The sequence below is a fragment of the Streptococcus pluranimalium genome, assembly GCF_047785705.1.
In the GTDB taxonomy this organism is placed as follows: domain Bacteria; phylum Bacillota; class Bacilli; order Lactobacillales; family Streptococcaceae; genus Streptococcus; species Streptococcus pluranimalium_A.
Genome location: NZ_JBLOJV010000010.1, coordinates 1 through 57,671, shown reverse-complemented (window position 1 = coordinate 57,671; position 57,671 = coordinate 1). Strand labels below are relative to the sequence as shown.

49 protein-coding genes, 3 tRNA genes, 3 pseudogenes and 1 riboswitch (1 of these 56 running past the window's edge) are annotated in these 57,671 nt (G+C 41.9%); of the genes and pseudogenes, 41 read left to right on the top strand and 14 right to left on the bottom strand.

Annotated elements, in window-relative coordinates; genetic code table 11:
• On the top strand, window positions 1-730 hold the 3' portion of the coding sequence (locus ACMZ6Z_RS04310; protein ID WP_416131378.1) for an HAD family hydrolase. 185 nt of this gene lie to the left of the window's left edge; 730 of the gene's 915 nt are visible here — the last part of the coding sequence; its start codon lies beyond the left edge, outside the window; its stop codon occupies window positions 728-730.
• A 104-nt stretch (window positions 731-834) separates the two neighbouring features.
• Here the strand turns inward: ACMZ6Z_RS04310 and ACMZ6Z_RS04305 are convergent, their stop codons facing one another.
• Genes ACMZ6Z_RS04305 through ACMZ6Z_RS04295 form a run of 3 tightly spaced genes read right to left on the bottom strand, consistent with a single transcriptional unit; the run spans window position 835 to window position 2,530 of the window.
• Window positions 835-1,212, bottom strand: a complete 378-nt coding sequence (locus ACMZ6Z_RS04305) for a YccF domain-containing protein (protein WP_416131375.1) — start codon at window positions 1,210-1,212, stop codon at window positions 835-837.
• A gap of 2 nt (window positions 1,213-1,214) precedes the next feature.
• A complete protein-coding gene (locus ACMZ6Z_RS04300) occupies window positions 1,215-1,688 on the bottom strand; it encodes a YbaK/EbsC family protein (protein ID WP_416131374.1) in 474 nt (157 codons plus the stop codon).
• On the bottom strand, window positions 1,685-2,530 hold the full coding sequence (locus ACMZ6Z_RS04295; protein WP_416131373.1) for a DUF368 domain-containing protein: 846 nt from the start codon (window positions 2,528-2,530) through the stop codon (window positions 1,685-1,687). Before ACMZ6Z_RS04295 ends, ACMZ6Z_RS04300 begins: the two co-directional genes overlap by 4 nt.
• A gap of 231 nt (window positions 2,531-2,761) precedes the next feature.
• Between ACMZ6Z_RS04295 and ACMZ6Z_RS04290 the strand changes: the two genes are divergently transcribed.
• The 10 genes and pseudogenes from ACMZ6Z_RS04290 (at window position 2,762) to ACMZ6Z_RS04245 (ending at window position 12,254) form a co-directional block, all read left to right on the top strand.
• A complete protein-coding gene (locus tag ACMZ6Z_RS04290; RefSeq protein WP_416131372.1) occupies window positions 2,762-4,684 on the top strand; it encodes an LPXTG cell wall anchor domain-containing protein in 1,923 nt (640 codons plus the stop codon).
• Between the two features lie 137 nt (window positions 4,685-4,821).
• Window positions 4,822-5,814, top strand: coding sequence for a D-2-hydroxyacid dehydrogenase (locus ACMZ6Z_RS04285; RefSeq protein ID WP_416131371.1), 993 nt, complete (start codon window positions 4,822-4,824; stop codon window positions 5,812-5,814).
• Window positions 5,815-5,936: 122 nt separating this feature from the next.
• Window positions 5,937-6,605, top strand: a complete 669-nt coding sequence (locus ACMZ6Z_RS04280; RefSeq protein WP_416131370.1) for a SatD family protein — start codon at window positions 5,937-5,939, stop codon at window positions 6,603-6,605.
• A pseudogene (locus tag ACMZ6Z_RS04275) lies at window positions 6,602-7,316 on the top strand (DUF3307 domain-containing protein). Before ACMZ6Z_RS04280 ends, ACMZ6Z_RS04275 begins: the two are co-directional and overlap by 4 nt.
• A 15-nt stretch (window positions 7,317-7,331) precedes the next feature.
• The gene (locus ACMZ6Z_RS04270) at window positions 7,332-7,949 is read left to right on the top strand and encodes a histidine phosphatase family protein (RefSeq protein ID WP_416131369.1); all 618 of its coding nucleotides are present in this window, start codon (window positions 7,332-7,334) and stop codon (window positions 7,947-7,949) included.
• A 94-nt stretch (window positions 7,950-8,043) separates the two neighbouring features.
• Window positions 8,044-9,387 (top strand): methylenetetrahydrofolate--tRNA-(uracil(54)-C(5))-methyltransferase (FADH(2)-oxidizing) TrmFO, encoded by a 1,344-nt coding sequence (gene trmFO, locus ACMZ6Z_RS04265; RefSeq protein WP_416131368.1) that lies wholly within the window; start codon window positions 8,044-8,046, stop codon window positions 9,385-9,387.
• Between the two features lie 114 nt (window positions 9,388-9,501).
• Entirely contained in the window at window positions 9,502-9,834 is a 333-nt protein-coding gene (locus ACMZ6Z_RS04260; protein WP_416131367.1) for a zinc ribbon domain-containing protein YjdM, read from the top strand.
• Between the two features lie 169 nt (window positions 9,835-10,003).
• Window positions 10,004-10,645 carry an amino acid ABC transporter permease gene (locus ACMZ6Z_RS04255; protein ID WP_416131366.1) on the top strand — a complete coding sequence of 214 codons (642 nt, stop codon included), beginning with the start codon at window positions 10,004-10,006 and terminating at the stop codon, window positions 10,643-10,645.
• Window positions 10,646-10,772: 127 nt separating this feature from the next.
• Window positions 10,773-11,405 carry an amino acid ABC transporter ATP-binding protein gene (locus ACMZ6Z_RS04250; RefSeq protein WP_416131365.1) on the top strand — a complete coding sequence of 211 codons (633 nt, stop codon included), beginning with the start codon at window positions 10,773-10,775 and terminating at the stop codon, window positions 11,403-11,405.
• Window positions 11,406-11,417: 12 nt separating this feature from the next.
• Complete coding sequence (locus tag ACMZ6Z_RS04245; protein WP_416131364.1) at window positions 11,418-12,254, top strand: amino acid ABC transporter substrate-binding protein; 837 nt, start codon at window positions 11,418-11,420, stop codon at window positions 12,252-12,254.
• 96 nt (window positions 12,255-12,350) lie between these two features.
• Here ACMZ6Z_RS04245 and ACMZ6Z_RS04240 read toward each other — a convergent pair whose 3' ends face one another.
• From ACMZ6Z_RS04240 to ACMZ6Z_RS04230, 3 genes and pseudogenes are all read right to left on the bottom strand, one after another.
• The gene (locus tag ACMZ6Z_RS04240; RefSeq protein ID WP_416131363.1) at window positions 12,351-13,325 is read right to left on the bottom strand and encodes an anti sigma factor C-terminal domain-containing protein; all 975 of its coding nucleotides are present in this window, start codon (window positions 13,323-13,325) and stop codon (window positions 12,351-12,353) included.
• A pseudogene (locus tag ACMZ6Z_RS04235) lies at window positions 13,309-13,817 on the bottom strand (RNA polymerase sigma factor). The gene ACMZ6Z_RS04240 and the pseudogene ACMZ6Z_RS04235 overlap by 17 nt, the downstream one beginning before the upstream one ends.
• Before the next feature lie 325 nt (window positions 13,818-14,142).
• Window positions 14,143-15,228, bottom strand: a complete 1,086-nt coding sequence (locus tag ACMZ6Z_RS04230) for a DEAD/DEAH box helicase (RefSeq protein ID WP_416131362.1) — start codon at window positions 15,226-15,228, stop codon at window positions 14,143-14,145.
• Between the two features lie 94 nt (window positions 15,229-15,322).
• On the opposite strand from ACMZ6Z_RS04230, the gene udk reads away from it, so the two are divergent.
• From udk to ACMZ6Z_RS04200, 6 genes are all read left to right on the top strand, one after another.
• Entirely contained in the window at window positions 15,323-15,952 is a 630-nt protein-coding gene (gene udk / locus ACMZ6Z_RS04225) for a uridine kinase (RefSeq protein WP_416131361.1), read from the top strand.
• A gap of 13 nt (window positions 15,953-15,965) precedes the next feature.
• Window positions 15,966-16,235, top strand: a complete 270-nt coding sequence (locus ACMZ6Z_RS04220) for a DUF1294 domain-containing protein (RefSeq protein WP_416131360.1) — start codon at window positions 15,966-15,968, stop codon at window positions 16,233-16,235.
• Between the two features lie 31 nt (window positions 16,236-16,266).
• Window positions 16,267-17,028: an alpha/beta fold hydrolase gene (locus ACMZ6Z_RS04215; protein ID WP_416131359.1), complete on the top strand. Its 762-nt coding sequence runs from the start codon at window positions 16,267-16,269 to the stop codon at window positions 17,026-17,028.
• On the top strand, window positions 17,021-17,518 hold the full coding sequence (locus ACMZ6Z_RS04210) for a GAF domain-containing protein (RefSeq protein ID WP_416131358.1): 498 nt from the start codon (window positions 17,021-17,023) through the stop codon (window positions 17,516-17,518). Before ACMZ6Z_RS04215 ends, ACMZ6Z_RS04210 begins: the two co-directional genes overlap by 8 nt.
• The gene (dnaX, locus tag ACMZ6Z_RS04205) at window positions 17,518-19,182 is read left to right on the top strand and encodes a DNA polymerase III subunit gamma/tau (RefSeq protein ID WP_416131357.1); all 1,665 of its coding nucleotides are present in this window, start codon (window positions 17,518-17,520) and stop codon (window positions 19,180-19,182) included. Before ACMZ6Z_RS04210 ends, dnaX begins: the two co-directional genes overlap by 1 nt.
• Before the next feature lie 229 nt (window positions 19,183-19,411).
• Complete coding sequence (locus tag ACMZ6Z_RS04200; protein ID WP_416131356.1) at window positions 19,412-19,609, top strand: DUF3272 family protein; 198 nt, start codon at window positions 19,412-19,414, stop codon at window positions 19,607-19,609.
• Here ACMZ6Z_RS04200 and birA read toward each other — a convergent pair.
• Window positions 19,590-20,522, bottom strand: coding sequence for a bifunctional biotin--[acetyl-CoA-carboxylase] ligase/biotin operon repressor BirA (gene birA / locus ACMZ6Z_RS04195; protein WP_416131355.1), 933 nt, complete (start codon window positions 20,520-20,522; stop codon window positions 19,590-19,592). The genes ACMZ6Z_RS04200 and birA overlap by 20 nt on opposite strands.
• Before the next feature lie 262 nt (window positions 20,523-20,784).
• Here birA and metK point away from each other — a divergent pair, with 262 nt between their 5' ends.
• Window positions 20,785-21,972, top strand: coding sequence for a methionine adenosyltransferase (gene metK, locus ACMZ6Z_RS04190; protein WP_416131354.1), 1,188 nt, complete (start codon window positions 20,785-20,787; stop codon window positions 21,970-21,972).
• A gap of 134 nt (window positions 21,973-22,106) precedes the next feature.
• Here the strand turns inward: metK and ACMZ6Z_RS04185 are convergent, their stop codons facing one another.
• Window positions 22,107-22,382, bottom strand: a complete 276-nt coding sequence (locus ACMZ6Z_RS04185) for a YiaA/YiaB family inner membrane protein (RefSeq protein WP_416131353.1) — start codon at window positions 22,380-22,382, stop codon at window positions 22,107-22,109.
• Window positions 22,383-22,580: 198 nt separating this feature from the next.
• Here ACMZ6Z_RS04185 and ACMZ6Z_RS04180 point away from each other — a divergent pair, with 198 nt between their 5' ends.
• The 4 genes from ACMZ6Z_RS04180 to ACMZ6Z_RS04165 all read left to right on the top strand — a co-directional run bounded on the left by ACMZ6Z_RS04180 (window position 22,581) and on the right by ACMZ6Z_RS04165 (window position 26,776).
• Window positions 22,581-23,843 carry a UDP-N-acetylglucosamine 1-carboxyvinyltransferase gene (locus ACMZ6Z_RS04180; protein ID WP_416131352.1) on the top strand — a complete coding sequence of 421 codons (1,263 nt, stop codon included), beginning with the start codon at window positions 22,581-22,583 and terminating at the stop codon, window positions 23,841-23,843.
• 148 nt (window positions 23,844-23,991) lie between these two features.
• Window positions 23,992-24,546 carry a GNAT family N-acetyltransferase gene (locus ACMZ6Z_RS04175; RefSeq protein WP_416131351.1) on the top strand — a complete coding sequence of 185 codons (555 nt, stop codon included), beginning with the start codon at window positions 23,992-23,994 and terminating at the stop codon, window positions 24,544-24,546.
• A gap of 427 nt (window positions 24,547-24,973) precedes the next feature.
• Entirely contained in the window at window positions 24,974-25,834 is an 861-nt protein-coding gene (locus tag ACMZ6Z_RS04170; RefSeq protein WP_416131350.1) for a methionyl aminopeptidase, read from the top strand.
• A gap of 12 nt (window positions 25,835-25,846) precedes the next feature.
• Complete coding sequence (locus ACMZ6Z_RS04165) at window positions 25,847-26,776, top strand: YihY/virulence factor BrkB family protein (RefSeq protein WP_416131349.1); 930 nt, start codon at window positions 25,847-25,849, stop codon at window positions 26,774-26,776.
• 10 nt (window positions 26,777-26,786) lie between these two features.
• Here the strand turns inward: ACMZ6Z_RS04165 and ACMZ6Z_RS04160 are convergent, their stop codons facing one another.
• Entirely contained in the window at window positions 26,787-27,227 is a 441-nt protein-coding gene (locus tag ACMZ6Z_RS04160; protein WP_416131348.1) for a GtrA family protein, read from the bottom strand.
• A complete protein-coding gene (locus tag ACMZ6Z_RS04155; RefSeq protein WP_416131347.1) occupies window positions 27,214-28,170 on the bottom strand; it encodes a DHH family phosphoesterase in 957 nt (318 codons plus the stop codon). The genes ACMZ6Z_RS04160 and ACMZ6Z_RS04155 overlap by 14 nt, the downstream gene beginning before the upstream one ends.
• A gap of 294 nt (window positions 28,171-28,464) precedes the next feature.
• Here ACMZ6Z_RS04155 and ACMZ6Z_RS04150 point away from each other — a divergent pair, with 294 nt between their 5' ends.
• The 10 genes from ACMZ6Z_RS04150 to ACMZ6Z_RS04105 all read left to right on the top strand — a co-directional run bounded on the left by ACMZ6Z_RS04150 (window position 28,465) and on the right by ACMZ6Z_RS04105 (window position 39,310).
• Window positions 28,465-28,908, top strand: a complete 444-nt coding sequence (locus tag ACMZ6Z_RS04150; RefSeq protein ID WP_416131346.1) for a flavodoxin — start codon at window positions 28,465-28,467, stop codon at window positions 28,906-28,908.
• A riboswitch (Fluoride riboswitch) is annotated at window positions 28,909-28,979 on the top strand.
• A 251-nt stretch (window positions 28,980-29,230) separates the two neighbouring features.
• Window positions 29,231-29,578, top strand: coding sequence for a 50S ribosomal protein L19 (gene rplS, locus ACMZ6Z_RS04145; protein ID WP_416131345.1), 348 nt, complete (start codon window positions 29,231-29,233; stop codon window positions 29,576-29,578).
• A 90-nt stretch (window positions 29,579-29,668) separates the two neighbouring features.
• Window positions 29,669-30,340 (top strand): hydrolase, encoded by a 672-nt coding sequence (locus ACMZ6Z_RS04140; RefSeq protein WP_416131344.1) that lies wholly within the window; start codon window positions 29,669-29,671, stop codon window positions 30,338-30,340.
• A gap of 148 nt (window positions 30,341-30,488) precedes the next feature.
• Window positions 30,489-30,560 (top strand) — tRNA-Arg (locus ACMZ6Z_RS04135).
• A gap of 175 nt (window positions 30,561-30,735) precedes the next feature.
• On the top strand, window positions 30,736-31,923 hold the full coding sequence (locus ACMZ6Z_RS04130) for an FtsW/RodA/SpoVE family cell cycle protein (RefSeq protein ID WP_416131343.1): 1,188 nt from the start codon (window positions 30,736-30,738) through the stop codon (window positions 31,921-31,923).
• A 267-nt stretch (window positions 31,924-32,190) separates the two neighbouring features.
• Entirely contained in the window at window positions 32,191-34,143 is a 1,953-nt protein-coding gene (gene gyrB, locus ACMZ6Z_RS04125; RefSeq protein ID WP_416131342.1) for a DNA topoisomerase (ATP-hydrolyzing) subunit B, read from the top strand.
• A gap of 95 nt (window positions 34,144-34,238) precedes the next feature.
• Window positions 34,239-35,963 carry a septation ring formation regulator EzrA gene (gene ezrA / locus ACMZ6Z_RS04120; RefSeq protein ID WP_416131341.1) on the top strand — a complete coding sequence of 575 codons (1,725 nt, stop codon included), beginning with the start codon at window positions 34,239-34,241 and terminating at the stop codon, window positions 35,961-35,963.
• A 174-nt stretch (window positions 35,964-36,137) separates the two neighbouring features.
• Entirely contained in the window at window positions 36,138-37,370 is a 1,233-nt protein-coding gene (locus ACMZ6Z_RS04115; protein WP_416131340.1) for an efflux RND transporter periplasmic adaptor subunit, read from the top strand.
• A 2-nt stretch (window positions 37,371-37,372) separates the two neighbouring features.
• A complete protein-coding gene (locus tag ACMZ6Z_RS04110; protein WP_416131339.1) occupies window positions 37,373-38,080 on the top strand; it encodes an ABC transporter ATP-binding protein in 708 nt (235 codons plus the stop codon).
• 9 nt (window positions 38,081-38,089) lie between these two features.
• Window positions 38,090-39,310 carry an ABC transporter permease gene (locus tag ACMZ6Z_RS04105; protein WP_416131338.1) on the top strand — a complete coding sequence of 407 codons (1,221 nt, stop codon included), beginning with the start codon at window positions 38,090-38,092 and terminating at the stop codon, window positions 39,308-39,310.
• Window positions 39,311-39,501: 191 nt separating this feature from the next.
• Here ACMZ6Z_RS04105 and ACMZ6Z_RS04100 read toward each other — a convergent pair.
• From ACMZ6Z_RS04100 to rpsP, 4 genes are all read right to left on the bottom strand, one after another.
• Window positions 39,502-39,573: transfer RNA gene (locus ACMZ6Z_RS04100), tRNA-Glu, on the bottom strand.
• Between the two features lie 115 nt (window positions 39,574-39,688).
• Window positions 39,689-39,760: transfer RNA gene (locus ACMZ6Z_RS04095), tRNA-Gln, on the bottom strand.
• A gap of 66 nt (window positions 39,761-39,826) precedes the next feature.
• Window positions 39,827-40,066: a KH domain-containing protein gene (locus tag ACMZ6Z_RS04090; protein WP_416131377.1), complete on the bottom strand. Its 240-nt coding sequence runs from the start codon at window positions 40,064-40,066 to the stop codon at window positions 39,827-39,829.
• Window positions 40,067-40,076: 10 nt separating this feature from the next.
• Window positions 40,077-40,349: a 30S ribosomal protein S16 gene (gene rpsP / locus ACMZ6Z_RS04085; RefSeq protein ID WP_416131337.1), complete on the bottom strand. Its 273-nt coding sequence runs from the start codon at window positions 40,347-40,349 to the stop codon at window positions 40,077-40,079.
• 294 nt (window positions 40,350-40,643) lie between these two features.
• On the opposite strand from rpsP, the gene rimM reads away from it, so the two are divergent.
• The 9 genes and pseudogenes from rimM to ACMZ6Z_RS04040 form a co-directional block, all read left to right on the top strand.
• Window positions 40,644-41,162, top strand: coding sequence for a ribosome maturation factor RimM (gene rimM / locus ACMZ6Z_RS04080; RefSeq protein WP_416131336.1), 519 nt, complete (start codon window positions 40,644-40,646; stop codon window positions 41,160-41,162).
• On the top strand, window positions 41,152-41,871 hold the full coding sequence (gene trmD, locus ACMZ6Z_RS04075) for a tRNA (guanosine(37)-N1)-methyltransferase TrmD (RefSeq protein ID WP_416131376.1): 720 nt from the start codon (window positions 41,152-41,154) through the stop codon (window positions 41,869-41,871). The genes rimM and trmD overlap by 11 nt, the downstream gene beginning before the upstream one ends.
• Window positions 41,862-42,494, top strand: a complete 633-nt coding sequence (locus tag ACMZ6Z_RS04070) for an alpha/beta fold hydrolase (protein WP_416131335.1) — start codon at window positions 41,862-41,864, stop codon at window positions 42,492-42,494. Before trmD ends, ACMZ6Z_RS04070 begins: the two co-directional genes overlap by 10 nt.
• Complete coding sequence (locus tag ACMZ6Z_RS04065) at window positions 42,484-43,488, top strand: NAD(P)/FAD-dependent oxidoreductase (protein WP_416131334.1); 1,005 nt, start codon at window positions 42,484-42,486, stop codon at window positions 43,486-43,488. The genes ACMZ6Z_RS04070 and ACMZ6Z_RS04065 overlap by 11 nt, the downstream gene beginning before the upstream one ends.
• Before the next feature lie 232 nt (window positions 43,489-43,720).
• Window positions 43,721-46,456: a cation-translocating P-type ATPase gene (locus ACMZ6Z_RS04060; protein ID WP_416131333.1), complete on the top strand. Its 2,736-nt coding sequence runs from the start codon at window positions 43,721-43,723 to the stop codon at window positions 46,454-46,456.
• A gap of 425 nt (window positions 46,457-46,881) precedes the next feature.
• Window positions 46,882-50,250 carry an ATP-dependent nuclease subunit B gene (rexB, locus tag ACMZ6Z_RS04055; protein WP_416131332.1) on the top strand — a complete coding sequence of 1,123 codons (3,369 nt, stop codon included), beginning with the start codon at window positions 46,882-46,884 and terminating at the stop codon, window positions 50,248-50,250.
• Window positions 50,243-54,325: a helicase-exonuclease AddAB subunit AddA gene (addA, locus tag ACMZ6Z_RS04050; RefSeq protein ID WP_416131331.1), complete on the top strand. Its 4,083-nt coding sequence runs from the start codon at window positions 50,243-50,245 to the stop codon at window positions 54,323-54,325. The genes rexB and addA overlap by 8 nt, the downstream gene beginning before the upstream one ends.
• 350 nt (window positions 54,326-54,675) lie before the next feature.
• A complete protein-coding gene (locus ACMZ6Z_RS04045; protein WP_416131330.1) occupies window positions 54,676-56,169 on the top strand; it encodes a KxYKxGKxW signal peptide domain-containing protein in 1,494 nt (497 codons plus the stop codon).
• A 35-nt stretch (window positions 56,170-56,204) separates the two neighbouring features.
• Window positions 56,205-57,671 (top strand): annotated as a pseudogene (locus ACMZ6Z_RS04040) (hypothetical protein); the annotation flags it as partial.

The following is a 57,671-nucleotide window of genomic DNA, read 5'->3' as shown; positions in this document are numbered from 1 at the left end:
CTATTTTCGTTTTTGGCGTTGTAAAGAGACCTTGATGGCGTTTGGTTATCGTGAGATTGATAAGGCTGAGGGAGAACGTTTTCAAGAAATCTATGAGCACGAGTTGGACCAGATCACCATGCTGGATGAGATGCGGATGACCCTTGATTTTTTAAAGTCTAAAAACGTACCGATCGGGATTATCACTAACGGTCCGACAGAGCATCAGCTCAAAAAGGTCAAAAAGCTAGGGCTTTATGATTATGTTGATCCCAAGCGTGTGATTGTTAGTCAGGCAACTGGTTTTCAAAAGCCAGAGAAAGAGATTTTTAACCTAGCAGCAGAGCAGTTTGACATGCGTCCTTCAACGACGCTTTATGTTGGAGATTCTTATGACAATGATGTGATGGGGGCTAAAAATGGTGGTTGGCATGCCATGTGGTTCAATCACCGCGGGCGGACCTTGAAGCCTGGGACAAAACCTGTTTATGACATTGCCATTGATAATTTTGAGCAACTGTATGGTGCGGTCAAGGTGCTTTTTGACTTGCCAGACAATAAGTTTATCTTTGATGTCAATGATAAGAAAAATCCCATCCTTGAGATGGGGCTCAATAATGGCTTGATGATGGCAGCAGAGCGATTGTTAGAGAGTAATATGAGCATTGATAAGGTAGTTATCTTACTGCGCTTGGATGCTCAGCAAGAGAAAATCTTGCGGATGAAATACGCCAATGACGCAATGTTTTGATCCAAAAAACTCATTAAGCGAACATCTAGCAACTCTTTGAATCAAAAAAGCATCGTCTTAGGTTTTTAATGACCTGAGACGATGCTTTTTTGTTGTTTAAAGACTTAGTATGGTGAGTTTGTCTTAATGATGGTGACGCCAAAGGGGAATAAACAAAGCTGTGTCAGCTTCAACGACTGCTTAGCAAAAGGGATACCAACGATGGTTAAACATAGAAATAGGGCTGATATGAAATGAACAAGAGCCAGCTCCCAGCCAATGAGAACGATCCAGATGATGTTAAGCAAGAGGCTCGCACTGCTGGATGAGATAACGACTTCTTTGCCAAATGGGAAAAGACCAAAACTAGCAATTTTGAAACATTGCAGCCCCAGCGGGATACCGATAAGGCTGATGCAAAGAATGATCCCAGCGATAGACCAAGTGATAAATGACCAAAAACCTGCAAAAATAAACCAAATAAAATTTCCAATAGATGACATGATTACTCCTTAATATCTGCGAATGTTGCCTGAACGAAGTCAGCTAATGCTTGACTATTGATCCGAATCGATCGCCCCACTTCCCCACTGGAAACAATCATGAAGCCTTTTTCAAGAGCAGCTTCATCAATGACAATCGGAAAAGCATGTTTCTGACGAATACCGACAGGGTTGTTGGCACCGTGAACATAGCCTGTCGTTTTTTTGAGGTCTTTTTGTGGAATCATAGACACTTTTTTATTGCCAGAGATGCGAGCGAGTTTCTTTTCAGCTAAATGCTCTGTGATGGGGATTATCCCAATGATTGGACCGGTCCTATCTCCCATTAGGGCCAATGTTTTAAAGATGTCTTCTTTCTTGATAGTCTCAGGTAGCTGACCTGTTTTGGCATTGACGACTAGACTGTCGTGCTCAATGCCAGCCTTATCAAGGATTTGATTGACGAGCGTTTTTTTCGTTTTGGTGGTCTTGCTCATTGTTTATATTTCCCTTCAAGGCGGCTCATCCAGACACCTAGAGCAATCCCCGCTATCAATAAAATCACAGAGCTAATGAGGGTACCCAGTCCCACACCTGCGTAGGAGATGCTTTCCACAGAACGAGGATTTGGCAAGACAATCAAAAGGGTGCTTGACGTGACCAAGCCTAAGATACCGTGATAGACTCTGGAGTGGTGATGGGCTAGGGCATGGTCCATCACTTTTGAGAATAAAATCATCGTAAGAGCGCCACCGATAGCGATTGGTAGAAAGACACCGACGAGGTTGAGGGTTTTAAATCCTGCCAGCATTGGGCTATAGAGGCCCATGATCAGAAGAAGGTTAGATGGGCTAAGTCCTGGGACGAGAATGCCAAGAGCGATGAGAGCGCCAGCTAAGATGAAGCTGGCAAAACCAGCTGGAATGGTTCCCACCAAGTCGTTGAGGAAGAAAAGGACTAAGCCAGAAATCAGAAAGGTCAGGATTAATATCACCCAATCAAGGATATCACGACCGTCCTCTAGGGCTGCTTCCTGCCATAGGGTCGGTAGTGTCCCCACGATAGCACCTGTAAATGCCCAGAGGGTCACGACCTGATAATGGGCTAGTAGCCACTCGAGAGGGGCTGAAAAAAGCGCAATCCCAAGAATGCCTCCAATACCGACGGGTAAAAAGAAGAGCAGATTGCTTCTGAAATCTTTGGTTGGGTGTGCCAGAAAAGCAATGATTTTTTGGTAGAGTCCTAAGATAGATGCTAAAACCCCACCAGAAACACCTGGGAGAATAAAGCCCAGAGCAATAATGATCCCTTTAGCCAAACGGCCAAGCCATGCAAACATAGATGCCTCCAAAATAAAATAGTATTGTCTTAGATTATACCATTTTTCTCTCCTAATGCTAGCTGTGGATAACCATGATCAGCGACTGGATGCTCACATCGTCACATGCTCAAAAAAAAAATCAAAAAACCGAGCAAAATACTTGACAAATCGGGGGGGGGGGGGGGGGATAATAAATGATGTATACCCAAATACAAAGTAAAGATTTCAAAAGCAAGAAATGGAGACACTATGACAAAACAGCATCTCTCAAAACGCATCACCCTTCTATCTGCCCTTGCCTTGGCAAGTGTCAGCTTAGCAACGACTGACCTTCATACAGTACACGCTGACGAAGCCGTCGCAAGTACTGCTGAAACAACCCAAACTGGGACCGACTCATCCTCATCCCCTAGTCAGTTTACAAGAGCTGCTAGTCCTGTATTAGCAGCAGCTGCATCACGATTCCAAAACGTTATTAGTACAACCAGCTTATCTCCTAATCTGATCACAACGCTCGAACAAGCAGAAAAAAAGACCATCACTGATAAGCCAGAATACACCATTACGACAACAGTCGGAACAGACCCATTTGACGAGATACGACTGACAAAAGATGATTCGGGAAATGCTGTGGTTTCTCCAGATTATCACTACTTTGAGAATGCTGGGGACAATTATCCAGCACTCATAACCAATCCTAATTATACTGAGCGTTTTAGTATTAGTATGAGAACCATACCAGCACGCTTTAATGTTGCAGGATATTCTATTGATATGACTATAGAACCATTCAATGAATTTGACAAACATCTCATCGTAGACCCTGACAAAGCCAAGTCCTATGTCAATGACCCTAGTACCCAAACCACAGAACAAATTGTTTACTATAAGCCACGGACTCAAAAAAGTTTGCGTTTTAGAACATTTGATGTGGAGGATATAAGAGCTCAATTTCCCTATCCAGTGACTGAAACTTGGTATTATGGCAATCCTCCTGCTAGTGTTTTATTTGATACTAGATTAAGGGAAGATGGGACAATAAAAAACTTTCTTTATTATGATGGCAGAAACTCAGATGAGAAAAAACAGCCTATCTTCGAGTTCCTTGATAAAAAATCGGGTGATACCACTGCCACAAACCTCGAACAGTATGCCAATAAATACCGCTTTGTGGATTATGCGATAGACCATCATGACAAAAAGATCATCGCCAAAGTCATCTACTTTGCTAAAGATAAAAAAGTATCCGCCTCAACAGCAGTTACTAACCCAGCTGTTCCAACTCCACCACCGACAGTGCCTACACCAAAACCAGTAGAGCCAAGCACAGCAGCGACCACTCCATCTCCTACCCCAGCCCCACCAGTAGTTACTAACCCAACGGTTTCAACTCCGCAACCGACAGTGCCAGCTCCTCAACCTGAAAACGATAAGGCTGTTAAGAAAGAGTTAACCGATCCTAAAACAGGCATCAAGGTGACTTTGGGCGCAGGCGAAACCATCGATGCGGCAGGGCTAAAAATCCAGCATGTTGAGCCGTCATCAGCGAGCGTTCCACAAGCCTTGCGTCACTTAGACTTTGACTTGTTTGATATTAAAGTCGTTGATAAGGAGGCTAAGGATTTAGACATCACCAAGCCTGCGACCGTGACGATTCCGGCTGATGCTGGTAAAACTGTAGCAGAGGTTATTTACCTGCCAAATGATACGCAAAAAGTAAGCCTAGCTTTTTCTGAGAAAACCATGACTATTGACGGTCGTCAGCAAAAAGTGGTTGTCTTTGAAGCACCCCATTTTAGCCAGTACGCTCTTGTCTACAAAACCAAGGCGACAAGCAACACCACAAGACCAACAGTCACTAGCACAACAGCAACTAAGCCAGTTAAATCAGTGGCCTCAATCAACCAACCTAAGCAACCTAACCAAGTGACGCAAACCGCATCAGTCACCTCATCTCTAAAGGCTGACAAGCCAGAAGTGACCCTTGGTAATCAAAAGGCCGCAGCTAAAGCTGAGCAAACCTACCAAGCCCCAACGGCACTTGGTCAGACAGATGTTTCCAAAGCCAAAACCCTACCAAACACAGGCTCACACACAGGACTCGCCATGAGTTTGATGGGTAGCTTCCTAATAGGCGCAGCGGCCATGGTCATCAAACGCCAAAAAAACTAAATCTTAACTAAAAATGAGACTGGGCTTCCTGGTCTCTTTTGCATGGGAGAAAGCCTGAGCGAGCTTTACCAAAGCGCTAGTCATGATCACAGAATTATGCTATCCTAAAGCATAAAGTCTTTCAGGAGGTTCAGAAAATGAAGATTAAAGTTTACGGCATTCGAGACGAGGAGCGCCCCATCGCGACAGCTTGGGCTAAAGCTCAAGGGGTTAGTATTGCCATGACTGATAAGCCCTTGACCAAGGAAACGGTTGAGGAAGCCAAGGGCTTTGACGGTGTCAGCAACTCTCAGGTCTTTCCCTTGGATAGGGAGGTCTACGATCGACTGTCGGAGTTTGGCATCAAGCAGATTGCACAGCGTAGCGCCGGCTACGACATGTACGACCTGCAGTTGGCTAGTGATAAAGGCCTTATCGTCTCTAATGTCCCCTCTTATTCGCCAGAATCCATCGCAGAATACACCGTTATGATTGCCATGACGCTAGTACGACAGTTGGAGGTCATCAGGCAGCAGGTTCAAGAGCAGAATTTTTCGTGGCAACCAGGGATTCGTGGGCGTGTTTTAGGTGATATGACAGTGGCTATTATCGGTATTGGACGAATCGGTAAAATCGTTGCTAAGATTTTCAAAGGCTTTGGTTGCTATATCGTGGGTTATGAGATTGATCCTGATCATCGGATACCTGATATTGTCGACTACAAAGAGTCGGTAGAGGCAGCTGTTAAAGAAGCTGATATTGTCACCCTCCATATGTATCCGTCAGAGGATAACTATCATCAATTCAACGCGGAAATGTTTGCCATGTTTAAAAAAGGCGCTATCTTTATGAACATGGCGCGCGGTGTCTTGGTTGATACGGCAGCTTTATTGGAGGCGTTGGATAGTGGGCAATTAGCAGCAGCGGGGATTGACACCTACGAGGAAGAAGGTCCTTACGTCACCAAAGATTGGACGGGCAAGACTATCGAAGATGACTTATTTAAAGCCTTAATCTCACATGATAAGGTGCTCTACACTCCTCACACAGCCTTTTACACAGATGAAGCCGTCAAAAATCTGGTCGAAGGAGGCCTGAATGCAACGAAAGAAGTTATTGAAACAGGAGACACTCAAAATCGAGTTAATTGACATGATTTTAGTTATGTAAAAAATCTTTAACAAAGTCCATTAAAACAGCCTTTTTAGAAATTGTCTATTATAATGGACTTTATCTGATTAGTCTATTATAATGGACTTAAAAGGAGGCAGTCATGCCATATTTTGCTATTATAGGTGATTTTGTTGATTCAAAATCTATTAAAAACAGATATCAGGCACAAAAAGTATTAGAAAATTGTCTGAGTGATATTAATCATAAGTATCAAGAAGTGATTATTTCTAAATTTTCGATTACCTTAGGAGATGAATTTCAAGGTTTACTGGCAATCGAAGCTCCCCTATTTCATTTAATCGATGATATTTGTCAATCATTATTTCCCTACAATGTTCGATTTGGGATTGGACTGGGAAATATTTTAACGGATATTAATCCAGACTTAAGTATTGGCGCAGATGGTCCAGCCTATTGGCACGCGCGAGAAGCTATTCAGTTTGTCCATCAAAAGAATGACTATGGAAATACTTCTCTTGCGATTGAGGTTGGCAACTCGGCTAAAACAGCTCAGCTCAACGCTCTGATTTCAGCGGGTGATGCTATTAAAGCAGATTGGAGAGCTAGTCAACAAGAGGTTTTGACGAGTTTATTGGAAATGAATGTCTATCAGGAACATTTTGATCAACAAGCGCTGGGAGAAATGTTACAGCTAAATGCTAGTGCTCTTTCAAAACGGCTGAAAAGTAGCAGTATCAAGGTTTATTTACGCTTACGCCAAGCTACTTTGGAACTCATTTTAGAGAATGTTATGGAGGAAAAAGAATGATGGAATTGTCTCACATGTTAACTAAAATTCCGATTCTGACCTTACTTCTAATTTGTCACTTTCTTTCTGACTTTCACTTGCAAAGTAAAGAAGTAGCAGATAAAAAAGGGCAGAACCGACGTTTTCTACTACGACATCTTGTAGGAGTGGCCCTGCCTTTGCTGTTTGTAGTATTCCTTCAATACCGAATCTGGTGGGTTCTTGCCCTTGTTTTTTTAAGCCACGCGCTGTTAGATGTCTTTAAAGGGAAAATAGCAGAGGTCCTTCATTTGAATCGTCAGCGGAGTTTTTTACTGGATCAAGCACTTCATCTTGTTGTTATTGTCTTTCTCAGTCAATTTGTTAGCAATATACCGATTCCAGTTTGGCTTGACCCAAACTGGCTGAATATGATTCTCTTTTTAGTCTTGATTACCAAGCCAACCAATATTGCCTTTCGAATATTTTTCCAGAAATACCAACCAGAAGAGGATAACAAGATGGACACGATTTCAGGGGCTGGAGCAGCCATAGGTTTTCTAGAGAGAATGATCATTGGTATCTGTTATTAGCTTTAGTCAATTTACTTCTATTGGGCTTGTTTTTACCGCAAAATCCATCGCCCGCTACAATAAAATTTCTGAAAACCCAGCCTTTGCGGAATATTATCTGATTGGCTCCCTCTTTAGCATTTTAAGTGTGCTAGTTGCGGCTTGGATTTGTTTGTTATAATACAAGGAGAAAACGATGAAATATATTATTACCGTCCAGCATCCCCAATCGCAACACCATGTCAATGGTATGGTTGGCTCTTGGACAGATTGGCACCTAACTGAAAAAGGATTGAGCCAGGCACAAGCTATAGCCAATCATTTGAGTGAAGTCATTCCGTCTGATTGTTCACTTGCTATTTATAGCTCAGATTTAAAACGAACCAAAGAAACTACCCAGATTATTGAAAAATCATTCGACGTGAAACCTATGTATTTAAAAAGTCTCCGTGAAAGAAATTTAGGAAAATGCTGTGGGAAATCAGTTAAATGGTTGAAAGAAAATATGGAGAAAGAAGAGTTCACAATTGATGATCAACTATTTTCAGATGCTGAAAGCAGAAGAGATGTGTGGGAAAGACTGATTCCTACCTATCATTCTATTATGCAAGCAGAGGAAGAATGGATTATAATCGTCTCTCACGGCGATTTACTAGCTGTTTGGAATGCTATGTTCTTGAATTTGTCAGTTGAATTTTTAAATCAAGCAGATATTTTTGGATACGCCGGTGGAATTTCGTACATGTATGTCGATAAAAAAGGAAAGCATATTATCAAACAAGTCAGTGATTTATCTCAATTGGAGAATGATTAAAGATAGTTTTCGTAAAAAATGGTATACTAGAGATTCAATAAAATAGAAAGATTTGTGGAAGTGTGTCACATCATTTCCAAAGAGGTATTCGTTCTTGTCTCAATCTAAAGCACCTTATATTAACGTGATTGGAGCTGGTTTGGCTGGTTCTGAAGCGGCTTATCAGATCGCCAAACGTGGTATCCCTGTTAAACTGTATGAAATGCGTGGTGTCAAACCGACGCCTCAACATAAAACCAACGACTTTGCAGAGTTGGTCTGCTCTAATTCTTTTCGTGGAGATTCTTTAACCAATGCTGTGGGGCTTTTAAAGGAAGAAATGCGACGTTTGGATTCTATCATCATGCGCCAAGGAGAAGCGAGTCGTGTGCCTGCTGGTGGTGCTATGGCGGTTGACCGTGATGGTTTTTCACAGTCAGTGACAGCGGAGTTAGAGGCACATCCTTTGATTGAGGTGATTCGTGATGAGGTGACAGATATTCCAACAGATGCCATTACGGTTATTGCAACAGGTCCTTTGACATCAGATGCCCTTGCTGACAAAATCCATAATCTCAATGGTGGTGATGGTTTTTATTTCTATGATGCTGCTGCGCCAATCGTTGACAAATCAACTATTGATATGGGCAAGGTTTACCTTAAATCTCGCTATGACAAGGGAGAAGCAGCTTATCTGAATTGTCCCATGACTAAGGCAGAATTTTTAGCTTTTCATGAAGCCTTAACAACAGCAGAAGAGGCGCCACTGAATGCCTTTGAAAAAGAAAAATATTTTGAAGCCTGTATGCCGATTGAGGTCATGGCTAAACGCGGGGTTAAAACCATGCTTTATGGGCCAATGAAACCAGTTGGCTTGGAATACCCTGATGACTATGAAGGTCCACGAGATGGTGACTTTAAGACGCCTTATGCTGTTGTTCAACTGCGCCAAGACAACGCAGCTGGTAGCCTTTACAATATCGTTGGTTTCCAAACCCATCTCAAGTGGGGCGAGCAAAAGCGTGTTTTCCAAATGATTCCAGGACTAGAAAATGCAACCTTTGTCCGTTATGGCGTCATGCATCGTAATTCCTACATGGATTCGCCCAACCTTCTTCATCAGAGCCTTCAATCGCGTCGCAATCCAAATCTCTTTTTTGCTGGTCAAATGACTGGAGTGGAAGGGTATGTGGAATCAGCTGCAGCTGGCTTAGTGGCTGGTATCAATGCTGTTAAACGCTTCAAGGAAGAAGAAGCAGTGATTTTCCCACGGACAACAGCCATTGGTAGCCTTCCTTATTATATTACCCACGCAGAGAGTAAGCACTTCCAACCGATGAATGTTAATTTTGGCATTATTAAAGAACTTGACGGCCCACGTATTCGTGATAAAAAAGCCCGTTACGAAGCCATTGCTGAGCGTGCTTTAGAAGCTATTGAACCCTACCGATCCCTCTAGTCATAGCACTACTTTTAATATCCAAGTAGAGAGGTTCTTGGTTGCCAAATCAAGGCTTGCTAAATCAAGGATTCTAAAGTAAAATAGAAACAATTATTTTTTTAAGGAGATAAGATGTCAATACCAGATTGCCCAACATGTTATTCAGAGTATGTCTATGAAGATGGAACTTTGCTCGTCTGCCCTGAGTGCGCCTACGAATGGTCACCAAGTGAAGTGAGTGAGGAAGAAGGCTTAGTCGTCAAAGATAGTAATGGAACCCGCCTTGCGGACGGGGACACTGTAACAGTCATCAAAGACCTAAAAGTCAAAGGAGCTCCTAAGGATATCAAACAAGGGACTCGCGTTAAAAATATCCGCTTGGTTGAAGGCGACCACAACATCGATTGTAAAATTGATGGTTTTGGTGCTATGAAGTTGAAATCAGAATTCGTCAAAAAACTGTAGTCAAAATACTCTAGCCTTTTTGGTGATTCCCTTTATACTCAGAGGTCAGTTGTATCCTGTTGATGTCTAAAGCTTATTAAACGAACATTAGCAGATTTTTAAGCCTACTGCCTTCTAAAATGACTAACATTTTGCTATAATGTAGAGAAATTATTCTTTGGAGACAGTTATGGCCTATTTATCTGAGGTATTGCCAAGCCTATTACAAGGTACGGTGATTACCTTGCAAGTTTTTGGTGTTGTTATCCTATTGTCTATCCCGATAGGAGCTGTTCTGGCCTTTCTCATACAGACAAAGTTCAGGTTATTAGGATGGGTCATTACCCTCTATATCTGGATTATGCGCGGCACACCACTCTTGTTGCAGCTCATTTTCTTTTATTATGTGTTGCCAAGTGTCGGTATCACCATGGATCGGATGCCTGCGGCTATTCTAGCCTTTACACTGAATTATGCTGCCTATTTTGCAGAAATCTTTCGCGGGGGTATCGAGGCCATTCCAAAGGGGCAATACGAGGCGGCTAGGGTTTTAAAATTTAGTCCATTACAGACCATTCGCTATATCATCTTGCCACAAGTCTTTAAAATCGTTTTACCAAGTGTGTTTAACGAGGTGATTAACCTAGTCAAAGACTCTTCCTTGGTTTATGTCCTTGGTGTAGGTGATTTGCTTCTGGCAAGTAAGACAGCAGCCAATCGTGATGCGACCTTAGCACCAATGTTTATTGCAGGAGCTATTTACCTCATTCTTATTGGAGGTCTGACCATCATGGCTAAACAAGTGGAGAAAAAATACAGTTATTATCACTAATCAAGCAGTCGTTAGTTCTAGGCTAGCCAAGATGTCTTATCAATGAGGAAAAAACACTCTTCACCGTCATCAATCGTCAGTATCTTAGCGAAAAACAATCTTAGGATTGTTTTAGAAAGGTAGCTTTATGTTAGCATTACAAAATATTTCTAAAGCTTATGGCTCAAAAGTTATTTTTGATCATTTTAATCTGACCATTGCTCAAGGGCGCATTTTGGCCTTGGTTGGACCATCTGGTGGTGGTAAAACCACGCTTCTTCGTATGCTTGCGGGCTTGGAGAAGGTTGATGCTGGCAACATTATTTATCAGGGCGAAGAAGTACCTATTGATCACCTTGAAGAACGTCACCTTCTTGGCTTTGTTTTTCAAGATTTTCAGCTTTTTCCACACATGAGTGTTTTGGAAAATCTAACCTTATCACCTATGAAAACCATGGGTACCTCAAGCGACCTTGCTAAGGCTAAGGCTATCGACTTATTAAATCGACTAGGTTTGGGGGAACATGTTGAGGTGTATCCCCACTCCTTATCCGGTGGTCAAAAACAAAGGGTCGCCTTGGCACGTGCCATGATGATAGATCCTCAGATCATTGGCTATGATGAGCCTACATCTGCACTGGATCCCGAACTTCGTAAAGAAGTGGAGCAATTGATTTTACAAAACCGCGAAACGGGTATTACCCAGATAGTGGTCACTCATGATATGGCTTTTGCAGAAAACATTGCAGATGATATTGTAAAGGTCAATCCTAGATCATAAAGGAAAACGACGATGAAAAAATTAGTGACATTTGTGTCCTTAGCTATAGCTAGCTTGATTTTAGTAGCTTGTGGCTCAGCGAAAACAGACAAAACGACTGCAAAAGATAATTGGGAAATTTATCAAACCCAAAAAACCATCACCATTGGCTTTGACAACACATTTGTACCGATGGGATTCAAAGACAAGTCAGGCGATAATGTTGGGTTTGATATCGACCTTGCCAATGCGGTCTTTAAAGAGTATGGTATTGCAGTGAAGTGGCAACCCATCAACTGGGATTTAAAAGAAACAGAGTTAAAAAATGGGAACATTGACTTGATTTGGAATGGTTACTCTGTTACTAAAGAGCGACAATCAAAAGTAGCCTTTACCAATCCTTACATGAAAAATGAGCAAGTTTTGGTTTCTAAAAAATCAAATCATATCACCACCTTTGAAGGCATGAAAGACAAGCTGTTAGGAGCACAATCAGGCTCATCTGGTTATGAAGCCTTTACCGCTAATCCTGAAGTGTTGAAAGATTTTGTCAAAGATGGTGATGCCACACAGTATGAGACCTTTACCCAGGCTCTGATTGACTTGAAAAATGACCGTATTGATGGTCTTCTTATTGACCGTGTTTATGCTAATTACTACCTTCAAGAAGAAGGAGACATTGATCAGTACAATATTGTAACAGGTGGTTTCAAAGGGGAAGATTTTGCCGTTGGTGCTCGTAAGTCTGATAAAACCTTAGTTGATAAGATCAACAAAGCCTTTACTAAACTTTATCAGGATGGTCAATTCCAAGAGATTTCTAACAAATGGTTTGGCGAAGACGTTGCAACAGATATTGTCAAACAGTAATCTCAACTTCTAGATAAAACTTATTCTTACCTACCTAAAAAGCAACGGTTTTGATGCCGTTGCTTTTTGCATGATTAGCAGTGTTGCGGTCTTTTCTTAGTTGGTTTCTTGCTGATGATAAGGCTGGATGGTCACTGTTTGCCCAATACTGCTTGCAAAGATCCAATCAGCCAAGGCCAGTTTAGATAACTCTTCAGCAGTTCCTGTGATAATCGCACCTTTAAAAGTCGCGGTGTCAATCGTTTGATTAGCTTTGAGATAGTCTTTGGCATCATCTTCTAGATTGAAAGTATGGGAGTGCTTGCCATCAGTTGTTGTACCAAAGGTTTTGCTGAATAGCTTGCCCTTGATGGCTTTCTCTAAATTAGCGTTAAAGAAATTGAGATCTTCCTGTGATAATGAGTTGTTGGCTAGAATTCCTAGCTGGTCACTAGGAGAGAGACTTGACACGTCAAAATTGCTCTTGGTTCCAATCCATAGCCAGTTCAGGTTCACGTTTTGAGGTAGTTTTTGGCTTAATTCGTGATAAGTATAAGGTTTGTCAAACGTGATTGCGACTTCAATAGCCTGTCCTGGCATGTCCTTAATGATTTCCAACTCCTTAGGGAGTTTAAAGGTTTTGTCATCTGTTTGAAACTGGGTATTGTAAAACATGGGAGAGCGGTAATGCTCTTTCATCGTGTAGGATGGCTTATGATCATCTTCTTGAAAAATCAAGTCCGCTTCAGTGGTGTCTCCATTTTGCCATAAAGAGTAATTGGCGTCATAATTTTCATAAGGGACAGTGATGCCATTGATGGACTTAAAGCGATTAGCCTCAAAGTTTCCCGTTGTTAAGGAAGTGGGATTGAAGTGCCAACTTTTGTATTGGATATTGGGATAGGCGATTTGGGAGCGTAGCAAATAATCTTCTTTGACACGGTTGCCATGATAGTTGGTTAGTTCCGTCAAGGTTTTGGTTAAAATGCCACCTAAAGCTAGGACTCCCAGCATACTGATACCGACAGTTTTCCATAGTTGTTTGCGTTTGCTTTTTTTGGCAATGCTTTCAAAATCAGTTGAAATCTTCATAGTGATAATCTTCCATTTCTAGTAGTTGTTTTAATTGCTGTCGACCACGCATGAGGGTCACTTTGACGTTGCTCTCTGAAAGAGATAGTGTGTGACAGATGTCTTTCACCGAAAACTCTTGAAAATAATAGAGATCAATGATGAGACGATAACGATCAGAGGGCTTGAGCATGGCCTCATAGAGCGGCTCAAAGTCATTTGGATTTTTTCAATCACATTGTCGGTCTTGAAAAACTCTTGCTGTAAAATATCCAGGTATTTTTGATCTCTTCGAAAACGATCAATGTATTTTCTAATAGCGACACGATACATCCAGGCTCTGATTTTATCCGCTGGCAAGACGAGGTGACTCTCAAGTATTTGTAATAAGACATCTTGTGTCACATCCTTGGCATCTTCAGGTTTGATGCCTGACTTCTCTAAATAAAAGACAATTTCATGAGCAAATCCGACAATCTCCTTTTCAAAAAAGTCAAGTTGAATAGGTCTCACCTCCTTACACTAATATAACGAATGAATCTGAAAAGGTTACACTAGAAATGAGATTTTTAAAGATAAAATCCTTTCTTGCCAAGTGGGCAATGACAGCATCACAGACTAAGCCAAGGCATGAAGACAGTTAGATTAGCAGTGTGAGGATTCCGCAATCTGATTGGAAAGGTTTGTTCGTTTGGTTCTGTACGATTTGATGATGCTCTTGATAGAATGACATCAGGGCTTGTGTTTTGAGCATATGAAAACTCCCTTTATGGTTTCAATGACGTTTATTTTGTCACTGTTTACGATAAAGGGAGTCCTTTGTTAGGGGCTTTGTTTTTTAAGACTTGAGTGATAAGACTTGATTTTTGAGTTGTAGTTCTGTGACTTTGGCCATTTTTTTGAGTTTTTTCAGGTCTTCTTTGTGGGTAACCAGTGAAATGACTTGTCCTTCTTTCCCCATACGCCCTGTCCGTCCAGCTCGGTGTGTGTACGTGTCACGATCACGAGGGATATCAAAGTTGATAACGGTTTCTAGGCTATCAATATCAATGCCTCTAGCAACTAAGTCGGTAGCTAATAGCAGGCTTAGCTGTTTTGCCTTAAATCGCTCTAAGATGGTTTTACGCATTTTGACATTGACATCACTGGCCAGTGAGACAGCAGAACTGCCGCTAAATTGAAGGCGTTCTTCAACAGCCCCCAAGTCAGCTAGGCTATTGAAAAAAGCAAGCCCACGAAAATCAGGGATATTGGCTAATTGACGTAATAAGTTAAGGCGGTCGCGTTTGTCAACACTGATATAGTAATGCGCAATAGACGTTTCTTCTTGCTCAGAAAGGTCAATCACTTTTGTCTCTTGGGCTAAGTGATCACTGCTTATTTTTTGAGTCGCAGAGAGATAAACCATCTGATAATCTTTAGGGACATAGTGGCTAATTTTGGTGACAAATTGGGCTTGAGAGTCGCTCAAGAGTTCGTCGTACTCATCAAGGACGATGGTCTTGATGTTCATCATCTTAACTTTTTTTAGTTTGACCAATTCACAGACACGGCCTGGCGTTCCGATAATGATTTCAGGGCCTTTTTTGAGACGCTCTATTTGCCTTTTTTGACTTGAGCCAGATAATAACAACTGTGGTGTTAGACCGAGTGGTTCAGCCCAAATCTTGGTAACCTCAAATAGTTGACCGGCTAATTCGCTATTTGGAGCCAGAATAAGGAGTTGTTGTGCTGCTTTAGGCTTTAGTTGAAGCAAAAGTGGCCACAGATATGCCAAGGTTTTACCAGATCCAGTGGGACTGATGCCTAGGACATTATGGCCCGCAGACAATGGTTCAAATAGCTGATCTTGAATAGGGGTTGTCTTGGTAAATCCAAGACTAGCAAGTTTTTCCTGCCATTTTGCTGGGAGGTGTTCAATCATGAAAAGTTCCTTTATGTTTTGTGTAGATTTGCTTTATATTATAGCATGATTTGTGATATAATAGCTAACAATCTTGTAACAAATGGAGCGAATAATGCGTAAAAAACCTATTATTATTGGTGTCACTGGTGGATCTGGTGGTGGTAAAACTAGTGTTTCCAGAGCTATTTTGGCTAATTTTACCAATGAAAAAATTGCTATGATCGAACACGATTCTTACTACAAGGATCAGGCACATCTGACCTTTGAAGAAAGGGTGACGACCAATTATGACCATCCTCTTGCTTTTGATACGGATTTGATGATTGACCAGTTGAATGAACTTATCGAGGGACGGCCTGTGGATATTCCTGTTTATGATTATACGCAACATACCCGTAGTGACAGAACTTATCGTCAAGAACCTCAAGATGTGTTTATTGTTGAGGGGATTTTGGTTTTGGAAGACAGGCGTTTGAGAGATTTGATGGATATTAAGCTATTTGTGGATACGGATGATGATATTCGGATTATTCGCCGAATCAAGCGTGATATGGAAGAGCGTGGTCGTAGTTTGGATAGCATCATTGAGCAATATACCAGTGTCGTTAAGCCCATGTATCATCAATTTATTGAGCCAACCAAACGTTATGCGGACATTGTCATCCCAGAAGGAGTATCCAATACTGTTGCTATTGACTTGATTAACACCAAGGTAGCCAGCATTTTAAAGGATGCTCAGTAATTTAGGATTGCCCATGAGAGAAGACGTGATGGTTTTGCTAAAGTTACTTTTGGTGTGGAATGTTGTTGTGATGATGGTTTATGGCTATGATAAGTTACAGGCCATTCGACAAAAGTGGCGAGTCTCTGAGGCTTTCTTATTAACGGTGACTATTTTAGGTGGCGGCTTTGGCGCATGGTTTGGCATCAGACTATGGCATCATAAGACCAAAAAATGGTATTTTAGGGCTAGTTTTTGCCTTGGTATCGGCTTGACTGTTTTAGTGCTGGTGTTTTTTTGGTAGAGCAACTTTTCAGCTGCTTAGCGTTTTTTAGATGAAAGTGAGCCATATGTTAACCTGTTATTTTCTTGATGGTCTTGGGTCAAATGCCTATTACCCTAAGGCCTTTACCACAGCTTTATCTCGATTGGGGATTGACTTGATTTACCTTGAACTACCAGATAACCTGTCCAACTGCTATGACTGGTTTCAAGACATGACTGGTCATGAGGATAAGGTTTACTTAGCAGGTTTTTCATTGGGAGCTGATATCGCGAATGATTTAGCCAATCATACTAGGGTAGATAAGTTGATCTTACTTGATGGTGGCTTGGCCGTTCATGACATCTCCAAGCAATCTTTGGAAGAAGAAATCAATGATGCGCTAGCCTATTTGTCCTCTTGTCAGGTTACTGACTTAGAGCTTCTTGTTCAGCAAGAAAAAGAGCAGGCTAAACAGTGGACTCAGGATTTGGAGAAGGCCGTGCGTGCTTCTTATATCAAAAATAGCGAAGGTGGCTATCAGCTCAACCTAAGTCCAGAAAGAGTGACTGCTCTTTTGACCAAAAGGCGAAACAGTTGGCAAGACAATCAAAACAGCGGTAGTCAAGTGGAGACCTTACTGCTCTTAGCGGATCAGCCTAGAGACTACTTAGCCGTCAAAAAAGAAGCTGTTGCTGCTTATCCAAACCTTAAGTGTCACGTTATTTCAGATGCTAGCCATCAGCTTTATCTGGATCAACCCGAAAAAATCGCTGAGGCCATAGCAGATTTCTTATTGTCGGATCAAATATGTTATAATAATGACTATGATTAAAAGTACAAAAAAAGAACAATACGACATTCTCTTAGCCCAAGCTCGGGCTTTATTTGCCAATGAGAGCAACGCTTTGGCCAACCTCTCTAACGCCTCTGCCATGATTAAGGAGACTCTGCCTCATACGGTCTTTTCAGGTTTTTACCTGTTTGATGGTCAAGAGTTGATTTTAGGACCTTTTCAAGGGAAGGTTTCTTGTGTCCATATTGCCCTTGGTAAGGGTGTTTGTGGTGAATCTGCCGAGACGCAAGAAACCGTGATTGTGGCTGATGTGACCAAACATGCCAATTATATTTCTTGTGACTCGGCTGCACGTAGTGAAATTGTCGTTCCCATGGTCAAAAATGGCAAACTGCTGGGTGTTCTTGATTTGGATTCTAGTTTTGTTGACGATTATGATGCCATGGATCAAGACTATTTAGAGGCATTTGTTGCCATTCTTCTTGACAAGACACGTTTTGATTTCCAAATGTTTGGAGTGGAAAGTTAATGTACCAAGCCCTCTATCGTAAATACCGTAGCCAACGCTTTGATGACATGGTTGGACAGACGGTTATTTCAACCACTTTAAAAAAAGCAGTTTCTTCTGGAAAAATTAGCCATGCTTATCTTTTTTCTGGCCCTCGCGGTACGGGAAAGACCAGTGCTGCCAAAATTTTTGCCAAGGCCATGAACTGCCCCAACCAAGTCAATGGTGAGCCCTGTAATGACTGTGACTTGTGTCAGGATATTACCAAAGGCAACTTAGAAGATGTCATTGAAATTGATGCCGCCTCCAACAATGGCGTTGATGAGATTCGTGATATTCGTGACAAATCAACTTATGCCCCGAGTCGTGCCACTTATAAGGTCTATATTATTGACGAAGTCCACATGCTATCGACCGGGGCTTTCAATGCTCTTTTAAAAACATTGGAGGAGCCAACTGAAAATGTCGTCTTTATCCTAGCAACGACTGAACTCCATAAAATTCCAGCAACCATCTTATCTCGTGTCCAACGTTTTGAGTTTAAGGCCATAAGGTTAGCAGACATTTCTCAGCATCTAGCCAGTATTTTAGATCAAGAAGCTGTTACTTATGATCAAGAAGCTCTAACGCTAATCGCTCGCCGTGCCGAAGGAGGCATGCGCGATGCCCTTTCCATATTGGATCAAGCCTTATCTTTAGCAACTGACCAAGTCATTTCACGCGATATTGCCGAGGAAATCACAGGTTCGATTAGTCTTGCCAGCCTCGATGCTTATGTTGACAGTTTGATGATTAGCGATACTACGGGTGCTTTGAAGCATTTGGAAATCATTTTTGATCAAGGCAAGAGCATGAGCCGTTTTGTGACAGATTTACTACAATATCTCAGGGATTTGCTAATTGTTCAATCCGGTGGAGAAAACACACATGCCAGTCCTATTTTTGAGGCCAATTTAGCCATGACCTCACAGACCCTATTTGATATGATTGATGCGGTTACACAAGGCTTGCAGCAAATCAAGCATGGCACCCATCCAAAGATATACGCTGAAATGTTGACCATTCGTTTATCAGAAAAAATAGCCAAAGGTTCTGCCAAAGCATCACTACCAGCTGATATCTGGCAGCAATTTAGGCAAATGCAAGATGAGATCACCAAGCTAAAAGAGGCCTTACAACAAGAGGCTGATCAGCCCATAAGCCCTCAAACAAAACCTGTTAAACAAGCCTCTCGTTTCAAGGTTGATCGTGACAAAATCATGACCATCATGCAGGAAACGGTAGACAATGCTGAAACCTCACGCCAATACCTTGAGGCTCTAAAGTCGTCTTGGGATGAAATCTTAGAGGCGATTACTCCCCAAAATCGAGCCTTGTTACTAGGTTCTGAGCCAGTACTAGCCAATAGTGACAATGCTATCTTAGCCTTTGATGCTGCTTTTAATGCTGAGCAGGTCATGAAACGAGCAGACCTAAACACAATGTTTGGCAATATCATGAGTAAAGCAGCAGGTTTCTCACCTAATATTATGGCAGTGCCTAAGTCAGATTTCAACAGCATTCGTACAGAGTTTGCTAGGCGCATGAAGTTAGTGAAGGCTACTGATGACACTGACCAAACCCAGCCTGCAATACCAGAACAGTTCGCCTTCTTAGCAGAAAAAATAGTCAGTCTTGATGATTAAAAAAAGAAATAGAAAACACAAACAGGTCGAGAGAAAAGTCTTGACCTGTTTGTCTTATCCTTGCTAAACAGTAAGGTGTAGTGAGCCCTCTTCATTAGAGTTCATTGGGTTTTACAGCCTGAACTTAGACAGAGAAAGAGTGAGGAGACTTCAAGCTTTAAGAGCTATCAATGTCTATCTCACTTCCTTGTGCTTTGCTCACTGTTTGTCTTTTTGCTATAATACCATTATGCCTTATTCACAATTTATACTAATGGCACTGATTTGTGCTATAGAGACTTATTTTTTTAACCATGCTATGATGACTGGTAATTACTTGCTAGCCGTCTTTTGGGGGCTGTTGCTCTTTAGAAATCTACGTCGTGTACAGCGGGTTTCTCGTTTTACGAAGCGACTTTTGGAGCAGTTTACCAAGAAGAAAGACTAACTTCCCCACCGGTTAGGGTGATTTCTTTATCATCCTTGGTTTTTAAGATCAAATGCCCTTGATCAGTAATTGATAAGACTTTGGCAGTCATTGTCTTGCCATCTTGCTCATAGGTCACTTGTTTGTTTAAGACAAGTGATTTTTCTTTATAAATTTTGATCAGATCATGTTCAGGAATGGTGAAAAAGAGTCGCCATATTTCACAAATGAGCTCTTGACGGGTGATGGTAGGATTCTCGGTGAATAAAGAGCCAGCAATTTCTTTTAGGTCTTCTGGAAAGGACAGGATATGGAAATTAAGACCAACACCGATAAACATATCCGTCACCTGTCCTGTTTCAACAGATGTGACGGCTTCTGATAAAATCCCAGCAATCTTTTTACCCTCTAAAAAAATATCATTGACCCATTTGATATCAGGAGATTTGCCGGTCAATCTTGCAATAGCTTTGACGATACTAGAGGCCACAAGCACCGTATAAGCTGGCAAATGATCGTAGGAACAGTTAGGTTTGAGGTGCAGCGTCATGTAAATACCACCGTGGCTGTCAGCGTGAAAATACCGATTTAAGCGGCCACGAGCAGCGGTTTGGTAGGGAGCCAGGTACAGCTGGGGTGCATGGGCTCCCTTTAAAGCAGCAGTTTTAGCATCTTGTTGGGTTGATTGACTGACAGAGAGGTAGGTAACGGGTATTTTAAGAGCTTGCGAAATGGCCTTAGGTACTAAAAGGTTGCCAGAGATAATACGGTATCCCTTCTTTTTAACAGCTTCGATGACAATGCCTTGCTCTTCTAAGGTTTTGATGCCCTTCCAGATGGCAGATCGTGACACTTTGAGCTCTTGTGCCAGCTTTTCACCACTAATAAACGTGTTTTCGGACAGATGCTGGTAAATATGTTCGTATGTTTTCATAGTTTTAGTATAGTATATGTTGTGGTTCTTGTCAGTAGTTTGGTGACGATTTTAGAAAACTCTTTTAAAAAACCATTTTTATGATACAATATGACATGTTATGAAGTCCCGAAAAGGCGACTAAGCAAGAGCCCAGAGACCAGCCGAAATGCTAGAGGTAATCGCGTCAGGCTGTTTCAAAAAAGAAAGACTTAGTCGGTTCTTTGTAACCTAGTAACCAGTCACATCCAGTGACGACTATTATTTTAAGGGGGACATTTTTATGTCAGAACGTAAACTTTTCACGTCTGAGTCAGTTTCAGAAGGACATCCGGATAAGATTGCAGACCAGATTTCCGATGCGATTTTGGATGCTCTTTTAGAACAAGACCCAGATGCTCATGTAGCGGCAGAAACAGTTGTTTATACTGGATCTGTTCATGTTTTTGGTGAACTATCAACCTCAGCTTATGTCGATATTAACCGTGTGGTGCGTGATACCATTGCTGAAATAGGTTATACAAAGGCAGAGTATGGCTTTTCAGCGGAGTCAGTGGGTGTTCACCCATCATTGGTTGAGCAATCTTTAGACATTGCTCAAGGGGTCAATCAATCTCTTGAAGTTCGTGAGGGAGACAAAGACCAACTGAGTTTTATCGGTGCAGGCGATCAAGGATTGATGTTTGGTTTTGCGGTTGATGAGACGCCTGAATTGATGCCACTTCCGATTTCATTGTCACATCAATTAGTCCGTAAACTAGCTGAATTGCGTAAGTCTGGGGCGATTTCATATCTTCGTCCAGATGCCAAATCCCAAGTAACAGTAGAGTATGATGAGAATGACAAGCCAGTTCGTGTAGATACTGTTGTGATCTCAACGCAACATGATCCAGATGTCACAAATGAGCAAATCCGTCAAGATATGATCAATCAGGTGATCAAGACGGTGATTCCATCAGACTACCTTGATGAAGAGACAAACTATTTCATCAACCCGACAGGTCGCTTTGTTATCGGTGGTCCTCAGGGAGATTCTGGTTTGACGGGGCGAAAAATCATTGTTGATACCTATGGTGGCTATTCGCGTCATGGCGGTGGAGCATTCTCCGGAAAAGATGCTACCAAGGTTGATCGTTCAGCTTCATACGCCGCTCGTTACATTGCTAAAAATATCGTGGCTGCAGGATTAGCCAAAAAAGTAGAAGTACAGCTGGCTTATGCTATCGGTGTGGCGCAGCCTGTTTCGGTTCGCATTGATACCTTTGGGACAGCCAAGGTTTCAGAGTCTCGTTTAGAAAAAGTGGTTCGTGAGCTATTTGACCTTCGCCCAGCAGGCATTATCAAGATGCTAGACCTCAAGCGTCCTATCTACAAACAAACAGCAGCGTATGGGCACATGGGTCGAACGGATATCGATCTTCCCTGGGAACGATTAGACAAAGTAGAGGCCTTAAAGCAAAAACTCGGTTAATCCCCTTTAGCAGCACAGAGATAGGCTAAGTGCTAGTCCAAATTTTTTTAAAAATAGTCAAAAAGCTTAGCCATTCGTTAAAAAACGTTATCGCTAAGCTTTTTAATAACTTTATCTTCTATCTCATGGAAGCGTTAGTCATTGATGTCGTCTTGATGAAGGTTAACATTTTGAAAAAGGCTATTATAGTTTTCTTCATCTTCTTGATTATCACGGATAACTTTAGACACGGTAAATGAAGATGAGATGAGACCAACAGAACCCATTAAATAATAGCCCTTAACCATGAGTGGTTCTTTTAAAGTGTAAAGACCAATCAATACCAAGGCTGAGAAAAAAAGAAAAGATCCCCATGCCATCATGGTAAAAGCAGGTGTGTTACGATAAATTTTTTTCTTGACATTATTCATTACAATCTCCTAACATTTTTAAAAACTTTTACATAAAGTATAACATAGAGAAATAGATTAATCAATTCCGTGGTAGTTAATGTCTTAAAATTTCAAAAACTTAGTATATCAATACCAAAACATTCTTGTTTGGCTGTTTTACAAAAATATGATAAAATAGTTAGGTTTGATTCATGTATTGTTAAGAAAGTATTGGTTATGCGTAAAATTGTTATTAATGGAGGAAAACCTCTAACAGGCGAAGTCACGATTTCGGGTGCTAAAAATAGCGTGGTGGCTTTGATTCCAGCAGCGATCTTGTCGGACGGTGTCGTGATTTTAGATGGCGTACCAGCTATTTCAGATGTTGATAGCTTGATTGCCATTATGGAGAGTATGGGGGCGACCGTCAAACGTTACGAGGATAGTCTTGAGATAGATCCTCGTGGTGTTCAAAATCACCCAATGCCTTATGGTAAGATCAATAGTTTACGGGCGTCTTATTATTTTTATGGCAGCTTGTTAGGGCGATTTGGTGAGGCGACGCTCGGCTTGCCCGGAGGCTGTGATTTAGGACCTCGTCCGATTGATCTGCATCTCAAAGCCTTTGCAGCCATGGGGGCTGAGGTTTCTTATGAGGGTGATGCTATGCGTTTAGCAACTGAAAAGGGTCAAGCCCTTCATGGGACACATATCTACTTTGATACCGTAACAGTTGGGGCAACGATCAATACCATGTTGGCAGCAGTTAAAGCTGACGGTCGGACAGTGATTGAAAATGTAGCACGTGAGCCTGAGATTATTGACGTGGCAACCCTGCTCAACAATATGGGAGCTCGTGTTCGTGGTGCAGGGACTGATGTCATCACTATTGAAGGTGTTAAAAAACTCAGTGGCACCAGGCATCAAGTTATCCCTGATAGAATTGAGGCGGGTTCTTACATAGCCCTTGCAGCAGCAGCAGGTAGTGGGATTAAGGTTAACAATGTCCTTTATGAACATTTAGAAGCTTTTATTGCCAAGTTGGAAGAAATCGGTGTGCGCATGACAGTAGAAGAGGACGCTATCTTTGTTGAAAAACAAGCCGATCTTAGGCCGGTTACCATTAAGACAGCACCTTATCCAGGATTTGCGACGGATTTACAGCAACCCTTGACCCCTTTACTCTTAAAAACTAAGGGGCGTGGTGTTATTAAGGATACTATTTATGAAAAGCGTGTCAATCATGTCCCCGAACTAGCTCGCATGGGTGCTAATCTGTCAGTCATCAGTGGTCAAGTGGTGTATGATGGACCTAATCACCTAACAGGTGCCAACGTTAAAGCGACGGACTTGCGCGCAGGTGCAGCTCTGATCATTGCTGGATTGATGGCAGAAGGGCGCACAGAGATATCCAATATCGACTTTATCCTGCGTGGTTACTCCGATATTATTGAAAAATTACGTGCTTTAGGTGCTGACATTAGCTTAGTTGAAGCCTAGATAAGAGGAGGCTGGGCAATAAATGCCTAGTCTCTGAAAATAAATGATAAAGCGAAGGCAAACTCACTCTGCCTTCTTTTTTGCTATCATCAAATGCTCTGAAATCTTTGATATAGCAAGAGGTCAGGGCTTATGTTATAATGCTATTATGTCAATAATGTTAGCCTTAGCAGAGTTTGCTAGTTTTGAGACGAATGATCTATCCTTTCGTCCCTTTACTTATGCTGATTTGGAAGATTTTTCAGAGATGGTTTTGAACCCTCGTGTGATGCGCTTTATTCACCCAGGCTATCAGACAAGAGCTGATGTTGCGAATTTATTGGTGAGCGCCTTTCTCAAAGAACCCTTAGGCAAATGGGCGATTGTGAATAAGCAAACTCACCAGGTTATTGGTGCGATTCGCTTAGAGAATTATCATCAGGGTGATAGACGAGCGGAACTTGGTTATTTTTTATCAGAAAGGTATTGGCGACAAGGGCTGATGTCACAAAGTCTTAAGACCTTGTCTTTTCTATGTTTTAAAGCCTTTGATATGCGAAGGCTTGAGATTGTTGTTCATGAGGAAAATAAAGCCAGTCAAAGGCTGGCTGAATCCTGTGGGTTTACCCTGAAAGAACGCTTTAAAGGGAGCGATCGCTACACGCATAAGATGCGACGCTATAACCGTTTAGAATTACGCCGTGAGGATTATAAATATGAATAAACATCAGGGAATTCTTGATATTGTCAGTAGGCTTGAGGTGCTTGGTTAAGATCAATTCTTGCCCCTAGATCCTTACAATGAACCGTTTCTTCTACATTTAGAGTTCTTGAAGAATGGCAGTTGTCAGTTTATGGTGGAGCTACCTATGATTGCTCATTCAAATCAGCGGGTACAAGGTCTTTTACCAGACTTTACCCATAGATGGGACTCTAACTATTGAGCCAAACGTTATTACTGCTTATCACTGTAGCATGACCTTGGAGCAGAAAGTAACATTGGCTGAGAAGCTGCTTGTTAAGGCACAAATGACATTAAAAATAAGTTAGAACCTGTATTCATCGTCTTCTGTCAAAAAATGATTTCTGATATCAAAGCACCGCACTTATGAATACAGGTTCTTAAAAAAAATGAAAAAGGGAGTAACAATATGATAACCTTAAAATCAGCGCGTGAAATTGAGGCGATGGATCGTGCCGGAGATGTTTTAGCTAGTATTCATATTGGTTTGAGAGAGCTTATCAAACCAGGTGTGGACATGTGGGAGGTCGAAGCATATGTTCGTCGTCGTTGCAAGGAGGAGAACGTGCTTCCTTTACAGATTGGTGTTGATGGCCATTTGATGGATTATCCCTATGCGACATGTTGTGGGCTTAATGATGAGGTTGCTCACGCCTTTCCGCGTCATTATTCCTTAAAAAATGGGGATTTACTGAAGGTGGATATGGTTTTAAGCGAACCCTTAGATAAGTCAGTCCTAGATGTTTCAACCTTGGATTTTGATAATGTCGCTGAAATGAAGCGCTACACAGAACCTTATAAAGGTGGGTTAGCAGATTCTTGCTGGGCTTATGCTGTGGGTGAGGTCTCAGAGGAAGTCAAAAACTTGATGGCTGTGACCAAAGAAGCCTTGTATCTTGGTATCGAAAAAGCAGTGGTCGGCAATCGTATCGGAGATATTGGTGCGGCGGTTCAAGCCTATGCTGAAAGTCATGGTTACGGGGTTGTGCGTGACCTTGTTGGGCATGGTGTTGGTCCAACCATGCATGAAGCTCCTAATGTGCCTCATTATGGCACAGCAGGAAAGGGTCTTAGACTTAAAGAAGGTATGGTCTTAACCATTGAACCAATGATCAATACAGGTACTTGGGAGATTGACACGGACATGGAGACAGGTTGGGCACATAAAACCCTTGATGGAGGTCTGTCCTGTCAGTATGAACATCAATTTGTGATCACTAAGGATGGGCCAGTTATCTTGACCAGTCAAGGACAAGAAAGAACTTATTAGAGAGTGTTTTTTGTGAAAAGACTAATTGCAAAGCTAAAATCAATTGATTTTGTCAAGGATTTTATAGACTTATTTCAATCAGCTGAAATGGATTTGTCCAGTATTGCTGTGGCCTACTATCTGCTTTTGACCTTATTTCCCTTTGTTGTGCTTTTAGGAAACCTTTTTCCCTATATCAATATTAATACCAATCACATTTTGACCTTTTTAAAGGATAATTTACCCGCAGAACTTTATGAGATTACAGCTAATATTGTGACTACTATCTTTAATAAGCCAAATTCAGGTTTGGTTTGGATTTCAGTAGTGACAGGTCTTTGGACCATGTCTCGTAGCATGCGGTTTTTACAAAAATCAATTAACAAGGCTTACGGTGTTCAGGATCATCGAGGGCTTGTATTAGGCTATATCGTTGGGTTTTTATCTAGTGTTTTGGTGACCGTGTTTTTAGCTATTGCGATTATTCTATCTACTTTTGGTAGGACTGTTTTGCAGTTGCTACAGTCAACCTATCCCTTTGATCCCAAACTGTTTAAGCTCTTGCTCAATTTGACACAACCTGTCACGGCACTTGTTTTTTTCATTGCTTTGGCAGTCTTGTATTATCTCTTGCCTAATGTCCATATTGGTAAGATACGTTATATTGTTCCAGGAACCATCTCGACAACCTTGGTATTTATGACGATGACCAATCTTTTTGGACGTTATGTGACGTCTGTTATGGATCGTTTAGATAATCTACGAATGTTTGGTTCTATTACGATTTTAGCTGTAATGCTATGGTTTAGCGTTTTTGCAAAAGTGATCATTTTTGGGGCAGTTTTAAATGCTTCTTATCAAAAAAAACATATGGATGAGTTTGAAACGCGTAATGACAACGTCTTGGACTTTCTAAAAAAAATCTGTCATATCACTAAAGAGGATCACCAAAAAACAAGTTGAGCCAAAGGTATCAACTTGTTTTTTGGTGTTTAAAGACGATGTATTTGCTAATCATGTAATTGATAATAATAATAAGGATTTGAGCAATCAAAGATTCAATGAGATTGATCTTAGCGAGATGATGGTCAACAAATTGACCAATGATCGCAGGAAATCTTTCGACTAAAATCTCAGCTAAGACCAAATCAAGAATCAGAGTTGACAGACGCGCTCCTGTAAAAGTCACCAGACGCTTTTGCCAACCTCGGCGTTCCTGCTTGAAGACCCAGCGGTCATTTGTAAAGAAGGCGAATAAAATGGCGATAGCATTGGCGACAACAGCTGCCAAGGTGGCTTGTCTGCTCACTGAAAATAAGATAGTGCGAGCTGTGAGATAGACCAGGGTTGCTAGCCCACCAAAAAAGAGATAGGCTGTCACTTCATGATGCCAGAGTGCCTTAATGTATTTCATCTTGAATCTCCTTTTGGGTGACGGCCTTAATCATTTTTTGGAAAATCTGTTCATTTTCTTCAAGGCTATAAGAGTTGGCCCCACTAGCTAGAGGATGTCCTCCACCGTCGTGTTCTTGTGCGATGGTGTTTATGACAACTTCTTTACTACGCAGGCGAACACGATAGCTATGTCTATCAGCTTGTTCTACAAAGATAGCCCAAGCCTGCACCATATCAATCTTTCCAGGAGAGCTGACGATAGCTGAAGTCTCAGCTTCCAAAACCTGGTAAGTCTTGAGGATGTCTTGTGTCAAGGTTATCCTAGCAACGCCATTTTCTGAAATATCCAAGTGCTCAAAAATATAGCCTTGCAGTTTAGCAATATTATAAGGGAAGGTGTCCATTTGACGAGCCATGGCAGCAAAATCCACATCAAAGGCTCGTAGTTCTGCTGCAAGGCGTAAGGTTTTAGCACTGGTTGAGGGGTATAGAAAGCGACCAGTGTCACCAATGATACCAGCATATAGCAGTCGAGCGGCCTCCTTGGTCAAAGTCAGTGCTGTCTTGAGGGCAAATTCAGTGATAATTTCACTGGTGCTGGAAGCTTGCGTATCAACGTAAGAGAGATGACCGTAGGCATCGTGATTTGGATGATGATCTATTTTTATCAAAAAATCGCCTTGTTGATAGCGCTGATCATCAATACGGGGCTGATTAGCTGTATCTGTGACAATCACTAAAGCCCCTTGATAGTCGTGATCGCTTACCAGATCCATATCAGCCATCCAAGCTAGGCTTGGCTCATCAAGCCCTGTTGCTAGAATGTTTTTTTCTGGAAAGTTATGCCTCAATATCTCTCTAAGCCCTAATTGTGATCCAAGAGCATCAGGATCAGGTCTTTGATGACGATGAATAATAATGGTTTGATAGAGGTCTATAGTTGATAGAATCGTTTGGAACATTCGTTATTGTCCTTTGTCTTTGGTAATCTGTCTTTGTGGAGACATGACACCATTATACCATGAAAAAGGGGTTGTGATCTTCTTTAACAATCCAAAGAAGATGTCTTTGACTTGCTTAGGTGAATCCTAGTGTCATCTTTAATGTCGTCACCTGATCAAGATTGATTGTGATCAGGTGTCGTTAGCTATCTCATCAGGCACATCAAGCAAACACGAAACGGACTTTAAATTGATTTGCGAGCAGAGCCTAAAGTATGATACAATAAGCAAAGATATAAGGACAGGGAGGAAAATATGGCCTTAGCAAAAGTGGTTTATGCCAGTATGACTGGTAACAATGAGGAGCTAGCTGATATTATCACCAATAAGCTGGAAGCTTTGGGACATACTGTTGATATGGATGAGTGTACCATGGTGGAAGCTAGTGAGTTTGAGGATGCTGATATTTGTGTTGTGGTAACTTATACTTATGATGATGGGGAGTTGCCAGAGGAGATTGTTGATTTTTACGAAGACTTAGCAGACCTTGATTTATCTGGAAAAGTTTATGGCTGCGCGGGTTCTGGTGATACTTTTTACGATGATTTTTGTACCTGTGTTGATGATTTTGACAAACAGTTTGCCTTAACTGGTGCTACAAAAGGAGCAGAGTCTATTAAGGTAGATTTGGCTGCCGATGATGACGATATTGAAGCCCTAGAGCGCTTTGCAGAAGACTTGTCTGCGCGTGTAAGCTAAGACATAACTGGGAATGATTGTCTCCCTAGGGAAACCTAAACCGCTGAAAAGCTGATGACGTCTACGCTTTTTTCGTCATTTTCAGAAAGGCTATTCTGGTAAATCTTTAGTGACACCGTGGGTTTTATCACCAAGTTGCACGAACTTTAGTTTTCATTTTTGATGAGAATGACAGTTTAGCGTGTGAGAATGACAGTTTAGCGTGATGCTTTACAAATCATTTAAGACATGGTATGATACATTAAGTGTGTAATGGACACACAAAAAACGGCTAATCCGCTGGGACAAGTACTTACGATTGGCAAGATAAGGAGAATAAAAAATGAATCCATTAATCCAAAGTTTGACTGAAAGTCAACTTCGTACTGATATTCCTGACTTCCGCGCTGGTGATACGGTTCGCGTACACGCTAAAGTTGTCGAAGGTAACCGTGAGCGTATCCAGATCTTTGAAGGTGTTGTGATTTCACGCAAAGGTCAAGGCATTTCAGAGATGTATACTGTTCGTAAGATCTCTGGTGGTATTGGAGTTGAGCGTACTTTCCCAATCCACACACCACGTGTTGACAAAATTGAAGTCATCCGTCACGGTCGTGTTCGTCGTGCGAAACTTTACTACCTACGTGCCTTGCAAGGTAAAGCAGCACGTATTAAAGAAATTCGTCGTTAAGATTAGGCATCAGATGCCCTTAACTAGAGTTTCAACTCTTCTCTTTGAGAAGGGTTTTTTATCTAATTTAAAATGAGAGAGAGTCAATCAATGAGTCAAGATGTCCCATCTGTTCGCTCAGAGTTAAGGCAGGAAATAATTGAAGTCCCTTCAGTCATTAGTCAATGTTCGGGGATTGAAATATATGGCCGCAAGATAAAGTCAGTTATCTTTACAACAGACATCGCTATTATTGCTAATAATAATGCAGATGCTGTTTTAGCAGTTTATCCGTTTACCCCCAATCCTACGGTTCTAAAGAGTATTATGTTGGTATCCTCAGTACCAGTCTTTGCTGGTGTCGGTGGTGGTTTGACAACAGGACAGCGTTCAGCTAATATGAGCTTGTTTTCGGAGTCAGAGGGAGCTATAGCTGTTGTTGTCAACGGTCCAAGCAGTCCAGAAACCATTCAAGCTATCAATGATTTTATTGATATTCCAATTATTTATACGGTTGTGACAGAAAGTGCAGATATTGCATCGCGTTTAAAAGCTGGTGTGGATATTCTAAATGTGAGTGGAGGCTCTAAGACTCCTGAGATGGTACGAAAGATTCGCCAGTCTTATCCAGATATTCCCATCATGGCAACAGGTGGACCAACCAAAGACAGCATCTTAGAGGTCATCACTGCGGGCGCTAACGCAGTGACCTATACGCCACCAAGCAATGCAGATATTTTCAAAAAGAAAATGCAGAAATACCGTCAAGAAGTTAAAAACTAATATGAAAAAAACTTGCATGAGCAAGAGGACTAGGGTAAAATAGACTTACAAAATGCTTTTAAAAATCACAAAGGATCTTGGTGACTGGTGTCAACGACTCGAGCTCGTATGCCCAGTCCCCAGTGTTTTTTGGGTTGATGGCGTCTATGTCCCCTTAGTTAAATGGATATAACAACTCCCTCCTAAGGAGTCGTTGCTGGTTCGATTCCGGCAGGGGATATTTGAGTGCTATTGGTGTGGCTAATGTTCAAGCTTTTAGGGATTTAGATGATTTTTTGATGATTGAAACTGCCCTAAATGATTGATCAACAGTTTTTGCTGATAGCTTGTTGAAAGGGATTAACCAGCCACTAAACATCTCATAAGCATTTCAATAAGAAAAGGGTGACTAACACTTGAAAGATACTATCCATAAGACCATTGATATTGCGATAATTGCTCCTGTTAGTTTACTGATTATGATTGGTTTTGTAGCGATTTATACCGCAACGGTCAATGACTATCCTGATAAAGTACTGCAAGTGATGGTTCAGCAGGTGGCGTGGGTAGCTATTGGTATCTTATTTGCTTCGGTTGTTAGGCTGTTTAGTAGAGAGTTTTTGTGGAAAATCAGTCCATTATTATACCTGCTAGGGTTGAGTCTGATGATACTTCCTTTGATTTTTTACAGCCCTGAAGTAGTAGCCTCAACAGGTTCTAAAAACTGGATCAGTATAGGAAATGTTACGCTTTTTCAACCATCAGAGTTTATGAAAATCTCTTATATTTTGATCTTATCTGAAGTTGCCATCTGGTTTCATGGACGTTACCCAGAGCGAACGCTGTCACAAGATTGGAAACTATTAGCTGGTTTTTTAGGGGTTACCCTGCCGATTTTAGGTCTTTTAGCCCTTCAAAAAGACATTGGCACAGCCATGGTATTTCTAGCGATTTTTGTAGGCATGAGCTTTTTATCTGGCATTAGCTGGAAGATTATTCTGAGTACTTTACTTGTGAGCTTAGTTTCAATAGTGATCTTTCTGCTGGTGTTTTTGTGGGAGCCTGGTCGTGAGTTTCTCTATCGTATAGGCATGGATACTTACCAGATCAACCGTATTTTAGCTTGGTTAAAGCCCTTTGACTTTGCTTCAAGTATTGCTTATCAGCAGACGCAAAGCATGCTCTCTATTGGTAGTGGTGGCATTTTTGGCAAAGGCTTCTCAGTACTTGAATTAGCAGTACCAGTTAGGGAGAGCGATATGATTTTTACCATCATTGCTGAGGACTATGGTTTTATTGGTTCGGCGGTGACTCTAGGTTTATACTTGATTTTGATTTATCGGATGATTCTCATTACCTTAGCGTCCAATAATCAATTCTATACCTATATCTCAACAGGGTTTATCATGATGATTCTCTTTCATATTTTTGAGAATATCGGTGCTGCTATAGGGATTTTACCGCTTACAGGTATTCCTCTTCCTTTTATTTCTCAAGGGGGGAGCTCGCTGATATCGAATTTAATTGGTATTGGCTTAATCTTATCCATGTCACATCACAATAAGAAACACCAAGAAAGTTCCAACAAACCCTCAACAGTTTAATATTAGAAACGAGTCTGGCTTTAAGATGCCCAGACTCGTTTTAAGTGCTGATTAAAATGCTTTTCCAGGTCCAGCTACTGATTTATTGGCTAGGCTATTTTTCTTTAATGTTATCTGTTTTTTCGTGCTTAGAGTCGGTAAAATCACAAAAAATATGATATAATGTAGGGTAACTATTGTTGATTCCTTTTTCCTTTTGCTGGCAAAGTGGATGGAAAGAAGGACTTACGAGGAAATCAATATGACAAGGACAGAAAAGAGTAGCAGATGACAGAAAAATTAAAAGACTTACACCAAAAAGCTAATGAGTATGATGCGAGTCAAATCCAAGTTTTAGAAGGTCTTGAAGCTGTTCGTATGCGGCCAGGGATGTATATTGGATCGACCTCAAAAGAAGGACTTCATCACCTTGTTTGGGAAATTGTAGACAATTCTATTGATGAAGCTCTAGCAGGATTTGCCAGCCATATTGAGGTTTTTATTGAGCCAGATAACGCCATTACAGTTGTTGATGATGGTCGTGGAATCCCCGTTGACATTCAAGCTAAGACAGGTCGACCAGCGGTTGAGACCGTCTTTACAGTGCTTCATGCCGGAGGAAAGTTTGGAGGCGGTGGCTACAAGGTTTCTGGTGGTCTACATGGTGTGGGTTCATCTGTTGTTAATGCTTTATCCAAACAACTAGATGTCAAAGTTCATAAAAATGGGAAAATTTATTATCAAGAATACCGACGAGGAGCGGTTCTTGCTGATTTAGCTATTATTGGTGATACAGACCGACAAGGAACGACCGTACACTTTATCCCAGATCCAGAAATTTTTACCGAAACGACGGTATTTGATTATGCCAAGTTAGCTAAACGTGTCCAAGAATTGGCCTTTTTAAATAAAGGACTACGCATTTCCATCACTGATAAAAGAGAAGGTCTTGAAAAGAGTGAGGAATACTTCTACGAAGGCGGTATCGCTAGCTACGTCGAGTATATCAATGAGAATAAAGAGACGATTTTTGATACGCCTATCTTTACTGAAGGTGAAATGGATGGTATTGTCGTTGAGGTAGCCATGCAATACACGACGAGTTACCATGAAACCATCATGAGTTTTGCAAATAACATTCACACACATGAGGGTGGCACACATGAGCAAGGCTTTAGAACAGCCTTGACTCGTGTGATTAACGATTATGCTCGACAAAATACCATCTTAAAAGAAAAAGAAGATAACTTAACTGGGGATGATGTGCGTGAAGGGCTGACAGCAGTGATTTCAGTCAAACACCCCAACCCACAATTTGAAGGGCAAACAAAGACAAAACTTGGCAATTCAGAGGTCGTTAAAATCACCAACCGTTTGTTCAGCGAAGCCTTTAGTCGTTTCTTGTTAGAAAATCCACAAGTAGCCCGCAAAATTGTCGAAAAGGGGATTTTAGCCTCTAAAGCTCGTATCGCTGCTAAGCGTGCAAGAGAAGTCACCCGCAAGAAATCAGGGCTTGAAATTTCTAACCTTCCAGGGAAGTTGGCGGACTGTTCTTCCAATGATGCTCGTCAAAACGAACTCTTTATCGTTGAGGGTGACTCTGCGGGTGGATCTGCTAAGTCTGGTCGAAATCGTGAATTTCAAGCCATTCTACCCATTCGGGGTAAAATTCTCAACGTCGAAAAGGCAACCATGGACAAAATTTTAGCTAACGAAGAGATCAGAAGCCTTTTCACCGCTATGGGGACTGGCTTTGGCAGTGATTTTGATGTGGCTAAGGCGCGTTATCAAAAATTGGTGATTATGACAGATGCCGATGTTGATGGCGCCCATATTCGGACCTTACTACTGACCTTGATTTACCGATTTATGCGTCCTGTTTTGGAAGCAGGTTATGTCTATATCGCTCAACCCCCTATTTATGGTGTTAAAGTTGGTAGCGATATTAAAGCCTATATCCAACCTGGAATTAATCAAGAAGATGACTTGAAAAAAGCTCTGGCCGAATATAGTCAAGGCCGCTCAAAACCAACTGTTCAACGTTATAAAGGTCTTGGTGAAATGGATGATCATCAACTTTGGGAAACGACCATGGATCCTGAAAATCGGTTGATGGCTCAAGTTTCAGTAGATGATGCTGCTGAGGCGGATAGGGTATTTGATATGCTTATGGGAGACCGTGTTGAACCACGCCGTGAGTTTATTGAAGAAAACGCTGTTTATAGTACGATTGATATCTAGGATTTCCCTTAAAAAAGAGATGCAGGAGATTCTCAAGTGTGGTATAATCAATATACTAGACAGCTTATCAAAGGAAGATTACTAAGGAGAAATACATGCCGAGCCAAATAGTATTAGTGATAGTGGCAATCGTTATATTGGTGATCGTAGCTTATCTCATCGCCGTTTTAATGAGGCAAAAGAACGCATTGCTGATCACAAAACTGAGACAAGAAAAAACAGCTATTGAGCAATTACCTGTCACTTCTGAAATCGAGGATGTTAAGGCGCTCCATTTGATTGGACAAAGTCAGGCTAATTTTAGAGAGTGGCAAGATAAGTGGAACGACATCTCAAAAACCTCTCTCAAAGATTTGGAAGCTCATCTAGTTGAGGCTGAAAATCGTAATGACACCTTTCACTTTGTTAAGGCTAAATCAGAGATTGAAAAGGTTTCCAGTCAGCTATCGTTGATTCGAGAAGACATTGTAGCTATTCGAGAAGCTCTTGACATTCTAAAAGAGCAAGAGGAAAAAAACACTGCTCGTGTCAAACATGCTTTAGACCTTTACGAGGAATTGCAACAGGCTATCAATGAAAACAGTGATAACTATGGCAAGACCATGCCAGAAATTGACAAGCAACTCAAAAATATTGAAAAAGAATTTTCACAATTTGTCACATTAAATTCTTCTGGTGACCCAGTGGAGGCTGCGGCACTCTTGGATAAGGCAGAAGAACATACGATTGCTTTAGGTCAAATTTCTGAAAAAATTCCTGCTATCGTGACCAAATTAGAAGACGATTTTCCTGATCAGCTAGATGATTTAGAAAGCGGTTATGCTAGACTGTTAGAGGAAAATTATCATTTTAAAGAAAAAAATATTGAACAGCGTTTCCAAAACATACGTGATCTCATTCGCACAACTTCAAACGGTCTCATCAGCCTAGATCTTGATCAAGCCAATGAGGACAGTGAAGAGATTCAAGAACGTATCAATCAGCTTTATGATATTTTTGAGCGAGAAATTGAAGCTTATGGTAAGGTTGTTAAAAATAGTAAAATTATCCCAGACTACCTAGCTCATGCTAAAGCCAATAACGATCAATTAAAAAGTGAATTAGCTCGCCTGTCTAAAAAATACATCTTAACAGATGGACAAGATGTCAATATTCGTCACTTTGCTAATGAGCTTGAAACCATTGAGGATAACATATTACCGAATATCACTGATTTTGAAGAGCAAGAGCAGCCCTTTTCAATACTGGAAGGTCGTTTAGATGATGCCCTTCAGACCTTGGCTCGCATCGAAGCTTCTCAAATGGAAGTTGCTGAAGAATTGGGTTCGGTTGAAAAGACAGAAGCAACAGCTCGTCAAAAACTAGATACCTATATCAATAAGCTTCACATGATTAAGCGTTATATGGAAAAGCGTCATTTGCCTGGTATTCCTCAGGAATTCTTTAGCGTCTTTTTCACAGTAAGTGCTCAGCTTGAGGCTTTGATGGATGAATTGAGCCGTGGTCGTATTCATATCGAGACTGTTTCTAAGATGACTGAGTCAGCAACCTCTTCTCTAGAAATGCTTGAAGAGACGACCTATCGAGTAGTCCAAAACGCCTCTTTGACCGAGCAATTACTTCAGTACTCTAATCGTTACCGTAGTTTTGAGCCTGGTGTTCAAAGTAGTTTCGAGCATGCCTTGAAACTATTTGAGCAAGATTATGATTACCAAGGCTCATTTGAAGAAATTTCATACGCTTTAGAAACAGTTGAGCCCGGTGTTACCGATCGTTTTGTCAATTCTTATGAGAAAACACGGGAAACGATTTTATTGTAATCTTTGAGATTAGTATTCTACTCCAAACCAGCTATTCGTTTTGGCTGGTTTTCGTTTATTTTAAAAGCGACAGGTCTCTTGATGATATTTTCCGAAAATACTCATAATACATTAATTGCTTGCATTGCTTGTTTAGAAATTTTATAATAAGAAAAAAATAATAAGGAGACGATTATGTTTGATTTTTTGAAACAGTTGACGTTAAAGAAAAAAATAATATTTGGTGTGGGAGGCTTGTTTCTTCTAGGCGGTTTGGTCAGTATTTATCAAGCCAATAAGAATGCTAATAATGGTGAAGCGGAAACGGTTTACCAATCAAGTGTCGTAACCAGTGGCAAGGTTGCTTCCTCAACCCTTTTGTCTGGTAAGGTTGCTGCCTTATCCGAACAATACGTTTACTATGATAGTTCGAAAGGAAGTTCTGCAAAAGTTTTAGTTGAAGTTGGTCAACAAATTGGTAAAGGGCAACAGCTTGTTCAGTACGATGCAACGACGGCTCAAGCCAACTATGACACCGCTGTCCGTAGTCGCAATAAGATTGGCCGCCAGATCAATCATTTAAAAACGTATGGTGTTCAAACTCAGGTTCCCGTCGAAACAACAAGTGATGGTGAATCAGGGGATTCAGAAGCATCAGGAAGTCAAGCAACAACAACCGTCTCTACTTTTGGTCATAGCTACCAACAGCAATTACAGGATTTGAATGATTCGTATGCAGATGCTGAAGCGGCAGTGAAAAAAGCTCAAGAAGCCCTGAATCAGACGGTGGTATTAAGCGATGTTGATGGCACAGTGGTTGAAGTCAATAATGCTATTGACCCATCTGCTAAGGAGAGCCAAAAGTTAGTGCATGTTGCCACTCAAGGAGAACTCCAAATCAAGGGAGAGCTGACAGAATATGATTTAGCCAACCTTAATAAGGACGATGAGGTGATTATTACTTCTAAGGTTTATCCAGATCAGAAATGGCAAGGAAAAATCAGCAGTATTTCAGACTACCCTGAACAATCAACAGGAGCAGCTGATGCTAATAGAGGTGCTTCAACGGGTGCTAAATATGGCTATAAGGTTGCCATTACGAGTGAGCTAGGTGAGTTAAAGCAAGGTTTTGCCGTATCTGTTGAAGTGGTGAATAATAAAGAATCGCTACTTGTGCCAACCTCAGCCATTGTCAAGGCTAAAGGCAAACATTATGTATGGCGCTATGATAAACTGACTAAAAAAGTGACCAAACAAGAAGTTGGTTTAGGCAAAGCAGATGCTAATTCTCATGAAATTACAACAGGATTAGCAAAAGATGATAGAATCATCTCAAACCCAGACAAGGCCCTAAAAGATGGTCTAGAGCTTAGTGACGATAAGGTAAGATTAGGTGATGCTCCTAAAACAGACAACAAGGAGAAATAACCATGTCAGATCAGAAAGTGTTAATGCAATTAAAAGGCATTACAAAAACGTATAGCAATGGAGACCAAGAGTTACAGGTATTAAAAGGCATCGATTTAACCGTCTATGAGGGTGATTTTTTAGCCATCATGGGACCATCTGGATCTGGGAAAACAACGCTAATGAACATTATTGGTCTCCTAGATCGACCAAGTTCAGGAACTTATGATTTGAGTGGTCAGTCAGTGTCTGGCTTATCTGGTAAAGACCTTGCCAAGGTTAGAAACCAAGAAATCGGTTTTGTTTTTCAACAATTTTTCCTTCTTGCTAAAATGACTGCCTTACAAAATGTTGAATTGCCACTGATATATGGTGGTGTCGGTGTCAGCCAACGCAAGCAACGTGCTAAAGAATTTTTAGAAAAGGTTGAGTTGGGAGAGCGTACCAAGCATTTGCCTTCAGAATTATCTGGAGGTCAAAAGCAAAGGGTTGCTATTGCTAGGGCTCTGGTCAATAACCCTTCTATTATCTTAGCCGACGAACCGACAGGTGCTCTTGATACCAAAACAGGAGAGCAAATCATGGCTTTATTGCAAGACCTAAATAAAGAAGGTAAAACCATTATAATGGTAACGCATGAGCCTGAAATTGCAGACTATGCCAAGCGAAAGATTGTCATTCGAGATGGTGAGATGACCTTGGATACAACAGAGAGTGTTCGGATAGATTAGGAGGAAAAGATGGAAAATTGGAAATTTGCCTTTAGTTCAATTCTTAGCCATAAAATGCGCTCCTTTTTGACCATGCTGGGTATCATTATTGGTGTTTCGGCGGTTGTTATTATCATGGGTCTCGGTAATGCCATGAAAGCCAGTGTTTCAGACAGTTTTACTGGTGATCAAAAGCAAGTGAGATTATTTTACAAAGAAAAAGGTAAAAATAAGGAACTCTTTGAGACCTTTGAATCAAGTGCTGCTGAAAAACCAATCAAAACGGAATGGTTGGAAAAAATGACAGCGTCTATCCCAGGGATTGACTCTTATTTTGTAACTAATTCGGCTAATGGTAGAATCGCTTATCAGAAAAAAGAACTAGCTGATGCCACCATTTCAGGCGTTAGTCAAAATTATTTTGCGGTTAAAAAGTATGATATTGTTGCTGGAAGACAGTTTCAAGAAGAAGATTACCAACGTTTTTCTAGAATTATTATGATTGATACGGTCATGTCAGACAAACTATTTGGCAAGAAAAATTATAAAGAAGCCTTAAATAAGGTTTTAACCGTTGGAGATAAAGATTATCTATTGATTGGTGTTTATAAGACTGCTAAAGGTGTTTTTGGAATCACGGATGGCAATGGGACTGCTGTTATGACTAACACTCAAGTCTCCCAAGAGTTTCAAAGACCTGAAGTTGATCAAATCTTCGTTCATGTCAATGATGTGACACAAAGTCAAATCATTGGTCAGAAGGCTGGTAAGGAGTTGACCAGACTCGCTCAACTTCAAGATGGCGAATACACCGTTATTGACAATAGTGAATTGCTTAACAATATTAATCAACAATTTGGACTTATGACCACTGTTATTGGCTCTATTGCAGGGATTTCTCTTCTAGTTGGTGGTATCGGTGTCATGAATATCATGCTAGTATCCGTCACCGAACGTACAAGAGAGATTGGGCTTAGGAAAGCCTTGGGGGCAACACGTCGTAATATTTTAACGCAATTCTTGATTGAGTCCGTTTTCTTGACGATCTTAGGGGGTTGCTTAGGACTCTTACTGGCTCTTGTTAGTGTAGGAGCTTTGGGCTCTGCGATGCAGTTGCCTGGTGCGACGATTTCATTCAACGTTGCCTTTATTGCGATTGCCTTTTCAGCTTGTATTGGTATTATTTTTGGCTTACTGCCTGCCAATAAAGCAAGCCAACTCAACCCAATCGAAGCACTAAGGTATGAATAACAGATCAAAAAGTTACCTTTGATTGCTTATGATGATTAAAGAACTTTGCTAGCAATGTCACAGTTATTTATTCTAAATAGATATTATTGAAAAAAATCCACTTTCTTAGTTTAAGGAAAGTGGATTTTTTCGTAAATTGATAAAAAGTCAACATAAAAACACCTAGGATAAAAAAGCCTAGATGTTAAAGATAGTCCGTACGGGATTCGAACCCGTGTTACCGCCGTGAAAAGGCGGTGTCTTAACCCCTTGACCAACGGACCGTGAGGTGTTATATTGACCATTTAATAGTTCTGATAGTAGCTTTTACTATGTTAGAAAATTTCCTAAAAGCAACTAGATGGTTTTGTTATTTTACAAAGACTAGCTCGTAAAATACTGGGGTAGCTGGATTCGAACCAACGCATGAGGGAGTCAAAGTCCCTTGCCTTACCGCTTGGCTATACCCCAAAACAACAAAAACTATTTTAACGATTTTTTGAAATCTTGTCAATAGTTTTTATCAAAAAAGTGACTTTATTTTTCGTCAATGACCAGTCGAACTTTTTTACCTTGAACGGGCACCGAATAAACAATCGATCTTATGGCCATGATGGTACGACCTTTTTTTCCGATAACACGACCAATGTCGCTGGCATCCAAATCAAGGTGATATTCTAGATATTCAGGGGTATCCTGAATTTTAATCGTTAAGTGATTCGGTTGTGAAATCAAAGGTTTCACAATGGCAATAATAAGATTTTCAATGGTGTCCATAGGCATGCTCTTATTTAGCGTATTTCGACTCGTGGAATTTAGTCATGATTCCTTCGCGTGAAAGAATGTTACGAACAGTATCAGACGGTTGCGCACCTTTAGCCAACCAATCAAGGATACGGTCTTCTTTAAGGGTTACTTGGTTTTCAGCGATTAGTGGGTTGTAAGTTCCGACTGTTTCGATGAAACGACCATCACGTGGTGCACGTGAATCAGCAACGTTGATACGGTAGAAAGGTTTCTTTTTAGAACCCATACGAGTTAAACGGATTTTTACTGCCATTATAATAATCTCTTTTCTGTTAGTTTAATAATTGGATCAGCGATAGAGACTCTCTATTGCCTTACCTTAATGAGTATAACAGAGTTTTTTTTAGGTGTCAAGTTTTTTTCTTGACAGCCTTTGCTATCATCAGTATGATTATTTTGGATGCAGCAAGTATGAGCAAAAAGTGTATTTTCCATACGAGAGTTCATGCAAAGCTGTCTGCAAAATGGTAAAATAGAAATGATTATGGACTTTTAATGCTTCTTGTTTGAGGGTCATTTAGAGGTCGTATGATGATAGGGAGAGAAAATGAATTATTTTAACGTTGGGAAAATTGTCAATACACAAGGGCTACGAGGTGAGCTGCGGGTGCTTTCTGTGACAGACTTTGCTGAGGAACGTTTTAAGAAAGGGAGTCTTTTGGCGATTTTTAATGCTAAGGATCAGCACCTTCTGGATGTGGAGATTGCTAGTCATCGTAAGCACAAAAACGTTGATATTGTTAGCTTTAAAGGCTACCATCATATCAATGATGTTGAAAAGTATAAAGGAACTATGCTCAAGGTTGCAAAGGAGCATTTAAGTGATTTGGCTGAGGGTGAATTTTATTACCATGATATTATTGGCTTAGAGGTTTATGAGAATGATGTTTTCATTGGGCAGGTCAAAGAAATCCTACAACCTGGTGCCAATGATGTCTGGGTAGTCGAGCGTCCGGGTAAGAAAGAGTTATTGTTGCCCTATATCCCATCTGTGGTGCTTGATGTGGATGTTTCGGCTAATCGTGTTGTCGTTGACATTATGGAAGGTTTAGATGATGAAAATTGATATCATGACGCTCTTCCCAGAGATGTTTGCACCTTTGGAGCATTCTATTGTTGGCAAGGCTAAAGCACGTGGGCTTTTGGACATCAAGTATCATAATTTTCGAGAAAATGCTGAAAAAGCCCGCCATGTAGACGATGAGCCTTATGGAGGAGGCCAAGGCATGCTATTAAGGGCACAGCCCATTTTTGATACTTTTGAAAAGATTGCAGCTAAGGCGCCCAGGGTGATTTTATTAGATCCAGCTGGACGTACTTTTGATCAATCTTATGCAGAATCCTTGGCACAAGAAGAAGAACTGATTTTTATTTGCGGTCATTATGAAGGCTATGATGAGCGTATCAAAACCTTGGTGACAGATGAAATTTCTCTTGGGGATTTTATCTTGACGGGAGGTGAGCTGGCTGCCATGACCATGATTGATGCGACGGTTCGTTTGATTCCAGACGTTATTGGCAAGGAGGCTAGCCATAAAGAGGATAGTTTTTCATCAGGTTTGTTGGAATACCCTCAGTACACGCGTCCCTATGATTTTCGTGGCATGACGGTGCCAGATGTCCTTATGAGTGGGCATCATGAAAATATTCGTCGTTGGCGTCTGGAGGAAAGTTTACGCAAAACCTATATTCGTCGTCCAGATCTCTTGGAGACTTATGAGTTAACGGCAGAAGAAACTGCTATCCTTGAAAGGATAAAACCAAAATGCGATTGATTTTTTTGCATGGCCTAGGTCAAGGGGCTGATAGTTGGCAGGAGGTTTGTCGCCTGCTATCAGATGATCACGAGGTGATTTGTCCCAATCTTTTTGAAAAAGGGCATTTACCAAGGCATCTCGATGATTGGCAGGAAAAGCTTAATCAGCTGCTTGATGAGAGTGATGATACGGTTGTTATTGGCTTATCACTGGGTGCTGTGTTGGCTTTGTCCTTGCTTAAGAGACCCCATCCTCATTTAAAGGGGATTGTGGCTTGTGCTGGGCAGTATCGATTTGCTCGAAATAGTGCTTTTAAGCTACAGGTTGCGCTATTTAGAATGCTTCCGCAACGCTTTTTAAAGCAGCATGGCTTAGATAAAGCCAATGTTTTAGCCTTCAACAAAGGAATAGCTGACCTAGACCTGACAGATGTTTTGAGAAAGACGACACTGCCGTGTCAGTTGGTTTGTGGTGATAGGGATAGGTTTAATCGCAAAGCCAGCCAAGACTTACTAAGGCTTATGCCAAATAGTCGCTTGGAGATTTTAAAGCAGACAGGTCATGAGAGCAATAAAGAAAATCCCAAGGATCTTTCTAGCGTTATAAAGATATTTTTAGAAAGTATAGCACATGAAAAATGATGGTATCGATGACATCACCATTATCGGTGGTGGACCAGTAGGGCTTTTTGCAGCCTTTTACGCTGGATTACGTGGTATGAGGGTCAAGATTATTGAGAGCTTAGCTGAGCTTGGTGGTCAGCCTGCTATCCTCTATCCAGAAAAAGTGATTTATGATATTCCTGCTTACCCTGCTATTACAGCAGGTCAATTAGCAGCCAACCTGATCAAGCAGCTGGAGCGTTTTGAGGATAGAACGACCATTTGTTTGAAAGAAGAGGTGAAGACTTTTGAAAAAAAGGATGGTCTCTTTATCATCCAAACGGATAAGAGGCAGCATTTATCAAAGGCAATCATTATCGCTTGTGGCAATGGGGCTTTTGCTCCTAGACCACTTGGTGTAGCGCATGAAGCTAACTATGCCGAGCATAATCTCTATTATAATGTCCACCAGATTGAGCCATTTATGGGTCAAAATGTGGTCATTTGTGGTGGAGGAGACTCAGCAGTTGATTGGGCCAATATGCTTGAGCCAGTAGCAGCTAGTGTGACAGTCGTCCACAGGCGTGAAACCTTTCGTGCTCATGAACATAGCGTCGAGTTGATGAAAGCCTCGTCTGTGAAAATCATGACGCCTTACACACCGGTTTCTATTTCTGGTGAAAATGGCAGGGCAAGTAGTCTCAAACTTCAAAAAGTTAAGAGTGACGAGGTGCTTGACTTACCCTTGGATGCCTTGATTGTCAGCTTTGGTTTCTCCACCAACAATAAAAATCTCAAAGCTTGGCAGCTTGATTGCAAACGTCACCGTATTCTGGTTGATGCTCTTTTGAAAACCAGCCAGGATGGGATTTACGCTATCGGTGATGTGGCTGAGTATGCTGGAAAAACGGCCTTGATTGCGACAGGCTTTGGTGAGGCACCGATGGCTGTTAATGAAGCCATCAAGTTGATCTATCCTGACGATGATCATCGTATGATTCATTCAACATCTTTGATGAAAGATAAGGCATAAGACTAACCAAAGAAACCACTCGCTTATCAATAGTGTGTGTTTTTTCCTTTTATCAGGCTTTTGACTATGGTATAATGTTAAATAATGAGATATTTTAATACTTTTTAAAAATCAAAAGGCTACTTGGTTGACTTGTCTTGATGAACTCTGGGCTTTGCTTTAGCTTCATCGTCTTGTCCAGATTGATTTTTCTTGAGAGTCATTCTTGAATATAAAGAGAAAGAAGGCGTTTATGGCAAAAAATTACCAAAAAAAGTTAGCTATCATTCTTCAATCCTATTCGGTCGATACTGAGCAGGGATTGACCCAAAAGCAGGTCAAAAAACAGCGGCATCGCTTTGGTAAGAACATTTTAGAAGAGGGGCAAAGCAAATCTGTTCTAAGCATTTTACTGGAAAATCTGAACAATATTATTGTTTATCTTTTAGGCTTTGCGATGTTACTATCTGCTTTTATGTCAGAGTGGATTGAGGCAGGAGCAGTGTTTTTAGCCTTGCTCATTTCAGTTTTAACAGGCTTTTTTGTGGAGTTAAAAGCACAAAAGTCAGTCGATGCTTTACAAAATATGGTCAACACACAAGTTACTGTCTTGCGTGATGGCAATGAGACAGAGATCGAATCATCTGAATTAGTTCCTGGCGATATTATGATATTGCATACGGGTGATGCTATCGCTGCAGATGGCCGACTGATAGAGAGTAATAATCTGGCTGTCATTGAGTCAGCTCTCACGGGAGAATCTGAGGCCGTCGATAAGGATTCTGATAAAACCTTTGATGAGGAGGTTTCTATCGGGGATCGCCTTAATATGGTCTTTTCAGGAACCGCTGTGACGCGTGGCGAAGGTAGGGCTGTGGTCACTGATATAGGCATGAAGACAGAAGTCGGTAAAATTTCGGATCTTATGTCTGGCAAGCAAAGTAGTGAAACACCTTTAGACAAAGAAATTGCTAAGCTTGGAAAATCCTTAATTATCTTGGCTTTTGTCGCAGCTGTTTTAGTCATCATTGTTGGTTTGATCAATGGTCAGCAGTTTTCAGATATTCTCCATGTTGCTATTATATTGGCAGTGGCGGCTATTCCAGAGGCGATGCCAGCAGTTCAGACCATTACCCTATCAAACGGTATGAAAACTATGGCACGCCATCAGGCTTTGGTAAAAACTCTGTCAGCAGTAGAGACTCTAGGATCAACGTCTGTCATTGCCAGTGATAAAACAGGTACTTTGACTGAAAATCAGATGATGGTTCATACCATCAGTATGTCTTCTGGGGATTATCAGGTGACAGGCTCTGGCTATAAGCCTGAAGGAGAGATTACAAAAGAAGATCAAAACTATGATCTTAGGATTGATCAGTCCTTTGTTGATGCTTATGATGAGACAAACAGTTCTGAAGAAACCTCACTAAAAGCCCTTTTATTAAAAGCTTTTCTATCTAGTAACGCACGATTAGAGGTCTCTGAGGATGATGATTATATAATCAAAGGAGATCCGACCGATGGGGCGATCAAAGTTTTGGGTTATAAGGGTGATTTGACCCCTGAAAAAATAGACCAATATGGCTTTGAGAAATGCAATGAGATTCCCTTTGATTCTGACAATAAATACATGGCTGTCTGCTACAAATGGCCAGATGGTTCGCACCAATTTCTCTTAAAAGGTGCTCCAGATGTCTTGCTGGATATGGTTAATGTCACAGATGAACAAACAGCATTTTGGATAGACAAGATAGAAAGTATTGCTGAAAAAGGCATGCGGTCGCTTGCCTTGGCTAGTCATTTTGTTTCAAAAGAAGATGTTTCCTTAATCACAGAGGACATGGCCAAATGGCTATCAGAGAAGTCTCAGCAGTTAGAGATGATAGCCCTATTTGGTATTGTAGATCCTCCACGAAAAGACGTGGCAGAATCCATTAAGCAAACGCAAAAAGCAGGCATTAACATCAAAATGATTACGGGTGACCATCCTAAAACAGCTTCTATGATTGCTAAAGAAATTGGTATTGAGCATTGGGAAAACACCATGACTGGTGCTGAGATTGACCAAGAGCATGATCAAGAAGGCTTTATCAATCGTGTGCATGATACGGCAGTGTTTGCGCGAGTTTCTCCTGAAAATAAATTACAATTAGTTAAAGCACTGCAAGATCACGGTGACATTGTAGCGATGACAGGAGATGGTGTCAATGATGCCCCAGCTTTGAATGGGTCAGATATTGGTGTTGCCATGGGGATTCGTGGGACAGAAGTGGCTAAAGAAGCTTCTGATATGATTTTGACAGACGATCGCTTTTCAACCATTGTGGATGCTGTTAGAGAAGGTCGTATTATTTTTGAAAACATTAAGAAATACGTTTCCTTCTTATTTGCCTGTAATATGGTGGAGATTAGTGCAATCTTAATGACCATTATTTTCCTTTTACCGATGCCGATTCAGCCCCTTCATATTTTATGGCTAAACTTATTGATTGATGTTGGCCCAGCCATTGCTTTGGCTTATGAGACGGCTGAAGATGATGTCATGAGTCGTCCACCAAGAGATGCCAATAGTGGTCTCGTTAATGCTAAGTTTTTATCAACGATTATTTCCAGTGGGATTATGATCGGTCTATCTGCTTTTGGTCTTTTCTATTACCTTCATGTTTTGTCAAAACAAGATTTGGCTTATGCACAAACAGCAACCTTTACCTTTATGACAGTGGCTCAGTTAGGTCATATCTTTAACGTTAGACGTCAGAAAGGTTTTGGTCTTGATAAGACTCTCTTTAAGAATAAGCTATTGGTGATCGCGATTGCCTTTAGTCTCTTGATGCAAATGCTAGCAGTTTATCTACCATTCTTCAATAACGTTTTAGGAACAAGTCCTTTAAGCCTAAACACCTTATTGCTGATAATGGTTGTTAGTATGATCATTACAGGTCTGGTTTATGTGATTTCTAGAATCATTCGTCAACAAACAGACGCCTAACTCTAAAAAATTGGAAAGAACTCCAACAAGCTAAAGAGAGCTCATTTTGGCTTTCTCTCACTTGTCGGAGTTCTTTTTCAGTCTGGTTTTTATAAGTTATTTTCCTTTTGATGTCGCCTAAGATTGTTGCCTACGGCGGTCATCAATATGGTCTCTTTTTCTAAGATTATCTATTTTCATCATGGTGTCCTCTAATCATTTTTAGCTCATCTTATTGTAGCAAAAATCTTCTCAAATAGCCTTCACAATCAATGAAATAGCATAAATTTGTTATAATAAAAGGACAATGCTCGTCTTTAAACACTTGATATGCAATCAGTCTTTTGGTTTTGGGAAAGACGGGCTAAATAGTTTTTGGGATGACTTTTCTTGGTGGGTCAGCACATCAGGTTGTGTTTTAGGTTGGCTTATTTTTAGGAGTTTTTATGAAGTTATTTTATACCGATCCGTCTCAGGTGTTGACGGATTTATTGACACAAAAGGCACAGGACTATCTCTTACAAGGGAAACGTGTTTTTTACATCGCGCCAAACTCCCTATCTTTTGAGAAAGAACGTCGGGTCTTGTCTTTTTTGACGCAGCATGCGACCTTCCAAATGCTAGTCACGCGCTTTAGTCAGCTGCCTAATTACTTTATGCTGCCTAAGAGAAGCAACGACAAGGCTCTAAATGATGCTGGCCTTAGCATGCTTCTTTATCGTGTCATGACTAGCTTTTCTGATCAGTCCCTCCCTGTTTTTGGCCGCTTGAAAAAAGATCCTGGTTTTTTAAAACAAGTTCTTGACTTATTCCAAGAACTGTCAAAAAGTCACTTAACCTTGGCTGATTTTGATATTCTTATCTCAGCTAATGACCCTTTAGATAAGGTGGCTGAATTAAAAATGATACTAAGCCACTTGATTGATGTGATTGACAGGGATCAGCTAGGTGGTCAAAGTAAGCTTCATGGTTTCATGGAGGCTTTGGCGGAGGGAACTTTAGACCAACAGTTAAAAGAGACGGTTATTATCATTGATGGCTTTACGCGTTTTTCGCAAGAAGAAGAGATCTTGGTAGATCTGTTACATCAAAAAGCTGACCAGGTGCTTATTGCCGCCTACGCCACGAGGTCTGCCTATCATGCCCAGTTCTTATCTGGCAATAGTTATGAGGCGAGCGTCTCCTTCTTAAGAAACTTAGCTAGTCGCTATCAGGTTCAAGTTGAAGAATTAGGCGATCAAGGTGATGAGACATCCTTTTCTAAGCTATCAAGAGCTTTTGAAAAACACTATGATTTTTCAGTTGAAAAGGTGGCTGAGGATTGGGATGAAGCCGATCAAAAAGCCTTCCAGATTTGGGAGGCAACCAATCAAAAAGTAGAAATCGAAGCTGTTGCAAAAGATATTAGACGTAAAATCCGTGAGGAAGGGGTCACCTATAAGGATTTTCTCTTATTGCTAGGAGATGAGCAGGCCTACCAATTACCCCTAGAGCGTCTCTTTGAGCAATTTGACATTCCCTTTTACTGGGGCAGGGCGGAGTCCATGGTTAATCATCCCTTGTCTGCCTTTATGATGAGTTTGGAGCGTGTATTAAGCTATTATTTTCAAAGAGAAGATGTGATCAACCTCTTAAAAACAGGGCTTTTTGGAGATTATCCAGATGATCAGTTAGCTATTTTTGAGCAATATTGCCAGTTTGCAGATATCAATGCTGGTCGGTTTTTAAAACCATTTAAACATAATATCACAAGAACTTGGACCAATGATCAAGGTCAGCAAGAGGTGCTTGAAAAGTATGACCTAACCTTTCTCAATCAAATGCGTCAAACCTTGATAGACCCTTTAGTGGCTTTAAATGCTAAAGGAGATAGTGATCGTCTTTTGACTCAGCTACTAGCCTTTTTTGAGGTCTGTCAGCTACCCAAGCAGCTGCAAGCCCTCTTAGTGGGTGCGAGTCAAGACATGATTCAGCAGCATGAGCAGGTGTGGAAAGTGTTTACGGACTTGCTGGAACAAGCAAAACGGGCTTTTGCTGGTGAGATATTGACCATGCAGGAGTTGATCGCGCTGTTAGCAAGTGGCTTAAAGGCGACTGATTATCGTACGGTTCCTGCGACGGTCAATGTGGTTAATGTTAGATCCTATGACCTGATAGAACCTCACTCAGCACCTTATGTCTATGCGATTGGTTTGGGACAATCAGCCTTTCCAAAGATAACACAAAACACCAGTCTTTTATCAGACCAAGAGCGACAACTCATCAACCAACACACCCCTAATCAAGGCCGGTTTGAGGTGATCACAAGTGATAACCTCAAGAAAAATCATTTTGTGGCAATGTCGCTGTTAAATGCTGCTGACAAGGGGCTTGTAGTCTCCTATCCTCAGCTCATAGGGGATCATCAGGAAACGATGTCACCCTATCTGAAAGTCCTTGTTGAGGAGTTAGGATTTCCCCTAACGACAAAAGAGCCAGACCTAGGCAGGATTGCGCCAGATGACCTAGGCTCTTACAAGGCTGTTTTGGCACGTTTAGTTAGTCTCAATCGCTCCCAGTTATTGGATAAATTGAGTAAGGAAGAGTTGACCTACTGGCGTGTTTTAGGGCGCGTCATTCGTCAGAAGTTAGCAGAAAAAGGCATCACTATTGGACGTGTTTCAAAAGAGTTGGTCAGCAAACCCTTGTCCCCTGAGGTTTTAGCGGTCTTATTTCCAGAAAAAGAGCCTTTGCGGCTATCCGCCTCTTCTTTGACACGTTTTTACAACAACCAATACCTTTATTTTGTGGAGAAAATCCTCGGTCTGCGTGAGCAAGATTCCATACATCCAGATGCCAGAAGCCATGGTAATTTTTTGCACAAGGTTTTTGAGCGTGCGCTTTCCAATCAAGAGCCTTTAAGTTTCAAGGAAAAGTTGGATAAAGCCTTGGCAGAAACCAAGCAAGAACAGACCTTCCAAGCACTTTATAACCAAGACCAAGAAAGCCTTTATTCACGCGAATTGCTCGAAAGCATTGCCAAGGCCACGGGAACTTTGTTTGAGGATCGAGATGCGATTGAGGTTAGCCGTCAGGAAGCTGCTTTTAAACTCTTATTAGATCATCAAAACGGCTCAGCAAAGGAGCGTTTAGTAGAAGTATCTGGTGTGATTGACCGCGTGGATACCTTGATTGCAGACACAAAAACCGTGGCTCACGGAGTCATTGACTACAAATCCAGCCGCAAGCGTTTTCGCTTAGACGATTTTTACAATGGTTTGAGTCCTCAGTTGATGACCTATCTCTTGGCCCTAAAAGAGGGAAAAGATTGGCAGGGGAAACCTTTATTTGAGCAATTAGATTATTTTGGTGCCATGTATTTAGAGATGCAAGAGCCCAGTGTCGCGCTTAAAGACATGACAGCATTTGGGAAAATCCCACAAAAGCTAAAAGAGCATTTACGTTATGATGGTCTTTTTCGTGAAGAATTTACCCCTTATTTGTCCGATGAGGATTACAGGATTAGCCGACACAAACAAGCCGCCATTTATAACGAAGAAGAACTAACTGACCTGATGACCTTCTTAAAAGGGCAATACCAAGATGCAACTAAGACCTTGTTATCAGGGCACTTTGCCATCAATCCTTATAGCAAGGACGGTAAATCCGTTGCAGGAGAGACCCTAACAGCTTTAACAGGATTTGAGGCTGATTTACACTTGGGACAGGCTAGGTTTTTAGAAACCATCAAAGCCAGTCCTAGTGAGAAGCGTCGGATTTTGTTAGACAAAATACAAGCAAAAAATCACAAAGCGCAAGGAGATCGCCATGTTTAGCCCCTATTTAAGCACATCTGAGATAGAAGCCATCATTCTTGCTGAAAGCCAGCTGCCAAAAGAGCAGGAGCGGCGAACCCGAGAACAACTAGAAGCCATCTATAGCCATGGTCAAAACACCCTGGTATCAGCTTCTGCTGGTTCTGGAAAAACCTTTGTCATGGTAGAGCGGATTGTGGATATGATTGAGCGTGGTATCGCCATTGATCAGCTATTGATATCAACCTTTACAGTCAAGGCTGCGACAGAGTTGAAAGAGCGTCTGGAAAAGCGCTTGAGTCAAGCCCTTGGTCGTGCCACTGATCCTGAGCGTCAGGCCCATCTATCCTTGCAACTGGCTAACCTTCAGACTGCTGATATTGGGACCATGGATGCCTTTACGCAAAAACTGGTCACACGCTATGGCTATCTAGTAGGCATTTCGCCAATTTTTAGCATCTTACAAGATCCGACGGAGCAATCCCTTTTAAAGGATAAGATTTTTAAGGAGCTTTTTGCTACTTATCGCTTAGATGATGAGAAAACATCCGTCTTTAATGACCTGGTTCGTAATTTTACTGGTCGTGCTAAAAGCAATCACGCCTTTCGTGATGTGGTTTATCAGTTGCATGATTTGCTACAAGCAATGCCTGATCCTAAGGGATGGCTTGCCCAGTCTTTTGTGAATGAAGAAGCCTATCGCCTGACAAGCTACTATCCTGAACAGGCTCTTGAAAGCATTCAAGGAGAACTTGAGCAGGCAAGGTTATACTATCAGTCGCAGCACCAACAAGCGCTCGACCTCCTGTCTCAGAAAGCCTTGGGGCAGCTAAATGATCTGATGTCTGAGCTTGCCTTTAGAGCCAGTATTTTTGGAAAAAAAGGCGATTTCGCAGACTTGGCACAAGGGCTGACACGCTATGCTAACCTTGATGTGGAGCAGTCTCAAGTCACTCCCTGTGACCTGCAAGCTGCTAAAACACACTTTCTAAACCTTTGTCAACGCCCAGAAACGACCACCAAAACGGGCAAGTTAGATAAAATTTCCACCCAAATCAAGGCCTTAAAACCTCATCAGGACCACTTCCTAGCCTTACTGGAAGAAAAAAACTTGGCGAGATTTGTTGATGAGCTGGATCAACTTGGCTTAGCTAGCACTCACTTGAAACATTACCAGCTAGAGGATTTTCTTAACCAGTATCGCTTTTCAGACTTGACCATAGAGGATGTCACTCCTAGTGATTGTCACCTTATGGCTAGGCAGTTGGATGCTCTATTTTTCCAGATTGATGAGGCCATCAAAGCCATGATAGAGCAAGTGGCTAAGGTGACCAAGTCGGACTTTGAAGCGGATTATTTCCAGATGGAAGATGCTTTACATAACCACTTTGATGCTTGGTTTACTAAAAAAGAATGGGACAGCCGTTTTCCTAAATTAGGAGAGTATCATCAGCTTTATGCCATGATTTCGGTGATCTATCAGGAGCAACCAAAGGCTCTGCCCCTCCTTGAGATCTTGCGAGACTTTTTAGCCGCTTTTTCGGAGCGTTATTTAGCCTTGAAAATCAGTGAATCGCGTCTGGAGTTTTCAGACGTCGCTCACGCCGCTATTCGGATATTGTCAGAAAATGATGCCCTAAGACAAGACTTTCAAAAGCATTACGCAGAGGTCATGGTTGATGAGTATCAGGATAATAGCGCCATCCAAGAGCGCCTCCTAGACCTCTTATCCAACGGTCACAATCGTTTCATGGTGGGAGATGTCAAGCAGTCCATTTACCGCTTTCGTCAGGCTGATCCGACCTTGTTTACGGAAAAATTTAACCTCTTTAAGAAAGATCCGCAAGCAGGAAAACTCATCGTTTTAAAAGAAAATTTCCGAAGCCACCAAGAAGTTGTGGACAGTGTCAATATGGTCTTTAGCCATCTGATGGATCAAGATTTGGGCGATATTGCCTATGACAAAACACAGGCTCTAGTGGCAGGTAATCCTAAAAAACAAACCCCAAGACCAGACTACAAAACCACTTTTCTACTCTATGATAAGCAAGAAGCAGAGCCTTTGACGTCAGAAGATGAGGAATCTCTCGACCAGCAAACCATCTCTCAAGGGCAAATTGATCTTGTCATTGCTGAAATCAAGCGCCTACAAGAGCAAGACAAAGAAGGTTTTGCCTTTTCCAACATAGCACTTTTAGTACCCTCACGAACACGAAACAAGGCGATTCTAAAAGGCTTTTCAGAAGCAGGCATTCCTCTAGTGGCAGATGATGGTGTCATGAACTACCTCAAGTCCACTGAAGTCATGATCATGCTAGAGACCTTGCGTACCGTTAACAATCCCTTAAATGATTATGCCCTGGTTTCCTTGATGAAATCTCCCATGTTTTCGTTTGATGAGGATGATTTAGCCCGCATAGCGGTTCAGGATCAAAAAAACAGTTTAAGCCCTTTTTACGATAAGCTCCTACTGGCTCATCATCAAACAGGGGCTCACTCTGAGCTGATCACAGAGCGTCTCGCACATCGCATCACCCAATTTTTGGATGATTTGACGACTTGGCGTCAGTTTGCCAAGACCCATTTGATTCATGAGTTGATCTGGAAAATCTACAATGACCGTTTTTACCTAGACTACGTTGGCGCTCTCCCTAATGGCTTGCAAAGGCAAACCAACCTCTATAGCCTTGCCCTAAGGGCCAATCAATACGAACAATCGGGCTTTAGAGGGCTCAGTCGTTTCATCACGATGATGGACCATGTGCTAGAGCAAAATCATGATTTGGCGGATGTGGCCCTAGCCCTTCCTAAAAACGCGGTACGCTTAATGACCATCCATAAAAGTAAGGGACTGGAGTTTGACTATGTTTTTATCCTTAACATGGACCAGTCCTTCAACCTCAAAGAAACCTCACATGCCAAAGCGATTGCTCAGAAAGAGACGGGTCTTGGCATCATCTATCAGGCAGACTTATCAAAAGATGAGCGCTTGCAGCATGAGACCAACCTTCCTCTCAAGGTCACGATTGAAACCCTGCCTTTTCAGATCAATAAGGAAGCCCTTCTTAGGGCTAGCCTCTCAGAGCGGATGCGTTTGCTTTATGTTGCCATGACTCGAGCGGTCAAAAAGCTGTATTTGGTGGGGACAGTACCCGACAAAGACGTCGCTCAAAGTCAAACTTCTGAGCAAGGCCTTTTGTCACTTGCTTGTCGTGAGAAGATGCGGTCCTTCCAAGACTGGCTCTTGGCTTTGGCCAACAGCTATCCAACAGCCTTTAAAAAAGCCATCGATCTGGTTTATGCCAAGGAAAATTCTCAAACTCCTGATACTGATCCTTGGCTTGATGTTATGGATGTGACTGATAATCGTCAATCAGATGATATTGTCAAGGCTTTAGAGCATCTCAAGCAGGTTCAAGACTATAATGACCTTCATCAGGCAGGCATTCAGCTACCAAGTTTGCGAACGCCTAGCCAGCTCAAAAAAGCAAGGCTGATCGAAGAAGAAAGGGCGGACATTGCCCTGATCAGTCAAGCCAAAGAAGACAGGCAACTACCAACCTTTAACCTCCCCAAGCTTTCAGAAAAAGAGCCAGTAACACCAGCCCAGATCGGCTCAGCCCTCCATCATCTGATGCAACGCTTGGATCTGACAGGACAGCTTGATCAAGAGACCATCACCAAAACCTTCTTTGACATGACGGATCAGACAGAACTCTTGGCAAGGCTCCCCCTTGATAAGATAGAAGCCTTTTTCAAGACAGAACTGGGACAGCTGATCCTAGAGCATCAAGCTAGCTTACACCGAGAGGCACCTTTTGCGATCCTAAGGCAAGACCTAGCCAGTGGAGAGTCTTTTGTGATTCGTGGGATCATTGATGGTTACCTGTTACTAGAAGATCGAGTGGTTCTTTTTGACTACAAGACGGATAAGTACACCAGTTCTGATCAGATGATTAGCCGTTATCAAGATCAAATGACGCTATATGCCAAGTCTCTCAAGCAAGCTTATGGCATATCGCGCGTGGAATCCTACTTGGTTTTATTTGGAGGCCAATGCCTTGAGGTCATCCCACTAGTCCAAAGGCAGGACTAACATCAGACCTCTCATCCTCAAGAAAAGTCAAAACTAGCCGATGCCATCAAGCCAAAGAGAGCAAGGCCAGCCCCCCCACAACAACTAGCCCCCCTCTCAAGCAACCATCCTTTTACATGAAAGGATAAGCCCCCCCATCCCCCTCTCCATCGCCAGCTCCGCTGGCGATTTTTTGCTAGTCTCCTCTCCCCTTTAAAAAGGTCAAAGATGGTCAGTAAAAACCACCGAAAACCCCGTCAAATCCAGTATAATACTTGACAAAATGGGGGGGGGGGGGGGGGGGTAAAATAGGGACTGATAATCTTATCAGCTATTAGACCTAATAGCCTCATTACTAAAAGGAGATTTTTATGTATTTTAACCGTCACAATGCCCAGCCCAAAAACTGGCGCATGTACAAAAAGGGCAAGACCTTTTTATATGGCTGCTCCCTGGTCCTAGCGACGGGGATCGCCCTATCGGCACCCAGTCTTAGCGTTTCAGCCGAGAGTCCCCAGGCAGCAGACCAAGGGGCCACAGCCCAGTCTGACCAAGACCCCCTAGCAGCTCAGCCAGCTGCCCAGTCCTCTGAGACGACAGCAGCAGCGCCTAGCAAACCAGTCCCAGCCCTGCAACCAGCGGCAGTAGAGATCCAAGCCCCCCACCTAGCCCCTATCGCCAAGACAGGCCTGGTCCTTAGTGCCTCCCTCACCCCAGAGGATTTTCTAACCAACAGTGCTGACCTCAAAGCCCAAGGAGTCAGCATCAGCTTTACAGATGGTCAGCCAAGCCCAGATGCCACCAGTGTCCCCCTCACAGTCACCTATCCAGATGGGACCAAGACCCTCATCCAAGTCCCCCTCACACAGATCGCACAACCAGCTGAGACTGCTTCAAGCCCAGCACCAGCTGCAGAGCCAGCTGCATCAGTACCAGAAAGCCCAGTGGCTACCAATAGCGATCGAGCTGACAGCTCAGAGCAAGCAGACCCAGCAGCCCAAGCAGAAGCAGGGCAAGGCAAGAGGAGGGTGAAACGAGCCGAACCCTTGACGACTCCGACCAAGGGAGAAATGTTTGTGGATGTTCCACTTGAAGTTGATGGCGAGAGGGTGCTTTACTTTGATTCAATCAAACCAGAAGACTACGACCCACTCACTAATAAACTCACACTAAGAGGTCAAGGTAAGCCGGGTGAGACAATATTGATAACAGGCCAACAAATTTTAAATGGTTTGGAAGGATTCCAAGGCGAACATTTAAGTATGCCATTTGTTACGTTGAGTAAAGCTGATTTATCAGGGGAAATAAGGATATCTCCTGAGGGAACATGGACACATGACGTAGACCTGAGCCAGTTAGGACTACGTTTTTCACCAGACCTTAACACAATCACTTACACCAAGGATGATCTGGCGACAAAACTAGATGACAGCATTATTGGAGGCTACTATCATAGATTAAACATATATGCTGAATACTTATTAGATAACTATGCTTTGGGACTACCAAAGTATGCCTCAGTTTTTTACAGTAATCGCAAGACAAGAGAACGGAAGAATACAATGGACGGTAGTTTCCGATATAACGCAGAATCGCCTCTACTATTCCGAAATGTTTTTAAAATAAGGCACGGTCAATTTTTCATCAAAAAAGTAGATTACCTCGGAAATAGAACAGACTTTTACCAGATAGAAACTCTTCCTGAGAATACATATTTAGGTCGTTATGATGCTTTAGAGGAACGTTTAACTGCTAAAATAGCTTATGCAGAAGGACCGAGCCTTTTTTCTGTGCCAACCAATCTTTTAAGTTATGCAAAGATAAATCTAGTTGATTTGGAAAAAAAATCAAAGAAGATGCAGTAAAGACTCATTATAGCCTGAAAGAAGATACAACTTTTTTGATTAAATGGTCTGTTCCAGGCATTGAGAAGAGAATGGGTGTATCTGGTTCCGGAGGGTATGGAAATCCAGAGAATTTTTACCAGATCATTTTTTTAAACTCATCATATCAAAGAACATACCCAGAATCCTACACCGCCCGCATCACCCCTGTCACAGGCGACCCCATTGGTGTGCCAGATCTAGAAGCCATCAGCCCAGAAGACCGCCAGCGTGCCCTCGCCCACTTCAAGACCATCAACCAAACGACGCCTAATTTCCTAAAAGAAGTCGCAGGAGAGACAGGCGCAGGTGGCATTGATAGCCAGGTCACCATTGACGAGAAGGGTAACATCACAGTCGAGTATGATGATGGCTCGACAGATGTCATCCCCTACACCCAGCTCTTTAAAAAGATAGAGCAGCTGGCCCTGGTCAACCAGCCCAAACTCCAAGCCATCACCCCAACCACGGTTGAGGACATGACCGCCCTTCAAGAACCAGAAAAAGCCGCCATCAAGGCTGAGATCCTCCTCAAAAACCCAGACCTTCTAGCCCTCCTCAAAGACGGCGAAAACGGCATTGACGTCAGCCCAACCGGTGACGTCACCATCACCTACACCGACAGCTCACAAGACACCACCACCTACCCCCAAGCCAAAACCGTCGTAGAGAGAGACACCGACAGCGATGGAGAACCCGACAAAACCGACCAAGATGACGATAACGACGGTATTGCAGATGACCGAGACGACAATCCGAAAGCTAAGGACGCTCTCACAGTTGAAACAGTAGATACTGTTCGTGTGACCGATAAGCAGGAAGTTGTCCCAGTCAAAGTGGTAACGCCAAGCAAGCCAAACTCTGTGATTGCAAGCACAGAAACCAATGGTCTTCGTGTTGACGACCAAGGTCAGCTTGTTGGAACCCCAACCGATATCGTCTTCGTCGGCGATGCGGAAACAGCGACCGTTGAGATTCCAGTCACTGTCACCAACCCAGCAGATGATGCACCGGTTAAAGAAACAGTTACCGTGACCATTGACCGCGATACCGATAGTGATGGCACTCCGGACAAGGATGACCAAGACGATGATAACGATGGTATTCCAGATGACACGGATAACAATCCGAAAGCTAAGGATGCACTGACGGTTGAAACCGTAGATACCGCTCGTGTGACCGATAAGCAAGAAGTTGTCCCAGTCAAAGTGGTCACACCAAGCAAGTCCAACTCCGTGATTGCAAGCACAGAAACCAATGGTCTTCGTGTTGACGACCAAGGTCAGCTTGTTGGAACCCCAACCGATATCGTCTTCGTAGGCGATGCGGAAACAGCGACGGTTGAAATCCCAGTCACTGTCACCAACCCAGCAGATGATGCGCCGGTTGAAACAACTGTGACAGTTACCATTGACCGCGATACTGACAATGACGGTCAACCAGACAAGGATGACACCGACGACGATAACGATGGTATCCCAGAC

Bases quoted from the DNA above. Each gene is read 5' to 3' on its own strand.
- ACMZ6Z_RS04305 (WP_416131375.1), bottom strand. From the start codon at position 1,212: ATGTCATCTATTGGAAATTTTATTTGGTTTATTTTTGCAGGTTTTTGG.
- ACMZ6Z_RS04300 (WP_416131374.1), bottom strand. From the start codon at position 1,688: ATGAGCAAGACCACCAAAACGAAAAAAACGCTCGTCAATCAAATCCTT.
- ACMZ6Z_RS04295 (WP_416131373.1), bottom strand. From the start codon at position 2,530: ATGTTTGCATGGCTTGGCCGTTTGGCTAAAGGGATCATTATTGCTCTG.
- ACMZ6Z_RS04290 (WP_416131372.1), top strand. From the start codon at position 2,762: ATGACAAAACAGCATCTCTCAAAACGCATCACCCTTCTATCTGCCCTT.
- ACMZ6Z_RS04285 (WP_416131371.1), top strand. From the start codon at position 4,822: ATGAAGATTAAAGTTTACGGCATTCGAGACGAGGAGCGCCCCATCGCG.
- ACMZ6Z_RS04280 (WP_416131370.1), top strand. From the start codon at position 5,937: ATGCCATATTTTGCTATTATAGGTGATTTTGTTGATTCAAAATCTATT.
- ACMZ6Z_RS04270 (WP_416131369.1), top strand. From the start codon at position 7,332: ATGAAATATATTATTACCGTCCAGCATCCCCAATCGCAACACCATGTC.
- ACMZ6Z_RS04260 (WP_416131367.1), top strand. From the start codon at position 9,502: ATGTCAATACCAGATTGCCCAACATGTTATTCAGAGTATGTCTATGAA.
- ACMZ6Z_RS04255 (WP_416131366.1), top strand. From the start codon at position 10,004: ATGGCCTATTTATCTGAGGTATTGCCAAGCCTATTACAAGGTACGGTG.
- ACMZ6Z_RS04250 (WP_416131365.1), top strand. From the start codon at position 10,773: ATGTTAGCATTACAAAATATTTCTAAAGCTTATGGCTCAAAAGTTATT.
- ACMZ6Z_RS04245 (WP_416131364.1), top strand. From the start codon at position 11,418: ATGAAAAAATTAGTGACATTTGTGTCCTTAGCTATAGCTAGCTTGATT.
- ACMZ6Z_RS04240 (WP_416131363.1), bottom strand. From the start codon at position 13,325: ATGAAGATTTCAACTGATTTTGAAAGCATTGCCAAAAAAAGCAAACGC.
- ACMZ6Z_RS04230 (WP_416131362.1), bottom strand. From the start codon at position 15,228: ATGATTGAACACCTCCCAGCAAAATGGCAGGAAAAACTTGCTAGTCTT.
- udk (WP_416131361.1), top strand. From the start codon at position 15,323: ATGCGTAAAAAACCTATTATTATTGGTGTCACTGGTGGATCTGGTGGT.
- ACMZ6Z_RS04220 (WP_416131360.1), top strand. From the start codon at position 15,966: ATGAGAGAAGACGTGATGGTTTTGCTAAAGTTACTTTTGGTGTGGAAT.
- ACMZ6Z_RS04215 (WP_416131359.1), top strand. From the start codon at position 16,267: ATGAAAGTGAGCCATATGTTAACCTGTTATTTTCTTGATGGTCTTGGG.
- ACMZ6Z_RS04210 (WP_416131358.1), top strand. From the start codon at position 17,021: ATGATTAAAAGTACAAAAAAAGAACAATACGACATTCTCTTAGCCCAA.
- dnaX (WP_416131357.1), top strand. From the start codon at position 17,518: ATGTACCAAGCCCTCTATCGTAAATACCGTAGCCAACGCTTTGATGAC.
- ACMZ6Z_RS04200 (WP_416131356.1), top strand. From the start codon at position 19,412: ATGCCTTATTCACAATTTATACTAATGGCACTGATTTGTGCTATAGAG.
- birA (WP_416131355.1), bottom strand. From the start codon at position 20,522: ATGAAAACATACGAACATATTTACCAGCATCTGTCCGAAAACACGTTT.
- metK (WP_416131354.1), top strand. From the start codon at position 20,785: ATGTCAGAACGTAAACTTTTCACGTCTGAGTCAGTTTCAGAAGGACAT.
- ACMZ6Z_RS04185 (WP_416131353.1), bottom strand. From the start codon at position 22,382: ATGAATAATGTCAAGAAAAAAATTTATCGTAACACACCTGCTTTTACC.
- ACMZ6Z_RS04180 (WP_416131352.1), top strand. From the start codon at position 22,581: ATGCGTAAAATTGTTATTAATGGAGGAAAACCTCTAACAGGCGAAGTC.
- ACMZ6Z_RS04175 (WP_416131351.1), top strand. From the start codon at position 23,992: ATGTCAATAATGTTAGCCTTAGCAGAGTTTGCTAGTTTTGAGACGAAT.
- ACMZ6Z_RS04170 (WP_416131350.1), top strand. From the start codon at position 24,974: ATGATAACCTTAAAATCAGCGCGTGAAATTGAGGCGATGGATCGTGCC.
- ACMZ6Z_RS04160 (WP_416131348.1), bottom strand. From the start codon at position 27,227: ATGAAATACATTAAGGCACTCTGGCATCATGAAGTGACAGCCTATCTC.
- ACMZ6Z_RS04155 (WP_416131347.1), bottom strand. From the start codon at position 28,170: ATGTTCCAAACGATTCTATCAACTATAGACCTCTATCAAACCATTATT.
- ACMZ6Z_RS04150 (WP_416131346.1), top strand. From the start codon at position 28,465: ATGGCCTTAGCAAAAGTGGTTTATGCCAGTATGACTGGTAACAATGAG.
- rplS (WP_416131345.1), top strand. From the start codon at position 29,231: ATGAATCCATTAATCCAAAGTTTGACTGAAAGTCAACTTCGTACTGAT.
- ACMZ6Z_RS04140 (WP_416131344.1), top strand. From the start codon at position 29,669: ATGAGTCAAGATGTCCCATCTGTTCGCTCAGAGTTAAGGCAGGAAATA.
- gyrB (WP_416131342.1), top strand. From the start codon at position 32,191: ATGACAGAAAAATTAAAAGACTTACACCAAAAAGCTAATGAGTATGAT.
- ezrA (WP_416131341.1), top strand. From the start codon at position 34,239: ATGCCGAGCCAAATAGTATTAGTGATAGTGGCAATCGTTATATTGGTG.
- ACMZ6Z_RS04115 (WP_416131340.1), top strand. From the start codon at position 36,138: ATGTTTGATTTTTTGAAACAGTTGACGTTAAAGAAAAAAATAATATTT.
- ACMZ6Z_RS04110 (WP_416131339.1), top strand. From the start codon at position 37,373: ATGTCAGATCAGAAAGTGTTAATGCAATTAAAAGGCATTACAAAAACG.
- ACMZ6Z_RS04105 (WP_416131338.1), top strand. From the start codon at position 38,090: ATGGAAAATTGGAAATTTGCCTTTAGTTCAATTCTTAGCCATAAAATG.
- ACMZ6Z_RS04090 (WP_416131377.1), bottom strand. From the start codon at position 40,066: ATGGACACCATTGAAAATCTTATTATTGCCATTGTGAAACCTTTGATT.
- rpsP (WP_416131337.1), bottom strand. From the start codon at position 40,349: ATGGCAGTAAAAATCCGTTTAACTCGTATGGGTTCTAAAAAGAAACCT.
- rimM (WP_416131336.1), top strand. From the start codon at position 40,644: ATGAATTATTTTAACGTTGGGAAAATTGTCAATACACAAGGGCTACGA.
- trmD (WP_416131376.1), top strand. From the start codon at position 41,152: ATGAAAATTGATATCATGACGCTCTTCCCAGAGATGTTTGCACCTTTG.
- ACMZ6Z_RS04070 (WP_416131335.1), top strand. From the start codon at position 41,862: ATGCGATTGATTTTTTTGCATGGCCTAGGTCAAGGGGCTGATAGTTGG.
- ACMZ6Z_RS04065 (WP_416131334.1), top strand. From the start codon at position 42,484: ATGAAAAATGATGGTATCGATGACATCACCATTATCGGTGGTGGACCA.
- ACMZ6Z_RS04060 (WP_416131333.1), top strand. From the start codon at position 43,721: ATGGCAAAAAATTACCAAAAAAAGTTAGCTATCATTCTTCAATCCTAT.
- rexB (WP_416131332.1), top strand. From the start codon at position 46,882: ATGAAGTTATTTTATACCGATCCGTCTCAGGTGTTGACGGATTTATTG.
- addA (WP_416131331.1), top strand. From the start codon at position 50,243: ATGTTTAGCCCCTATTTAAGCACATCTGAGATAGAAGCCATCATTCTT.
- ACMZ6Z_RS04045 (WP_416131330.1), top strand. From the start codon at position 54,676: ATGTATTTTAACCGTCACAATGCCCAGCCCAAAAACTGGCGCATGTAC.